Source organism: Flagellimonas sp. 2504JD1-5, assembly GCF_053618295.1.
Genome location: NZ_JBSIOU010000001.1, coordinates 1,334,693 through 1,392,363 on the forward strand (window position 1 = coordinate 1,334,693; position 57,671 = coordinate 1,392,363).

Here is a 57,671-nt window from a genome sequence, read left to right on the forward strand (position 1 = left end):
CGGCGCTATTACTTTATTATTTATACCCGTTGGCATCATCTGTTTTATTTTGGCCGAAGAGTTGGTGCTCATTTTAGGAGGGAAGGAATACCTTGAGGTATTGCCTCAACTAACATTGATTTTCAGAATTTTTACCCTTTATACACTTTTACTTCCGATTGACCGGTTTACTGGTGTGCTTTTGGATAGCATTAATAGACCCAGATTAAATTTGAACAAGGTCATAATTATGACTTTGGCAAATATTGTTGTGGATTTTATTGCCGTTTTCGTATTCCAATCTCTAGCTCTAGTAGCTGTGGGAACCGTAATTTTCACGTTGATAGGAATTTTTCTCGGCTTTTATTATTTGCGTCGGGAAATTCAAATTCAGTCCAAACGTATTTTTCCCGAAGGGATACTTTTTTTCAAAAGCCTTAACACCTATTTGGCGCCATGAATCCCTTTGAGCGAACATATGGCCAAGACTTACTAAAGAAGCCGTTGCCGATTCTTACGTTGTTTTCATTGGCAATAGCATCCGCATTGCTCATTGCATCCAAAGGAATCATTGCAGGGATTGGGATTATTGCCTTTCCATTGGGGATGCTTTATGTAATCAATTTATTTCTTACCCCAAGAATAGGAATCATAACCATCATAGCTTTTAGTTTCTTTGTAACTGGAATATCAAGGTATTTACCAGGTACGTGGGGGTTGATGATAGATGGATTATTGTTTATGATGTACATGGCCCTATTTTTTAAAGAGTTTAGGATACGATTACCTTGGAACAATGCACGTTCGCAACTGACTGTGTTGGTCAGCATATGGTTCGGATACGCCATGATGCAGGCGGTAAACCCTGAAGCAGTTAGTATCGAAGCTTGGTTTTATGCCATGAGGGGAATAGCGCTCTACCAATGGATGATCATTCCACTGTGTTTTATCCTATTTAACCGTCCCAAAGACATGATGACATTCTTTATGATATGGGGAGTTATTAGTCTATTAGGGACTTTCAAAGGTATTATGCAGCTTACACTTGGGGTGGATTCTTTTGAGCAAGCCTGGTTGGATGGTGGTGGTGCAGTTACACACATACTTTTTGGAAAACTTCGAATTTTCTCCTTTTATTCAGATGCCGGGCAGTTTGGTGCATCGCAAGGACATACCGGGGTGGTTTTTGGTATTTTGGCGCTCTTCGTAAAGAATAACTTCAAACTAAGGGCGTTCTTTGGATTTGTCGCCATCATGGGATTATACGGGATGCTCATCTCGGGTACCAGAGGCGCCATTGCGGTGCCGGCAATGGGCGGTGTAATGTTCATCATTGTAAGAAAACATATCCCAAGTATTGTACTAGGAGCAATGGCAGGAATCGCCATTTTTGTCTTTTTCAAATATACTACCATAGGGAACAACAATGACCAAATTAGACGAATGCGAACGGCATTCGACCCTAATGATGCATCATTGCAGGTGCGCCTTGACAACCAGAGAAAGTTATCAGGGTATTTGGCATCCAGACCGTTTGGAGGAGGTATAGGGTCAACCGGAAATTGGGGACAACGATTTACACCCCATACTTTTTTGGCAAATACCGCAACCGATAGTTGGTTTGTGGCCATCTGGGCCGATATGGGAATTATAGGCCTATGGCTTCATTTATTTATCCTGTTTTTTGTTTTGATTACAGGAGCATACAACTGCATGTTCAAAATTCGGGACGATTGGTTAAAAGGACAGGTAACCGCCCTGGTCTGCGGAATGGCTGGAATTATGCTGGCTTCTTATGGAAATGGGGTTTTTGGACAATTTCCCACCGGAATTTTGATGTATGTGGGAATGGTATTCATATTCCTGTCTCCCAAATGGGACAAAAAGATTCAAGCAGAAAAACAACCAGAAGGAACAGAGATGGCGCTAGCGGCATAAAATTAAAATTATGACAGATAAAAACCCTTTGGTGTCAATTATCACCATTAATTACAACGAGTCCGAAGTCACTTTGGAGATGTTGCAATCCCTTAAGGGATTGTCCTATCCTAATGTTGAGGTAATTGTTGTGGACAACGCTTCACCCAATGATGATCCAGATATTATCAAAGAGCAGTTCCCTGAGATTTGCTTGATCAAGAGCAAAGATAATCTTGGTTTTGCAGGCGGGAATAATTTAGGGGTCAAACAATCCAAGGGAGAATATTTGTTGTTCATTAATAATGACACCATAGTTCCTGAGGGATTTATTGAACCTTTGGTACAAACTCTGCAAGAAGACAAAACCATAGGTATGGTTAGCCCTAAGATCAAGTTTCATTGGAATCCTGAACTGATTCAATACGCGGGCTACACCCCTATGAACCATTGGACCATTAGAAATAATAGTATTGGATACCATCAAAAAGATGATGGTCGTTTTGATACCGCGGGAGAAACAGAATCCATTCATGGGGCCGCGATGATGGTTCCTAGAAGTGTTGTCAATGATGTTGGAATGATGACCGAAATCTACTTTTTGTATTACGAAGAGCATGATTGGGCCGAAGTGATCAAACGGGCAGGATATAAAATATTTTATCAACCAAAGTCCTATATTTTGCATAAAGAATCTGTTTCAACAGGTAAATTTAGTCCACTAAAAACCTACTATATCTCTCGAAATAGAATCTTATTCGCTCGCAGAAATTTTAAACCGCTACAGCTGAGTATAAGCATGCTGTTCCAATGCTTTGTATCCATTCCCAAGAATAGCCTGAAATTTTTATTCAAGAAAGAACTCAAGCACTTTAGAGCCTTTTGGAGGGCCATTTCGTGGAATTTGACCCACAGTGCTAAAATGGGGTGAACTATCCCGATAATTGTTCAATCTGTCAAGACAAACTTACCTTTCGTCAATCGGAATGACCTCACAGTGGGCAATTTTATATATTGACATTGTTTTAGAAAGTCTTGCCTATGCCACTGAAAAAGAAATTTGGATCGTCATTTATTGTTATCGGAGGTGTTCTTTTTTGTGTATTTCTGATGTTTGTAATGTTTTCTAGTGAGACCGACAATAGTGTGGTTAATTTGGTTTTAAACAAGGGAGACAAGACTTACTTATATTCACATTTAGGGACCTTGGAAGTTCAAAAAAGCATTCAAAAAGATGAAAGCCCTACCGTGTTTCCCTTTATTCAAATGTTTGAAGATAATGGCAAACTCTACGTTGCCCCGGACAAATTGAGACCGATAGTTAATTTAATTTGTGGCAACTATCGCATTCATGATTACCCAGAAAAGAGTACGGATGGATATGTTACATTGGAGAGTTCATCTTGCACCGAAAGTTCGTTCAAAAATCAAAGTACAGACAAAATTGGAGAACAGATTCAAGTGAATAAAATACAATTGACAAATTCTCGGATAAAAGAAACCTTCAACATCAGATGGAATACCAATGTGAATTCCAATACATCCGAAGCTTTGGAGAATTGTCATAAAAAATCGTTTACAATAAGAACTTCCGTCCAACCCGGTGAGTATGTATTTACCCCTGAAAATTTCATAATGGTTGATTTGGAAGATGTAACCAAATTTTACGGAAACAAAGTACGTCTCCGCTTCAATGAGGAGGAACAATTACTGTACGTAGAACACAACAAATAGCTGGAAAAACCCATTTTTTATCTGAATACTAATCGGCCTTAGGTTGATGTTTCCTCGGTTGGCTGCCCGATTCCTGCCAAAAGAATCGGTTTGTAGACTGTTTACCACACGAATTCAACACTTTACAACAAATACTTTTCTCTCTTAAAATGTAGGATAATATTTACAAAATATTAATTAAACCTACTTTGATGCGCAAAAGTATAAAGATTACAAGCTTATTCTTGCTCGTATCCATATTATATGGATGTGTGAGTGAAAAAGATCTGGATCCACCTGCGGAGATAGAGGGTCCACTTTCTGCATTTGATATACCCTCAGATTTTGATTTTTCCACAAGTAGAAATGTGACGGTTTCCTTAGATGTACCCGAGTTTTTAGAAAATGCAGTATTTACGTTATATGGGAAAAAGGGCACGCAGGATAGTGTTGCTTTCGCTAAGGCAACATTTGACGATAATGGGCATTTTGAAAAAGAATTTCACCTAGGATTTGAAACAGATTCTGTTTTGATTACCACAAACTATTTGGGACTTACACCTTTGGTTCGATTACCAGTTGTCAACAACAATATAAGTTTTGACTATAACAGTTTATATGACAGGAACAACCCGGTTTCCGGTAAATTAAAACAGGTTGCCCTGAGGGCAAAAACCAATAAGCCACCCGGTGATATCGATTTTGTTTTTTTAAGCGGGCATGATTCCAATGGTGTTCCAGATGTTATGGAAACCCCAGATGTAATCACACAAGAATTGTTGGATGACATTAACGCCTCACTGCCGGAAAATCAAAATGTAAAAGATCTTCATCCCGAATATTTGGATAACAAAGAAACCAATCTGGTCATTACCGAAGAAGCCGATGTTTGGGTCACCTTTGTGGCCGAAAGCGCCGTTTGGAAAAATACACTTGGATTTTACACCTTTCCCGTGGGCAGTCCCCCCGCTTCCCCAGACGATATAAGCTCCCATACGGTAATTTTTCCCAACGCTTCAATGAATGGAGCGGGAGGTGGACTTTTTCCTGGAGATAAAGTGCATCTTGGAAGGTTTCCGGCCAACACCGTGGTGTCCTGGTTTGTGGTCTCCAACGGATGGAAAGGCAATAAAGTTGGTCAAGGCCAACATACGTACTATTCTGAAGAGACCTTTAATACGGACAACAATAACAAGTCCCAAATGGTACTTTTAAATGACCCAAACCGAAATCTTGCGGTTTTAGGCATAGAGGACGGACCACGAAACGGAGATGACGGGGATTTTAATGATTCTCTTTTTTATATTACTTCCAATCCCGTTGGCGCAGTTCAAGTATTGGATTTTGCAACCCTCGACGTGGCCAATGATGCCGATGTGGACGGGGTGGATAATACCCTTGATGATTTCCCATTCGACTTTAATCTAGCCTTCAACAATTTTGCCCCATCAATCAACTCTTCCGGTAAAATGGTTTTTGAAGACCTATGGCCCCACATTGGAGATTATGATTTTAATGACTTGGCCATGGATTACAATTTTAACCTAATGGCGAATGCGGACAATATGGTCACCAAGATACAGGCAACTTTCACCATAGAATCTATCGGTGGGCATCTCAAGAATGGATTTGCGTTCACCTTTCCAATTGCACCCTCCAATATTGCAGGTGTTTCCGGACAGGTTCTGAATGCGAGTTATATTAATGTAGATGCAAACGGAACAGAATCTGGAACCGCATCCAACGAGACGGTAATTTTTGTTATTGGCGATGTAACGGGTAGGGAAGGAGAAACCATAAATATGGAAATCACCTTCGCCAACCCAATGGCGGTGGATCTATTGGGAGATATTCCCTTTAACGCCTTTTTAATTGCCGATGGTATTCGGGCCAAAGAAATACATCTACCGGATCTACCGCCAACCAGTAAAGCAGGGTTTTTGGCCACAGGAGATGATTTCAGTAATCCTGCCAATGACCGATACTATAAAACCAACATGAACCTTCCATGGGCATTGAACATCTATGAAGGATTTGTGCCACCACCGGAGACCGTCTCAATAAGTGATGAGTATCCCAACTTTGTGAATTGGGCCAATTCTGGAGGTACACAAAGCTTGGATTGGTACGTAAAATAGCACGAACAAAAAATTGAACAATAAAATCAACCTTAATAGAAACATCAAATTATGAATATAACAGTTATTGGAACAGGATATGTGGGTTTGGTCACGGGAACTTGTTTCGCAGAAACCGGAATCAATGTCGTTTGTGTAGATATTGATGAGAAAAAAATTGAAAAGCTTCGAAATGGAGAGGTTCCCATCTATGAACCTGGGCTGGATGTGCTTTTGGAGCGCAATATTGATAAAGGTAGAATCTCTTTTACTACCAGTCTTAAAAAAGGAATCAAAGAAAGCGACGCGGTTTTTATTGCGGTGGGGACACCACCAGATGAGGACGGAAGTGCAGATTTAAAATATGTGCTGGGCGTTGCCCGCGAAATTGGTCAGCATATGGAAGATTACAAAGTAATCATTACCAAAAGTACCGTGCCTGTGGGAACGTCATATAAAGTAAAAGCTGCCGTGGAAGAGGAATTGGCAAACAGAAACGTGCGTATTCCATTTGATGTTGCTTCAAATCCCGAATTTCTGAAAGAAGGAAGTGCGGTTGACGATTTCCTAAAACCCGACCGAATTGTGGTAGGAGTTGAAAGCAAGCGCGCCGAAAAAGTAATGCGCAAGCTTTACAAGCCCTTCCTAATGAATGGTCATCCATTGTTGTTTATGGACATTTTCTCTTCGGAAATGACAAAATATGCTGCCAATTCCATGTTGGCTACCAAAATTAGTTTTATGAACGACATTGCCAATCTGTGTGAACTGGTTGGGGCCAATGTCGATTTGGTAAGAAAAGGAATCGGTTCAGATTCCCGCATCGGAAACAAGTTTATCTATCCAGGAACCGGATATGGTGGAAGTTGTTTCCCAAAAGATGTGCAAGCTTTGGTCAGAACTGCTGATGAATATGGTCATTCATTGGAAGTTTTAAAGGCAGTTGAAAGTGTTAATTACAGACAGAAATCGGTGCTGGTCGAAAAAATCAAAGCCCATTTTGGTGAAAACTTAAAAGGAAAACAATTTGGCCTTTGGGGACTTTCTTTTAAACCCAAGACAGATGATATGCGCGAAGCACCCTCATTGGTAATTATTGATCAATTAAAAGCTATGGGAGCTAACGTACGAGCATATGATCCGGTGGCAATGGAAGAAACACGTCGAATTTTGGATGATAAAATTGAATATGCAAAAGACGAGTATGATGCCATTATAGAGGCGGATGCCCTGCTTGTGGTTACTGAGTGGTCAGAGTTCCGGATGCCGAACTTTAGAATTCTGGAAAAACTCATGAATGAGAAACTCATTTTTGACGGAAGGAATGTATACGACCCGGAAGAAATGGCCGAACTAGGATTTACATACTATAGCATTGGTAGAAATGTGGTGAATAGCACCGAAAAGGAAACCGTAAATATTTAACAGCGCAATGAAACGAATATTGGTAACAGGAGGGGCAGGTTTTGTTGGCTCCCATTTATGTGAAAGACTCTTAAGAGAGGGTAACGAGGTAGTAAGTATGGACAACTACTTTACCGGAAGAAAAAGCAAGATTGTCCATTTAATGGACAACCCTTATTTCGAGGTGATTCGCCACGATGTGACCTTGCCCTACTTCTTGGAGGTCGATGAAATCTATAACCTGGCATGTCCGGCTTCGCCCGTGCATTATCAGCACAATCCGATCAAGACGATAAAAACGTCTGTTTTGGGGGCCATAAATATGTTGGGATTGGCCAAGCGTATCAAGGCCAAAATTCTTCAGGCATCCACCAGTGAGGTATACGGAGATCCAGAACTACATCCACAACCGGAAGATTATTGGGGTCATGTAAATCCCATTGGGGTTAGATCGTGCTATGACGAAGGTAAACGCTGCGCCGAATCCCTGTTTGTAAATTATCATAATTCCAACGAGGTATTGGTAAAGATCATACGAATCTTTAACACCTACGGGCCAAGAATGGAGCCGGATGACGGTAGAGTGGTTTCCAACTTTATCATGCAGGCACTTCAAGGAAAGGATATTACCATTTTTGGAGATGGAACCCAGACGCGAAGTTTTCAATATGTAAGCGATTTGGTGGATGGAATGATTAAAATGATGGATACGGAAGACGACTTTATTGGGCCGATCAATATTGGAAACCCTGGGGAATTCACAATGTTGGAACTCGCAGAAAATATTATCGACCTAACCGGATCCAAATCAAGAATTATTCACTTGCCTTTACCGGCAGATGATCCCATGCAACGTAAACCGGATATCTCCTTGGCCCAAGAAAGGCTAGAAGGATGGGAGCCAAATGTGGATTTACGAACCGGTCTTGGAAAAACAATTGAGTATTTCGACAATTTGCTCAAAGAGAAATCAATAAAAGAACTCGTAGAAGGGTAATAGATAGCTAATACGAATACATAATATGGAAGTAATTAAAATTTTGGTCAATAGTTTGGAAATCCTTTTTATAGGATACTTCGGATTTGCATCCATTTATGTGTTCGTTTTCTCTTTTGCCGGCCTCTTTCCTGCCAAAAAAAGAAAAGAAATTCTCCCAAAGCAGCGAAAATTTGCAGTACTTATCCCAGGTTATAAAGAAGATAATGTAATTGTTGAGGTGGCCGAACAGGCTCTAAAACAAAATTATCCAGCTCATCTATTTGAGGTTGTTATTATAGCAGACTCTTTTCAGCAAACCACTTTGGACAGGCTAAACAAATTACCCTTAAGGGTAGTTGAGGTTTCCTTTGAGAGAAGTACCAAGTCCAAAGCACTGAATCAGGCCATGAAAGTCATTGGAGATGATTATGATGTGGCCCTGATTTTGGATGCTGATAACATTATGGAGGAGGGATTTGTTGAAAAAATAAATAAGGCCTTCAACCAAGGATATAAAGTGGTGCAAGGGCACCGAATTGCAAAAAACACCAATACTTCATTCGCCATTCTTGATGCGATCAGCGAGGAAATCAACAATCATATCTTTCGTAAGGGGCACAGGGTTTTAGGGTTTTCCTCCGCTTTGATTGGATCTGGAATGGCCTTTGACTATTACTTTTTCAAAAACACTATGGCCCATGTAAATGCTGTGGGTGGTTTTGACAAAGAACTGGAATTAAAACTCCTTAAGAACAGAACTACGATTGAATACCTTAATGATGCGTTGGTCTTGGATGAAAAAGTTCAAAAATCAGAAGTTTTTGCCAACCAGCGTAAGCGTTGGCTTTCAGCTCAATTTGTGTATTTCGGTAGGTATTTTATGCCAGGATTGAAGGAATTGCTTACCAAAGGCAACATTGATTTCTTTGACAAGGTCTATCAGATGGTCTCACCTCCAAGGGTACTCTTGCTGGGATTGGTTTCGGTTATCGCTTTGGCATACTTTATTCTGAATCTGATTTGGCCATCAAACCTTTTGACTGTGCCTGGAATATTGTGGTATGTCAGTTTTGGGTTGGTCATTTTTGCCTTTGCTTTTGCAATCCCAAAGAAATTTTATAGCAGAACCACGTTCAATGCGCTATTGACACTTCCCAAAGCATTTGCAGTAATGTTTTTGTCCCTTTTCAAATTGAAAGGGGCGAACAAAAAGTTTATTCATACCCAACACGGGACCATTAACAGTCAATAAGAACAAATGAAAATAGGTATAGAAGGACAACGTCTTTTTCGAAAAAAGAAGCACGGTATGGATATGGTTGCTTTGGAATTAATCAAAAACCTCCAAAGAATAGACCAAAAAAATGAATATGTGGTTTTCGTGAAACCGGATTTTGACGACACATGTATCCCTTCCGCTCCCAACTTCAAGATTGTAGAATTGAATTCAAGATGGGGATATCCCGGATGGGAGCAGATCGCTTTACCGCGTGCTGCGTTTAAAGAAGGATGTGATGTATTGCATTGCACAAGCAACACGGGCCCCTTGTTTTCAAAAGTTCCCATTGTAACCACCTTACACGACATTATTTATCTGGAAAGTATAAGCCTCTTCAAAAAAGAAGGTACATGGTACCAGAAATTGGGAAACATGTACCGAAGGTACTTTGTTCCTCCTGTAATAAGAAAGAGTAAAAAAGTAATTACGGTTTCCAATTATGAAAAGGAACGTATCAACAATCATTTTGGGTTTAAAGACAATAGGTTGACGGCCATCTATAACGGAGTGGGAACCCATTTCAAGAAAGTTACGGATCCGATACAGCTCAGGTCAACAAAAGAAAAATATAGGCTTCCCGATAACTTCTTTTTTTTCTTGGGAAATACTGATCCTAAAAAAAATACCAAGGGAGTTTTAAAGGCCTTTACTGACTTTAATAAAATATACCCCGGTAAATACAAGATTGTAATGTTGGATTATGATGAGGAAGAATTGTTAAAACTTTTAGATACCACGGGAGGACGAAAAATAAGGGAAATGATTCATTTAACAGGCTACGTGCCCAATACCGATTTGCCGGCAATTATAAGTCAGAGTACCATATTTCTGTATCCATCGCTACGAGAAAGTTTTGGAATTCCAATTTTAGAGGGAATGGCATGTGGGGTTCCAGTGATTACATCCAATACATCATCTATGCCAGAAGTGGCAGGGAAAGAGACGGCGCTTATGGTAGACCCCTCCAAACCTCTCCAAATAACCGAGGCTATGAGAAATCTTATCGAAGATAAGATGCTGGCCAAGGTACTTTCTGAAAAAGGAATTGAGCGGGCAAAACATTTTTCATGGGAGGCCATGGCAAAAAATGTGTTGGAACTATATGAAGATGTCCATCGTGAATTAAAAAGCAATTGATATGATAAAAGGTCAAGACATTGTTGTTGTGGGCATACAGGCCTGGGATATAGAAATTGGGAGTAATTGTAAAAATATTGCCACGGAGTTTGCCAAACATAATAGGGTTCTTTATGTAAATCCACCCTTGGATAGAGCTTCTCTAAAAAGGGAAAAAAACACTGAGAAAATCCAAAAAAGAATCAAGATCAAAAATGGAGAGGAAGATAATTTGGTTCAAATAGCCGAAAACCTATGGAACCTTTATCCCCAATCCATGATTGAATCCATCAACTGGATTCCCATTCATTCCATATTTAAAGTACTGAATAGAAGAAATTCAAGGATTTTTTCCAACGATATTCAAGATGCGATTGACCATCTGGGGTTTAAGGACATATTGATATTTAATGACAGTTCCATGTTTCTGGGATTACATCTAAAAGAATTCTTGGAGCCCAAAAGCTATACCTATTACATGCGGGATTACCTTATTAAGGTGCCTTATTGGGGCAAGCATGGAGCTCGAATAGAACCTCAAGTTATTCAACAGGCAGATGTGGTCGTAAATAACTCTACACTTTATGCCGAATATGGATTGCAGCACAATCCCAATAGTTTTATGGTGGGACAAGGGTGCGACATCTCTCTTTTTAACGATGAAGATGGAAGCATCCAAATTCCGAAGGAATTTGATTCCATCCCAAGACCAATAATAGGCTACGTTGGGTATTTGACCAGCATGCGATTGGATATAGCCCTCTTGGAGCACATGGCCAATATGAAGAAGGATTGGAGCATTGTTTTGGTAGGACCGGAGGATGACGATTTCGGACAATCCGATTTGCACCATATGGACAATGTGTTCTTTTTGGGAAGTAAAGATTCTTCGCAACTTCCAAATTATGTAAAAGGTTTTGATGTGGCAATGAATCCGCAGGTGGTCAACGATTGGACCATTGGAAACTATCCACGAAAAATTGATGAATATCTGGCCATGGGCAAACCAATACTAGCCACTCAAACCAAGGCCATGGAGATGTTCAAAGAACATGTTTATCTGGCAACAAATAAAGATGAATACATCAAACTGGCAGAAAAAGCCTTGAAAGAAGATTCTCTAGAACTGCAAAAGAAACGAATCGCTTTTGCAAAAAGTCATACTTGGGAAAATAACGTACGGGCCATTTATGACGCCATTAAAAAATCAGCTTAAAACATAGGTTATGGGGTTAAAGGATAAAATCAAGAACAACGAGAATGTAAAAAAGTTTGTGCATTGGATGTTGGTGCCCAAGAATCAGGCAAGACCCCGATTGTGGGTCAAATGGTTCGTGAATCCCTTCTACCATAAAAAAGGAAAAGGAGCAACCATTTGCAGAAGAACCCGAATGGATGTTTTGCCCTGGAATACGTTCGAATTGGGCGAAGACTCCACTATCGAAGATTTTTCTACGGTAAACAATGGTGTTGGCGCTGTAAAAATTGGTGCAAGAGCCAGAGTTGGTCTTGGGAACACTTTGATAGGCCCTGTTACCCTTAAAGATGATGTCCGCTTAGCTCAAAATGTTGTGCTTTCAGGACTCAATCATAACTACGAAGATGTATCAATGCCAATTCATGCGCAGGGAGTAACCACCGCAGAAATTGTGGTGGGCGAAGCTACCTGGATTGGCGCAAATAGTACCATTTTGGCCGGAGTGACCATAGGAAAACATTGCATTATTGCCGGTGGAAGCGTGGTGACCAAAGATGTACACGATTATTCTGTAGCCGTGGGCAACCCGGCAAGAGTAATGAAAACATTCAATCATAGCACCGGTGAATGGGAGCGTGTTCCCAAGAAAATGGTGGCTGTTTAAAAAAGTAAAAATGGAAGTTTTAAAAATAGTTTTCTGGATTTCGTTGTTTATAATTTTCTATTCCTATTTGGGGTATGGAATACTATTGTTCCTGATCATCAAATTAAGAAGGATATTGGGATTGGCAAAGCCCTTCCAAGGAAATGAAGACTATGAACCCGAAGTGACCCTTTTTGTCACTGCCTTTAACGAAAAAGACTTCCTAGATCAAAAAGTAAAGAATTCCCGGAGTTTGGATTACCCCCAAGACAAGGTTACACAGATTTGGGTAACCGATGGTTCTGATGACGGAACTCCTGATCTGTTGAAAAAATATGATGGCGTAAAAGTCTATCATAAAGATGAAAGGGCCGGTAAAATTGCCGCCATGAATAGAGGAGTTGAGTTTGTCCAGACGCCGATTGTCATCTTTTCGGATGCGAACACCGATTTGGGTAAAAATTCGATTCGAGAGATTGTTCGCTTGTTCCGAAACCCAAAAGTAGGATGCGTGTCCGGAGAAAAACGAATCTATTCCAAAGAAGCGGATACCGCTGCGGGGGCAGGTGAGGGCATGTACTGGAAATATGAATCCCAACTTAAAAAATGGGATGCCGAGCTCTACTCGGTGGTCGGTGCTGCGGGCGAACTTTTCGCCATTAGAACGGCACTTTGGCAAGAAGTGGAAAAAGATACTTTACTGGACGATTTTATCATTTCACTTCGAGTGGCCATGTCTGGATTCACCATTCAATATAATCCAGAAGCATATGCCATTGAAACCGCTTCGGCCAATGTAAAAGAAGAACTTAAGCGCAAAGTGCGAATTTCAGCGGGAGGAATTCAGTCCGTGGTTCGATTGCGAGCTTTGCTGAATGTGTTCAAATTCGGAACCTTGTCATTTCAGTATATTTCCCATCGTGTATTGCGTTGGACATTAACCCCTTTATTGCTGCTTCTGATTATTCCAATGAACTATGTTTTGGCTCAAAATGAAGGATTATTCTCTTTTGGATTGTTCAGTATCTTGTTTTGGGGACAAGTGTTGTTTTATGTTGCTGCTTTGTTGGGTTGGTTTTTGGAAAACCGACAGATTCGTTTGAAAATACTTTTTATTCCATACTACTTTTTTATCATGAACCTTTCCGTGTATCTGGGTTTTGCCCGATACATCAAAGGAAACCAATCCGTAAAATGGGAACGAGCCAAAAGGGGAGTGGGGACTGAAGCTGTGGCTTAATTTGATATCAGTTGGAAGCTATTGGATAAAAGCTTTTGTCAGGTGGAGCGCAGTCGAGACCTATTAAAAAAAAGAATTTTGAAGACTTCTCGATGCTCTTCGACAGGCTCAGGATGACATCTCGAAGTGATTTTATAATACGTGTCACCGTTACATGGTATAATGCCTAGCTCAAATTAATCCTGATCTGAATATATAGGAAGATCAAAATAAAAAGTACTGCCCTCGCCCACCTTACTTCGAATTTTTAGTTCCCCTCCGTTTTTTTGGACAAAGTTTTGACAAAGGATAAGCCCTAATCCGGTACCAGGTTCTTTTTCGGTACCTAGCTTGCTAAAATGCTCGTTAGGATTCAAGATTTTTTTGATGTCTTCCTTGGGAATTCCATTCCCATTGTCTTCAATTTCAATGACCACATTTTCTTTGTTGAGTGTTGAATTGATTTTAATAACACCATCAACAGGGGTAAACTTAATGGCATTCGACAAAATATTCCGAAGCACGGTTTTGATCATATTGTTATCGGCAAAAGCAAAAATCCCTTCGGGAACATTGTTTTGCATTTCAATATGCTTGTGGTCGCTTCCCAATTTTAAAAGACGAAAAGTCTGTTCCACCAAATCATTCAAATTCAATTTTTCGGGAATCATTTGAATTTGGTCGCTTTCAGATTTGGCCCATCCCAAAAGGTTTTGAAGTAGGTTCAGAGCCTCATCCATGGTCTTTAGCAGATCATACACGATTTCATCCAAGAACTTATCATCCTTGGGATCAATGATTCCCCGCATAATAAAATCCATTTTTAACTTGGCGGCACTCAATGGAGAACGAAGGTCATGTCCGATAATGGAAAACATCCGATCCTTAAGGTCATTGGACTGTTTTAGATTTTGGGCCTGTTCTTCAATTTGGTTTTTGGCTCGTTTAAGCTCAACATGCGTCTGTATACGTGCAATAAGTTCTTGCTCGTTGAAGGGTTTGGTTACGTAATCGACTCCACCGACTTCAAACCCTTTTACTTTGTCTTTTACATTGACTTTTCCTGTCAAGAAAATGATAGGGATATCTTTATATTCTTGGTAACCCTTGATTTTTTCACAAAGCTCAAACCCTTCAATACGGGGCATAATCACATCCAAAAGAATAAGGTCGGGTTTTCTTTGTTTTAAAAGCTCAAAAAAGTAGTCGTCATCACTAGTGCCCTCATATTGGTAATCATTTCGTTCTAAAATAAATCGGATAAGTTCAAGATTCAGCTGTTCATCATCCACAGCCAGGATATAGGGTTTTTCCGTAACTTGGTTTTCCATTTAAGGTATAAAAGAGTACATTACTAAAGTAGGAAAAAGATTTTAGGTTTTTCAGGAATACCTGTCAGAAAGCTAATAATGAGTCCATATAAATTGGTTTACTTAGCTTTAAAACCTATATTAAAGTGTTCCACCAACAAAAACCAGCCATTCACAACAATAATTGAACGAGCACAAAAAGTAGGATTATATTTACAAAGTAAGTAATACGAAAGCATAATCTGCATGACAAATATTTTAGTTACGGGAGGAGCGGGATTTATTGGATCTAACTTCGTACCCTATTTTTTAGAAGCGAATCCGGATGTCCATCTGGTCAATATCGATGCGCTCACTTATGCTGGTGATTTGGAGAATTTGAGGGAGATAGAGCATTATGACCGATATACCTTTATAAAAGGAGATATCTGTGACAGAAAACTGATTGAAAAGATTTTTGAAAAGTATGACGTCCACGGAGTAATCCATTTTGCGGCGGAATCTCATGTGGATAATTCGATAACCAATCCGGATGCATTTATGCAGACCAATATTTTGGGTACGTTCAATTTGATAGATGTGGCCAAAAAACATTGGATGGTCAGCCCGGGATTGTATAAAGAAGCCTATAAAAATTCGAGATTCCATCACGTTTCAACCGATGAGGTTTATGGTACTTTGGGAAAAGAAGGCCTTTTTATGGAAACAACACCTTATGCGCCCAATAGTCCGTATAGTGCTTCCAAGGCATCGTCCGATTTTATCGTGCGAAGCTATCACCATACCTACGGTATGAATGTGGTGACCACCAACTGCTCCAACAATTATGGACCAAAACAGCACGATGAAAAACTGATTCCGACCATCATTAGAAAAGCACTGGCCGGAGAAGCTATCCCAATTTATGGAGATGGTTCCAATATTAGGGACTGGTTGTACGTTTTAGACCATTGTAAGGGAATTGCCTTGGCTTATGAAAAAGGTGTTTCTGGTGAGACCTATAATATTGGAGGACGAAATGAAAGAAACAATCTCTATATCGCACAAACGGTTTGTGAAATTTTGGATAAAAAACATCCAAGAACCGAAGGATCGTACAAAGATTTGATTACCTATGTAAAGGATAGGGCCGGGCACGATTTTAGATATGCCATTGACGCTTCAAAAATTGAAAATGATTTGGGATGGGAGGCTGATGAGAATTTTGAAAGCGGTATTGACAAAACCATAGATTGGTATTTGAATAAGTTCATCCATAACAAGAGTCAAAGTTTGGCTTAAAACGAAAAAGATGAAGGGAATAATATTAGCAGGAGGTTCGGGAACGCGTTTGCACCCCATTACCCTGGCGGTGAGCAAGCAGTTGATGCCCATTTACGATAAACCCATGATCTATTATCCACTTTCGACCTTAATCGAATCTGGAATTTGGGAAATACTGATCATTTCAACCCCGCATGACCTACCCATGTTCCAACGTTTGTTGGGCGATGGCAGAAAATACGGATGCAAGTTTGAATATGCAGTTCAAGATCAGCCCAACGGATTGGCAGAAGCCTTTATCATTGGTGAAAAATTTATTGGGGACGACAAAGTGGCCCTGATTCTTGGAGATAACATTTTTTATGGAACGGGATTGGACGAATTGTTGCAATCCAACAATGATCCCGATGGAGGCATTATTTATGCATACCATGTAACGGACCCTGAACGTTATGGCGTGGTAGAATTTGATGAAGATGGCAAGGTAATTTCCATCGAGGAAAAGCCCGAAGAACCAAAATCAAACTATGCGGTTCCCGGAATTTATTTTTATGATAACGACGTGGTGGAAATTGCCAAAAATATTCAACCTAGCGCAAGAGGCGAGTTGGAAATAACCGACATTAACCAAGAATATTTGCGAAGAGGTAAGCTCAAAGTAAGTATTATGGACCGTGGAACGGCCTGGTTAGATACCGGTACCTTTCAGTCGTTAATGCAAGCTTCGCAATTTGTGCAGGTCATCGAAGAACGTCAAGGGCTAAAAATTGGAGCTATCGAATCTTCGGCCTATAAAATGGGCTTCATTACTAAAAATCAATTTAAAAAACTCACCGAACCCTTTTTGAAGAGTGGGTATAGCAAGCGATTGTTGGAAGTTTTATCATAGCTTATGGAAGTACACAAAACTGAAATAGATGGCTGCTTTATCATAGAGCCCAAAATCTTTGAAGATAAAAGGGGGTATTTCTTTGAGAGCTATAATCAAGAAAAATTTGAATTATTGACCGGCGCAAAACCTTTTTTTGTGCAGGATAATGAATCAATGTCTACCAAAGGAGTGCTGAGAGGGCTACATTTTCAAAAAGGAGCGCATGCCCAGGCCAAATTGGTGCGGGTATTGGATGGTGAGGTATTGGATGTGGCAGTCGATATTCGACCCGAATCCAAAACCTTTGGAAAAGTGGTTTCGACCCTACTTTCATCCGAAAATAAAACGCAAATGTTCATTCCCCGCGGATGTGCCCATGGTTTTGTGACCTTGAGTGAAACTGCAAAATTCTCGTATAAATGCGATAATTTTTATAATGCATCCTCCGAAGGAGGAATCATTTATAATGATCCAACATTTAATATCGATTGGATATTGAATGAAGAGGATTTGATCATTTCAGAAAAAGACAAATTTTTACCCGTTTTTAAGGAAGCGGTTCCACATTAATTCTATATTCGAAGTATGAAAATATTGGTCACAGGTGCATCAGGACAATTGGGGAGTACATTTAAATCTATTGCTGCTCAAGGGCAGGCAAAAGATTTGGATTTCGTCTTCAAATCCTCCACAGAATTGGACATTACTGATTTTGCGGCAGTTCATGAAGAATTGACCGGTTCAGATTATGCCTATTGCATCAATTGTGCGGCCTTTACCAATGTGGATAAAGCGGAGGCAGAAAATGACCTGGCCTATCGAATCAATGTGACCGGTGCGCGAAATTTGGCCATGAACTGCAATGAAAGCAGTACCGTATTGATCCATATTTCCACGGATTTTGTTTTTGATGGCTTTTTAAATACACCGTATTTGGAAGAAGATATTGCCCGGCCCATTGGGTTTTATGGCGATACCAAATACAAAGGAGAGCGAGCCATCATCAATAATTTGGAAGAGCATTTTATCATTCGAACTTCATGGCTGTACTCAGAATTTGGGCACAACTTTATGAAGACGATGCTAAAATTGGGCGCTGAACGGGATGAACTCTCAGTGGTCTACGATCAAGTAGGAACTCCGACCTATGCCCTGGATTTGGCCCATGTGGTTTTGCATATCATTAAAGCCCATAGCATAGATTACGGAGTGTACCATTATAGTAACGAGGGAGTCGCCAGTTGGTACGATTTTGCCAATGAAATTTTTCAACAGTACAATATTGACATCAACCTAAAACCCATTCGGTCAGAAGAGTATCCCACCCCTGCCGAACGACCCAAATTCAGTGTTTTGGATAAATCCAAGATCAAAAACACCTTTGGACTTCAAATTCCGCATTGGAAAGAGAGTCTTGCTGTTGCGTTAAAGGCGTATTCGAAAATCAACATCTAAAATTTAAGGAATCAAATCCTGTTCCTTTCGTCTGTTTAAAAAGATGTTCAGCTTTATTTACTATTTCTGGTTTTTTTGTTCCTTCACGTACTACAATCAATTTACTGTGGTCATTCTTATTGATGTACTGATTCAGCCACAATGCACCCGATTTATCGAAATGGAACCCAGATATCACTTGGCTCGATTTTATACAACCATCTAGTGGGTGGCGATCGAGCGACATTGTTGGGATATGGATGGACCTCAAATAATGTCTTCTGCCGCGTTGGCGATCTGAAAAATGGATTAAAATATGATCGTCATCTATAAAAGTTACATTCTCTACATTTACATAACCCACACCTGCTTCTGAATCAATATCTCTAACGATTTTGCTTATCGGATGCCCAGATTCGCCAAATGTGTCAACGTCATGGATAAGATGACCCATTGGATCCCGTATTTCAATACGCGTATCGCAATAGTTGATATTGTATTCTCCACGAGTTATAAATTTCATATAAGATCGATGTGTGAGAAAGGTATTTAAGATTTTTTTATTTGCTAAATCATACACAATGCCTTTGTACTCACTTGCATCAAAAATAAGCAGGTGTTCATTGCTTGTCAGGTTTAAGGCTGTTATATATTCAGTTTGTTTTGAAAGATTAAGGGGGATAAACTGTCCTGATTTCCACAATCTGAAATCGTTTGCTTCGCTTCCATAGCCATTTCCAAATACACAGACTAGACCCATTGGGGTATAAGCCATGCGTTCAATAATCATATTGTTCTGCAAATCCTCACAAATCCACTTCTCGGCAGAATCTTCGTTAATTTTTATAACAGTTGGGTTATCCAATTTGAATCGTCCAGCACTGAAAAAGACCTCATTATTGCCAGAGAAGGTTACTTCCGTTCGTACATCCACCCCAAAGTCTTCATTAAGATCCCATTTATGGGCACTTGACCCGTCAAAACGATAAATTTGAGTGCTTTTTTCACCTCCGATAAACCATAGTTGACCATCTGGGCCAACTCTCAAGGCATAGGAGGCATCTTCGTTAATGCCATCTACTTGACCGATGCTTTGTATGTTGGTATGTTCTTTCATGATATGATATAGTTTGTTCAGAATTGTTTACAGCGTTTACCCTAAAAGTCTTTTTATTGATTTTTTAGTGTGGATTAGTGAAATTCACCAAATTCAACCTAAAAAACCGATTGGAATTGATGAATGATGGATATGAATTAACGGATGGGACTATGGCTTATTTATAAGCTCCTTCCCTTGCCAAGGGAAGGTGGATTGATGCATTGCATCAAGACGGAAGGGATTTATGGTTTTCACCCTTTCCGTCCTCCGGACACCTTTCCCTGAGCAGGGAAAGGAACTTTTAAGAATCTTTAGAAAACATCTGTGGGAATTCGTGAAATTCGTTTCCAACATGAGGTGGAAGTCTAAAGTACAAAGTTAGAAGTACGATAGATAGAACTTGGATATTGGAATTTGTCTTTTGAAATTTGATGTATTTGAGCCAATATCCTTAAACAATATGGAGCGTCAAAGGCATTAAAGCCCCTTCACCTGCACTTTATGAAAAGAATCGGCCTGCAGTTTGAGCAATTCCTCCGCTTTTTCCTTTTTGTAGCGGTAGAGTTCCTCTTCGCTTTTAATATCCTCGTAAATCTTTTGGTTTAATTTACCATCTGTTGAGAACAATAACTTGCGCTGGGCCACTTTTTGGGTCACCCAGGTCGCGACCACACTTTCTTGTTCTTCAAACTTGTAATCGTATTCCCCTTTGGGAGCCAAAAGTTTGGCGATGATGGGTGCGGTTTCAATCGCTAAAAACAACAAGAAGATAAAAAAGGAAGGAAACCAAGGCAGTTTGCCCAACGCATTGATTCGCGCCATAAGTCCATCAAAACCATCAATAATGGGTTGCGAACCAGCAACTACGTTTTCGTAGTCGGCATTCAGTGTTGCAATTTGCGCTTCAATAGCTGTGATTTTGGCGCCGTTGGTTTCTTTCAATTGTTGCAATTCGGCCAAATATGCATCATGTTTTTCCCGTTTTTCTTTGTACACCGGACCTTTTCCCAATAAACCTGTCCCAGCGGTTCCTTCCGCTTCCGAGATGTAAGTATCGTACAGGGCATTGGTTTCGGCTTCTTTTGTGGCTATTTCACTTTTTAAAATTGAAATATCCTGATTTAGACTTTCAATTTTTGGAGTGTATTGTAAGGCCAATTGCTCTTTGTTGGCCAAAGTCATGACATTCTTTTCCTCCAATAAAACTTGATTGATCTCTTTCTCAAAAATCTTCATTTCAAGCGGCTTGGAAATGACTACTGCAATGATCATAGCCAAAATAATTCTAGGGGTCGCTTGCCACAGTTCGCTTTTAAAACTATCCCGTTTTTTTATGGTGGAAACTATATAACGGTCTAGATTAAAAATCAACAAACCCCAAATCAGACCAAAGAAAATGGAAGTATAGATATTGTCAAAAACCGTATAAAGGGCATATCCGCTAGCTATAAATGCCATAACAGCGGTAAAAAAAACCGTGGCGCCTATACCAGCATATTTATTGCGCTCCCCATTGGAACAAGTTTCTAAAATTTGGGTGTCCGCTCCCGAGCAGAAGATGAAAAAACGTTGTAACATAACAGTGTTCTATTTTGATTGATGATTATCCTGCCTACCCTCCGTACGAAATTTCTATCGGTGGGTGATTAGCACAGATTGACTATTAGAACGCAATTTTGGTTGATTTGTTACAACATTGGTTTCCAAAATGTCTTTTTGGTTAAAACAAACGATTGAATTCCAAAGGATTGCTGTCCGTAGATTGATTTTTGTCATACTTTTTAGAGACACTGTGGCGTAACTTCACCTCATAAAATTAGAAGCTATGACAACTACCGTGATAATTGGCGGAAATTTTGCTGGAATGACCGCTGCTTTGGAAATTAAAAGAAAGGGAAAAGAAGAACATAAGGTGGTGATGATTGATAAATCGCCCTTATTTCTTTTTATTCCTTCACTGATTTGGGTTCCTTTTGGACGTCGTGAAATCAAGGATATCTCATTCAGAAAAGACGATATTCTTAAAAAGAAAGGTGTGGATTTTGTTCATGCCGAGGCCTTAAAGGTGGATCCTCACAGCCAAACAGTACATACCACTAAAGGAGATTTTAAGTATGATCATCTTGTTGTGGCCACAGGCCCAAAGGTAAAATACGATGTGGCTCCCGGGGTGGCAGAACATTCCTATTATATTGGTACACCGCAAGGCGCCATGAAAACAAGAAAGGCCTTGGAAGACTTCAAGCAGAATCCAGGCCCGATTGTTATTGGAGCCACCCAAAATGCAGGATGTATGGGTGCAGCTTACGAATTTTTGTTCAATGTTGAAAAATGGTTGCGAGAGCAGAAGATCAGAAAAAAAGTGGATCTCTACTGGATTACCCCTGAAACCTTTTTGGGCCATTTTGGAATCGACGGTATCACCGGAGGTGAAACCATGCTTAAGTCGTTCATGAAAATGTTCAACATACATTATAGAACCGAAGTAGGAGTCGAAGAAGTGACCGAGGATTCCGTTGTATTGTCTTCTGGTGAGAAATTGCCTAGTAAATTTACAATGTTAATGCCGCCATTTCTTGGGGTTGACTTTGTGACCAATTCGCCAGAACTTAAGGCGAACGCTTCCGGTTACTTACCGGTTGGCGAAAACTATAGGCATCCCGATTTCCCAAATGTATGGTCTGCAGGAATCGCTGTCGATGTAAAACTGCCTTTTAAACCTGGGAAAGTTCCTTTTTCGGGCCCTAAAACAGGATATCCTTCTGATGAAACCGGAAAAATCGTTGCTGAAAATATAGTTCGAATAAGTAATGGAAAAACCAAGCTGAAGAAAAAAGCATGGGGCAAAATACCGGGAATATGTGTTATGGATGCGGGAAAGAAAGAAGTGATTATCATTAGTGATCACCTGTTTAAACCCAGAAACTTTGCCATTATGATTCCTAATGTATTTTATGATTTTTCCAAGGTGCTTTTTGAAAAGTATTTCCTTTGGAAAACAAGAAAGGGTTATTCATATCTACCATAAACAATGTATTAATGATTTAAAAAAAGCCCTGATCTTCAGGGCTTTTTGTTTTGCTTAAAAATGCTATCGTTCGATAATAATAGGATCCTTAGAGATCTTTACAGTTGGTTTTCCATTTTTGGTATCGCTTCGCGAATCAATGTTTAAGCTTTTATTTTTTTTGATGAGTTTTATCGCTTTTTCGGCGCTTATTTGCTTTCCTTCAAAATAGAATACTCCTCCCTTCGCTGCCATTTTTTTTACATGGTCTAAAGGCGTTGGTGGTGTTGGTGGTGTGGGCGGTGTCGTGGGGCTAATCATACGATTACCCGGCGGTGGCGGTGGCGGAACTTCCACTATATGCGGAACTTCCACTATATTATGTTTGGCGGAAGACGATGGTGCAGTTACCTTGCTGAAAGGTGCCTTTGGAGGTGCTGGTGGATCCGGGAAATCTGGAAAAGGTTCCGCATCTTGTCTTTGTTTCTCTGACATTAGGTTATAGATATACCTAAGGCGCTCCACATCACTTAGAAGGACCCGCATCTTGTTCCTGGGCATGTTGTTATAGTGTTTGGCAAGTTTGTTGTACTCTGCCATTTGTTCTCTGGTGGCACTTTGTTGAGTCTGTTCGTAAATTTTAGCATAGGGCGAAACATCTTGTCTTTGTTTCTCTGACATTTGATGATATAATTCTTGCATTCGCTCAACCTCTTCCAAGAGAATCCTTGATTTGCCGGTTTGGTTATCTTCATGTTTTTGTGCCAGAATTTCGTATTCCTTCAGTTCTTCGGATGTTAGCGAATTCCTTTTTACATATCCAGATGGTTCCGCCAAGGTTTTACTGGATTGTTTTCTGAAATATTGCCGACCTTCAGAATCATATATTTTACCATTCTTTTGACTGAAAGACCATGGGCTGTTGGTGTATGTAAAATAAAAACCATCTTCATTTTTCTTTGGGTAAAATTTGTTTTCCCTACCATCAATGGTAACAAGCCAGATAAATTCATCCGTAAAATTTTGAATATCTAGCTCTATTTCCTTGTCTTTGGTTTGCCACTGTCCTTCAAATTTTTTGCGGTTACTTTGGCCTTCCATTATGAAATTTTGGCCAAAAAGAGTTAGAATTCCAGTGTTGCCGTCAATTCTTAATGGGATTTTACGGCCCAAATTTTCCAAATAATAGTTCCCTTGAGTTTCTCTTATTGGATTCACACTATATCCATTGTCGTATAAATAGGAATCGTCTTTTTCAACAATGGAGAAAGCATATTGTTCGGTTTCTTTGGTTAACCAAACGCCTTCAAGTTGAAATTGTGAAGTTCCCGAGGTTTCAATGACCTTTTTATCACTAAAACCATAGAGAAGTAAAGAAAGAAGAGGAAGCAATAACAAGCTTCGGATTAAAATTGATTTTTTTGATGTTTCTGTTTTCATGACTGTTAAACGTTTTTTGATTGATGAATAATTGATTGCATTGGACAATGCTGAATGAAAATTATTGTCGCAATTTGAAAAAGCCAAGAGTGTATGTTGATAAGTCGCGGTATCGACATTTTTTGACAATACGGCCTGATCAGCCAAAAACTCATGATTCAACTTTATGGCCCTTTTGAAAAGAAAGATAAGCGGGTTGAACCATAATAGAACTTGCAGCAATTCGATAAAAATAACGTCCAAGCTATGCTTTTCGTTTACATGGGCTTCTTCATGTGCCAGAACCTCGTTGGGTATGTCGTTGCATTCCCATTTGTGTCGATTGAGAAAAATGAACTTCAAAAAAGTATGCGGGGGCATTTTCTCTTGAATCAGCACATGGGTACATTGTTCAAGTTGTTGCTTTGGGTTATTTCGGATTCGTTTGATGATCTGTGCCAGGTTTTGTATAAACTTGAATCCAAACAAAAACAGGCCTACGAAGTAGATTGGCCAAATCAACAAGGTAAAATCAAAAGGAACTTCCGGTGAATCTTTTGTTGCTATAATTTCACCTGTTTCAATGGTGTTCATTGAGGCAAATTCTTCCGAAATGGGCACGGTAACATATTCAATAAAGACTACAGATGGTATAATCAAAGAAAGTACAAGGGCACCGATAAGATAAAACCTTTTGAATGTGTGCATGCGTTGGCTCTCCAGAAATATCTTGTAAAAGACAAATAGTAGGGCCAAACAGGCAGCAGATTTGAGAAGATACACCAGCATAACTATTTCTTTTTTATTTGATCATCGATAAGCGTTCGTAAGGACTCTAATTCTTCCTTGCTCAAATCAGTTTCTTTGGTAAAAAAGGATGCAAACTGACTCGGACTATCATTGAAAAAATTCTTGATGAGTCCTTTTACCTGTTTGGAAAAATAATCTTGCTTTTTAACCAAAGGATAGTATTCTCTAGATCGGCCAAAACTCTTGTATGCAACATATCCTTTGTCTATCATCCTTTTTAGTAGGGTAGCTACGGTGGTTGTGGCGGGTTTAGGTTCAGGATATGCGTCCAAGAGATCTTTCATGAAAGCTTTTTTCTGTTTCCAGATGATATTCATTAGTTCCTCTTCGGATTTTGACAAGGACATGCTCTATGAATTTAGAATTAACTCTACAAACATAGAATAAAAATTTAAATTCTACAAACGTAGAGTCAAAAATTATTGGGAAAGTTGGTCAGTTTAACTCGTCATTTGGGTAAAATATTTGTAAAAGTAGGGGATTGTTTCAATGCCCTTTAAGTAGTTCCATACGCCAAAATGTTCGTTAGGAGAGTGTATGGCATCACTATCCAATCCAAAGCCCATTAAAATAGTTTTGCTTTGTAAAACCTGCTCAAAAAGGGCAACAATGGGTATGCTCCCCCCGGTACGCTCAGGAATCGGTGTTTTTCCAAAGGTGGTTTCATACGCTTTGGCTGCAGCTTTGTAACCGATACTGTCCGTTTTGGTCACATAAGGGAGTCCTCCATGATGTGGAGTAACTTTTACTTTCACACTTTCGGGAGCTATGGACTCAAAGTGTTTTGTGAAAAGTTCTGTAATTTCTTCAGGATCTTGATCAGGTACCAAACGCATGGAAATTTTTGCATATGCTTTGCTGGCAATTACCGTTTTGGCACCTTCACCGGTATATCCGCCCCAAATTCCATTAACATCCAAAGTGGGACGAATGGAATAACGTTCAGCGGTGGTAAATCCTTTTTCACCATAAACATCCCCAATATCAAGAGCGCTTTTATATGCTTCTATACTAAAAGGAGCTTTGGCCATTTCCGCACGTTCTTCCGCGGAGACCTCTTCAACTTTATCATAGAAACCAGGAATGGTGATATGATTGTTTTCATCATGAAGGGAGGCGATCATTTTATTTAAAACATTGATCGGGTTGGGTACCGCACCTCCGTATATTCCTGAATGAAGGTCACGGTTTGGCCCTGTTACCTCTACCTCCACATAACTCAATCCTCGTAATCCAGTGGTTATAGAAGGTACGTCATTGGCCATCATACCAGTGTCTGAAATCAAGATAATATCGTTGGATAATTTTTCTTTATGATCTTCCAGAAAATCTGCCAAACTATCACTGCCTACTTCTTCCTCACCCTCGATCATGAATTTGACATTGCAAGGGAGCTGGTTGTTTTTGATCATAAACTCCACCGCTTTTACGTGCATGAACATCTGACCTTTGTCATCGCAGGCTCCGCGTGCAAAAATGGCTCCGTCTGGGTGTAGTTCAGTTTTTTTGATGACCGGCTCAAAGGGAGGAGATTCCCAAAGTTCCAGGGGGTCGGGTGGCTGCACGTCGTAATGGCCATATACCAAAATGGTTGGAAGGTTTGGGTCGATTATTTTTTCTCCATACACCACCGGATATCCTTTGGTATCACAGATTTCGGTGTTCTCGCAACCAGCATTAACCAGAGATTTTTCAACAGCCTTTGCAGTTTCCAAAACATCTTGGGAAAAGGCAGTATCCGCACTTATTGATGGTATTTTTAGAAGGTCGACCAATTCGGCGATGAATCGGTCTTTGTGGGTAGCAATGTAGTCTTTTAGTTGTTCCATGAAATTAGTTAAGATCGACACTAAAAGTACAAAAAACAAGTTTTTAAATAGAGTGTATTTATGAATCGGAAAATTGATTTATATTTGCAGACCTTTTTGCGGGTGTGGTGGAATTGGTAGACACGCTAGACTTAGGATCTAGTGCCGCGAGGCGTGGGGGTTCGACTCCCTTCACCCGCACAAAAAGCTCTCAAATTATGAGGGCTTTTTTATTATCACAAATACCTTGATAGCAAGGATAATGGGAGTTAGTCCGACATGAACAAGGGCAAGCGTGTAGTATTGACCACCTCATTCATTACAAAATGGCTTTCCATATGCTTTATGTTTCTTATTGAGCCCAGCTTTTTCAGATTGAACTGATGGAAATGATCCATATCCCGGGTATAGACCTTCAACTGAAAATCGAATGCTCCAGTAATATGAAGACATTCCACGACTTCAGGAAATTTCTTGATTAACTTCATAAATGATAAAGCCTCGGTATCGGAATGTTTTTCCATACTTATTGAAACTAGAGCCATAATGTTCAATCCAAGCTTTCTTCTATTCAACAAGAAAACCTTTTTCGTAAGCAAATTTTGGGAGTGGAGCTTTTTGATTCTTTCGTACACTGGTGTGATGGTAAGATCAGTGGCATCTGCAATTTCCTTGTTGCTTATGTTGGCATCTCCTTGCAATAAAGCAAGAATTTTAAGGTCTTTTTGATCTAATTTCTGCATGGTACAGTGATTTTTATCCAATAAAATATAATTGACATCAATAAACAGTTAATAAATACTGTTTTTGGCTAAATTAAAGGTTATTTTTTGGTTTTTATATTTTTATCAGTCTAATTATGTTGTCATTGAATTATTAATAGTAGATTTAGTCTGTTTATGAAACTTTATCGAAGCTGAAACTTCCGTAAGGTTGCCTATCCATATTAACAGTACTATGAGCAATTCCCAGTTGAAAAGAGTTCTGAGTCCCATTATGTTATGGGGACTAGGTGTAGGTTATGTGATTTCTGGGATGTATTTTGGTTGGAATCTGGGACTGGCGGAGGGTGGCACCTATGGATTGGCAATTGCCACTGCTTTTATCATTGTTATGTATGTCACCTTTACCTTTAGCTATACCGAGATGGCCTGTGCCATTCCCAGGGCTGGTGGAGCCTTTGAATATGCCAACCGGGGATTAGGAAAACATTTGGGGTTTATTGCAGGAATTGCCCAAAATATTGAGTTCGTTTTTGCGCCACCCGCGATAGCGGCGGCTATTGGCGCCTATTTAAATCTATTATACCCTTCCATAAATATTATTGGTTTTGCTATTGTGGCCTATCTCATTTTTACCTTAATAAACATTCTGGGTGTAAAATTGGCGGCATCATTTGAATTGGTCATAACTATTTTGGCCGTTGTGGAACTTTTAATATTTGCTGGGGTCACATTACCTGAATTTCAGATTGAAAACCTGCAATTGAACCCTTTGCCAAATGGAATGTCCGGAATTTTTGCCGCTATCCCTTTTGCGATATGGTTCTTTTTGGCCATTGAAGGAGTGGCTAATGTCGCAGAGGAAGCCATCAATCCCCAACGTAGCATTTTAATAGGTTTCGGATCGGCAATACTCACCCTTGTCGTGTTGTGCATGTTGACCTTTACTTCGGCAGTGGGTGTGGCAGGCTGGGAAGCTGTTGTTTATCCTGAGGGAAGTACCGTTGCTTCCGATTCTCCTCTTCCATTAGCCTTGTCCAAGGTTGTCCACAGTGGGCATATTTTGTACAAATTACTTATTGGTATTGGCCTATTGGGTCTTATTGCTTCATTTCACGGAATAATTTTAGCAGGAGGTAGGACAACCTTTGAATTCGGAAGGGTGGGGTACGCACCGCGCATTTTGGGTAAAGTTCATAAAAAATTCAGAACCCCGGCAATTGCATTGGTGGTTAACATGGTGGTCGGAATAATTGCACTGTTCACAGGAAAAACAGGTGAGATTATTACCATTGCCTGTTTTGGGGCACTTTGTCTTTACATTGTCTCTATGTTATCACTTTTTGCTTTGCGCAAAAATGAGCCTGAACTACCAAGACCTTTTAAAGTCCCCATGTTTCCAATATTTCCAGCTCTTGCACTGATAATAGCAATTATTGCTTTTGGAGCAATGATGTACTTCAATCCACAAATTGCCTGTATTTTTATAGGAATAGTAGGACTGTCCTATGTTTACTTCCTACTTTTCTTGAACAAAAAAATGTAAGCTGCCATATGGAAAAACAGGAATTGATTAAAAAACTCGAGCAAAGCAACCACAAAAAGGTTAAAATAGCGATTACCGATATAGACGGTGTAATGAGGGGAAAGTACATGCACCGTGATAAGTTAATCTCTGCATTGGAAAACGGTTTTGGGTTTTGCTCCGTGGTATTTGGATGGGATATGGCCGATGCAAGCTATGAAAATGACGTTACCATCACAGGTTGGCATACAGGATATGGAGATGTGGAAGCCACCATCGACCTTGGTACCTATAGAGAAATTCCATGGGAGGACGACACTCCTTTTGTATTGGCTGATTTTAGCAAAAAAGAAGGAAAAGGACTCGAGGTATGCCCTAGACATCTTTTGAAAAAGATTATTGCCCGTACAGAAGAGTTGGGCTACAAACCCATGTTTTCACAGGAATTTGAATGGTTTAATTATAGAGAAAATTCCATTAGTGTAAATGAAAAAAACTTCCAAAGCGCTGAACCTATAACCCCTGGAATGTTTGGATATTCCATACTCCGAATGTCGGAGAACAGTGATTTTTTTAAAGATTTATTTGAATGGCTAGGTGATTTTGGGGTCCCTTTGGAAGGTTTGCATACCGAAACGGGACCCGGAGTTACTGAAGCTGCAATTCAGCATAGTCACATTTTAGAGGCTGCCGATAGAGCAGTACTTTTTAAGACGGCAGTAAAGGAAATTGGTTATAGGCATGGTATAATCCCCAGTTTTATGGCCAAGCAAACACAGAAACTCCCAGGGTGTGGAGGCCATGTCCATCAAAGTTTATGGGATGCTGATGGAAAAGAAAATTTGTTTTACAGCGGCACAGCCAGCGATGGGATGAGCAAGACGATGAAAAGCTATATAGCCGGCCAACTGTTATGTTTACCAGAGGTGCTACCCATGTTTGCCCCTACGATCAACAGTTATAAAAGATTGGTGGAAGGAGCATGGGCACCCACCACATTGACTTGGGGGGTTGATAATCGAACAACGGCCATTAGGGCATTGGCGGGAGGAAAAAAGTCTACTCGAATTGAGCACAGGGTAATTGGGTCCGATGTAAATCCCTATTTGGCTATGGCTGCTTCATTGGCAAGCGGTCTTTATGGTGTCCAAAAAAAGTTGAAGTTGGAGGTACCTGCAACTGCAGGAAATGGATATCGAAATTTTGATAATGGCATACTGCCATCAAATCTTTGGGAAGCCTCACAACAAATGAAAAACTCCGAAATAGCCAAGGAACTTTTCGGGGAAACCTTTGTGGATCACTTTACCAAGACCAGGGAATGGGAATGGAAACAATTTGCGGCAGAGGTGACTGATTGGGAAACCAAAAGATATTTTGAGATTATTTAATTACTGATGATAGAGATTGACAAGACATACACTTATAACTTCCCCACCAAGATTCGATTTGGCGCGGGGGTGGTTAAGGAACTTGCACTGTACTTAAAGGACCAAAATTTAAAGTCCCCATTGTTGGTGACTGACCCCAATGTAGCAGAACTGTCCTTTTTCAAAACCATAAAGAAGGATTTAGAGCTAGCAGGCTTACAGGTCGAAGTGTACAAGGAAATGCACAAAAATCCCATTAAATCTGATGTGGAGCAAGGTGGGGAGCAGTACCATGCCACGCAGCGCGATAGTGTCGTTGGCATTGGGGGCGGCGTTGCCTTGGACGTAGCCCGGGCCATAGCACTCCGAATTAACCATAAGAGGGATCTTTTTGATTATGATGACCTTATTGGAGGCGATCAATATGTGACCGAAGAGGTGCCTCATTTCGTTTGTATTCCAACAACCTCGGGAACAGGGAGCGAAGTGGGAAGGAGTGCGATAATATCGGAAGATGTTTCAAAAAAGAAACGAATTCTTTTTAGTCCAAAATTATTGGCCAAAATTGTTTTTGCGGACCCTGTGCTCACGATGGAACTGCCATCATTTATTACTGCGGCAACGGGAATGGATGCTTTGACACATAATATGGAGGCCTATGTGGCCAAAGGATTTCATCCCATGTGCGATGGAATCGCATTGGAAGGGATACAATTGGTGTCGGCATCATTGGTAGAGGCTACCCATAAACCCACATTGGAATCCAGGGCCAAAATGCTGTTGGCTTCCCTTATGGGGGCAGTGGCATTTCAAAAAGGTTTGGGAATAGTACATAGTCTGGCCCATCCATTATCCAGCTTGTTGGATACACACCACGGATTGGCAAATGCTGTAAACCTCCCTTATGGGATGGGATTCAATTATAAGGGACTGGAAGAAAAGTTCGACCGAATGGCATTTTCATTTGGATTGGGGGCGAATTCAGGCGATAAGGTGATCGACCATTTGTTTTCACTAAATGAGCAACTATCCCTTCCTATAAAACTGTCCGAAATAGGTGTTGAGGAAGGCCATATTGAAGAACTTTCATTTTTGGCGGAGGCAGATTTTTGCCACCCAAATAATCCCAAACCCGTTAGCAGGGAAGATTTTAAGGTATTGTATCAAGCAGCTTTATAGAAATTTATTGGTCTATGATTAAAATTGGCATCACATCATGTCTAATGTATCCCGATAAGGAAAGGCTCGTCTTCGGCCCCAAAACCTTGGATTACTTAGAAGAGGATATGGCTAGATATGTTACCAAGAAAGGGGTTTTACCGGTATTGATACCTCGAGTTGAAAAAGCATATCTAAACGATATTTTAGATGAAATGGATGGTTTTGTGTTTCAGGGAGGAACCGATTTGGCTCCAGAAACCTATGGAGAATCACCCATTGGCAAATGGAAAGGTGATCGACAACGTGATATCTATGAGTTGGAAATCATGGATTATGCGATTAAAAACTCAAAACCTGTTTTGGCCATATGCCGGGGCATGCAATTAATGAATGTCTATTTCGGTGGAAGTTTATATCAAGATACCTTGAAACAAAAACCAGAAGTGGATGACCATCGCTCGGCTGAACTTTATGATACGATCAAACATCACATTATTTTTGAGGAGGACAGTTTTTTGGGGAGACTCTATCATGATGAAAATAACCCGATGGTGAATACTGTGCACCATCAATCTATAAAGGAATTGGGCAAGGATTTAGAAGTCTACGCATACTCAGATGATGGAATCATTGAGGCAATAGGGTTTAATAAAGAACCCGAAGGGAAGGTCATGGGAGTCCAATGGCATCCCGAATTTTCACATACCCTTGGAAGCGAGGTTATTGATGAAAAAAGGCTGTATCAAGCATTTCTGGAACATACCAAATCATAAAAATGAAAGTCATTAACCCCGCAACTGAAGAAATCATCTGTAATTTGGATACAAATACCCAAGCAGATGTAAAGAAGATTGTTGATGTCTTAAAACAAGGACAAAAAGCATGGTCGCAACGCTCGATAGGGGAAAGATTGGGCTGTATCGTTCGGTTTGGGGAACTGGTACAAGAAAACAAAAACGAATTGGCCCAGATCCTGACATCGGAAACCGGAAAACCAATGCAACAATCACTTAATGAAATCAATGGGGCACACAACAGAATTGATCATTTGCACGGCCATGCCCAAAAATGGTTATCCGAAGAAATACTGGTAGAACAAGGTAATACCCATGAAAAAATTGTTTATGAACCTTTAGGTGTCATTGCCAACATTTCTGCTTGGAACTTTCCGTATAATGTGGGTTATAATGTTTTTCTATACGCTTTGGTGGCTGGTAATGCCGTGCTGTACAAACCTTCGGAATATGCTTCCTTAACGGGGAAAAAATTCGAGGAGTACTTGCATATGGCAGGAATTCCTGAAGATGTGTTTCGATGTGTGATTGGGGCTGGTGACCTTGGACAGGCCATTTTGGAAGCCCCTTTGGATGGTTATTTTTTTACAGGATCATATACAACTGGTCTGCACATAGCCAAAACGGTTGCCCCCAAGATGGTGCCCTTACAATTGGAACTTGGTGGTAAGGATCCCCTGTACATTGCAGACGATGTTCCGAATGTTGAACAAGCGGCAAAAAACGCAGCAGAAGGTGCATTTTATAATAATGGTCAAAGTTGCTGTGCTGTGGAAAGAGTTTATGTTTCGGAAAAAATTTATGACCAATTCATTAAAGCCTTTGTAGAGGAAGTAGAATCCTATCGGATTGGTGATCCAACGGACATCAATACTTTTATTGGACCTTTAACTCGGGAACCACAATTAAAAGTGCTGGACGAACAGGTTGAAGATGCCATATCCAAGGGTGCGGTCCTAATGGTTGGTGGCAAACGTTTGGAAAGGAAAGGGTTCTTTTATGCCCCAACACTATTGATCAATTGCAACCATGAGATGAAAGTAATGAAAGAGGAATCTTTTGGTCCTATAATCGGAATACAAAAGGTAGGTTCAGATAACGAAGCAATTCAATTGATGAAGGACACTGAATATGGATTGACTTCGGCTGTGTTCTCTTCCAATATGGATAGGGCTAATGCGATACTCCAAGAAATGGATTCTGGAACGGTATACTGGAATTGTTGTGATCGGGTGAGTCCCAATGTGCCTTGGTCCGGACGAAAAAACTCTGGCCTGGGTTCCACACTCTCTTTTCAGGGGATAAGAGCATTTGTTCAACCCAAGGCTTATCACTTGAGAAAAATATAGTTTAAATATAAAATAATACCAGATGAAAACTTTAGGGAGGTTCCTTTTTAGCCTGTATTGCATATGTAATGTATCTACTTTGTTGGGACAAGAGAACGATGCTCCAAAGGTGGTTTTGATTACCATTGACGGTCTTCGATGGCAAGAACTGTTCACAGGAGCTGATCCACTACTTGTGGCCAACAAGGAATTTGTTGGCGATACCGTGGGTCTAAAAAATGATTTTTGGAGAGATTCGGCAGAAGAGCGAAGAAAAGTTTTGATGCCATTCCTTTGGAATGAGGTGGTAAACTTAGGCCAATTGCACGGAAACAGAAATTTGGACAGTAAAATGAATCTGACCAATACAATGTGGTTCTCTTACCCTGGGTATAACGAGATTTTGACCGGAAAAGCAGATGATGCCAGAATAGATAGTAATTCCAAAATCAACAATCCAAACACCACCGTTCTGGAGCGTTATAACAGTTCCAAGAATGGAAATGGCAAAGTTGCAGCTTTTGGCAGTTGGGACGTTTTTCCATATATCGTTAATGAAGAGCGTTCAGGAATCCCTGTCAATGCGGGATTTGAACCAGCGAAAGGCAATTTGAGCAAACGGGAAGTGTTTCTGAATCAACTCCAAAAACAAATACCTAGTCCATGGAGCAGTGTGAGATTGGATGCTTTCACCCACCATTACACCCTTGAGTATATGAAAAAGGAGCATCCTAAACTGGTGTATATTGCCTATGGTGAAACGGATGATTTTGCCCATGGAGGAGATTATCAGGCCTATTTGAAGGCGGTTAATAATACAGATTCCTTGATCAAGGAAGTTTGGGACCTTACCCAAAAAGATGATTTTTATAAAGATGAGACCATCTTTATTATTACCACTGATCATGGCAGGGGAACAAAACCCTTACATACATGGCAAAGCCACGGTTCACAAATACCAGGAGCCGATCAGGTTTGGTTGGTGGTTTTTGGGAAGGGAATTGAGGCTATGGGAGAAGTAGATAAAAAGGAACAATTGTTTACTGATCAGGTTGCTCCTACCATTATGAAAATTTTAGGATTGCCCATTGGTCAAAATCCCAAAATGGGAAGGCCCCTAGATCTTATTGATGTAAAGCAAATGAATAAAAGCACAACGAATTAAAATCATTTAACTTAGTTTTCTGTGGATTGATAAGCGCAAGACATGGGATATAGTGCCGTGATACGTGGGGATTGGACTCCCCATCACCCGCACAGCAAAGAAAAAGCCAAAATTTGAATCTTGGCTTTTTTATTTGGCAACCACCCCATGTACTATCTTCTAGAAATTTCCTATTTTGTAGAAGAACCAACATTACCATTATAATCCATGTACACAAGACGAATATTCCCGATAAGGGGAGTTATCAGATGGACGCGAAGACATATTTTTCTTTTTTTAGTATTAGCCACCGTACCTGTTTTTTTGTTTGACATTCTACGTTGGAAATGGCTTCATATCCCTTGGCTCCCTTTGGGAGTGTTGGGTACTGCTGTTGCCTTCATTGTCAGTTTTAAGAACAATGCATCATATGATCGGTTGTGGGAAGCACGTAAAATATGGGGCGGTATTGTAAATGCCTCGCGCTCTTGGACCATTATGGTCAAGGATTTTATAACCAATGAACACGCCAAGAGCACAAAAAGTGATGATGAACTAAAAGAGGTCAAAAGAGAACTTGTGCACCGTCATGTAGCTTGGTTGACCGCTTTGCGGTATCAACTGCGAAAAGATAAACCTTGGGAGATGCACCTTAAAAATTCAAAATCGAATAGTGAATTTAGGGCCAGTCAATATACAGTTTGTGAAGACAGCATACCTATTGAGGAAGCAATTTCTCCATATATTTCAAAACACGAAATGGATGAGGTTTTTGCAAAGGGAAATCAAGCGTCACAGTTACTTGGAATTCAATCTAGACGGTTGGGTGAATTGATGAACAATGGACTTATTGAAGATTTTCGACATATGGAAATGATGTCAATGCTTACAGAGTTCTACACTTTACAAGGAAAAAGTGAGCGCATCAAAAACTTTCCATATCCTCGGCAATTTGCTACCCTAAACTATGTTTTTGTTTGGATTTTCATTCTTTTAGTGCCCTTTGGGATTATGGAAGGTTTTGAGGAAATTGGAAACAAGGTAATTGGTCACCTAGAGACAAGTCCTGCCTATTTCGAGTTTACCCAAAACCTGCAGCTTTTTATTGGCAAACATTTTGTTTGGTTTTCCATTCCATTTAGTGCTTTGGTAGCTTGGGTTTTTCATACCATGGAAGCAATAGGTGAGAATACCGAAAATCCATTTGAAGGGGGTCCAAACGATGTTCCCATCACCGATTTGAGCAGGGGGATAGAAATCGATATCCGTCAACTGATTGACGATGACAACATTCCAGCTCCTTATGAATGGAAGAATGATATTGTGATGTAATCAGATTGATTCGTTGTGATTTTTCAAGTTAGTCATCCGAATGAAGGCGTGATGCTTCGTGTTCCAACATGGGGCCAACTACCTCTACTTTTCTGCCACCTTTTTCTAACAATTCCCTGACAGGCATCTCAAATACCCAATTGGGATCGTCACGACCAACGATTTTGTAGTAATTCGTTTTACTCAATCCGTAAACCAACCTTCCAATACCACACCAGTAGATGGCCGAGGTGCACATGGGGCAGGGTTCATCACTTGTGTAGATGGTACAGCTATTTAAATACGAGAAATCATACTTTTTGCTGGCTTCCCGAATCAAATTGATTTCTGCATGTGCCAAACAATCATTGTCGGTATTTATGGTATTTTCTCCTTTAAGAATCACTTTTCCATCTGTATCAACCAAAAGACATCCAAAGGGCAGATTTCCATTTTTCTTGGAGACCTCGGCAGTTTCAATGGCCATTCTAATATATTTCTTGTCATCAATCATAGGTCTAGTTTTAATTGAGTCAAAAAGGCAGATTACCCAGGTCCACATTCCCTCCGGAAATTATTACCCCAATATTTTTTTCTTGAAATTTTTCTTTGTTTTTTACCACCGCAGCTAGGGCAACGGCACTTGAGGGTTCGCATACAATCTTTAAACGCTCCCAAATTAGTCGCATCGCATCGATAATTTCTAATTCGGTCACCCTAATAATTTCATCCACATGTTTTTGAATAATGGGAAAATTTCTATCGCCCAGTTGGGTTTTGAGTCCATCGGCAATGGTATTTGTAGAGGTATTGGTTTCAATGACCCCACTTTGTAAGGAGCGGTAGGCGTCATCAACTTCCATGGGTTCTCCGCCAATGACCTTACAGTTTGTGCCAAAATAGTGGGCGGCCAATGCAGTACCGGCAATTAAGCCACCTCCGCCGACCGGAGTGCATACCAAATCCAAATCTGGATGAAGTTCCAATAATTCTTTACAGGCTGTTCCTTGACCCAAAATCACTTCGTCATCATTGGAGGGGTGGATAAAGGTTGCTCCCTCTCGCTTTTCAATTTCCTTTGTGGTGCGCTCTCGTGCTTCCAAGGTAGATTCACATTCTGTTATGATTCCTCCATACCCTTTCACAGCATCCTTTTTAACCTGTGGGGCACTGCTTGGCATTACAATAAATGCCTTGACCCCTAAACTTTGTGCAGCCAATGAAAGTGCTTGAGCAAAATTTCCAGACGAATGCGTAACTACACCTTTTTTGCGTTGTGCTTCGGAAAGTTGCATGATGGCATTAGTGGCGCCCCTCATTTTAAATGCGCCCATTTTTTGGAAATTCTCGCACTTAAAAAATACTTTGGCGTCCAAAAGTGCATCAATAAGTTTTGATGTAAGGACAGGAGTTTGATGAATAAACGGTTTAATGCGTTCGTGGCATTCAATAAGTTGTTGTTCCCCCATTAGGTCATAAATGTATTGCGATTGCTAAAACAATACATAAAGATAAGGATCATGCCAGGATTGGGTTTTAATCCGCCATAAATAAACCCTATGCGATTATAAAGTTAATTGGATACCGTGCTTTGTTCTTCCTCCCAGTCATTGGAAACACCTTCCATTCCCAATTCAGGAATGACAAGTAAAGGAATTTGTGTGTGAAATGCAGTTCGCTTTACAACAGGTTCACGGGTCATTTTTTCCATATAACTGTGCTGGTAGTTCAACAAAGCCAATAAATGGATGTCCAGCTCTTGAGAGAATATTTCCAAAGTTTGTGAAACGGAATTAAGCTCTGAAACCGTGTGCACATAATGTTCGGTTCCATCTAAATAGCGTCTTAACATATTTAAATTGAACTGTTGCAACTCGGATAGGGCCTTAATTCCATATTGAACATGAACAATTCTAATGGTGGCTTGGAACATTTCCGCTAATTCCAACAGCGGATTCAATTCGGATGAGGTGTAAAATCTATTAAAATCGGTGGCAAAAGCAATTTCTGATGGGGTTACAAACTGAAAATGTTGCGGAATGGCCAAAACAGGACATTTTTTGCTGCTTTTAATGATTCGAACTGTATTGCTCCCCATAAAAACTTCGTCAATGCCCGATGCCCCTTTAGTTCCTGTAACTATAAGTTGAATGCCTTTGGCATCTACAATTTCTGTTACTTCATCTACCAATAAATTAAAAGATGAAATGGTTTTAAATTTATGATTGGTGTTGCGGTATTTACGCTTTATTCGCTCAACTGTTTTTTTCAATCCCTCCTCAGAAGAACTTCTAACAGCATCAACCACTCGCACACCATCAATCATTTTAGCCATAAAACGACTGCTCGGAATAACAGGGGTGTAGGTGTTGAGCAAATAAAAGGTACAGCTCTTTTTTCTAAACAGCTGCATGGCATAATCAATTGCATTCCATGCGTTCTCTGAAAAATCGGTAGGTATAAGAATCTTTTGCATTCCGTCTAATATAAAGATGGAATAAAATTAGGCCGAAGCCTTAGGGGATACTATGACAAATGTCAGGTTTTGGAATATTTGAATTCAGAAGCCCTCAACCATTTCGGTGAGTTTGCGTTCGTCCTTGATTCCGATTCTTTTTCCAGATGTGTGAATCAACCCCTTTTTCTTGAATTCAGATATGATTCGAATGGCCGATTCCGTAGCAGTTCCAACCACGTTGGAGATATCCTCACGGGATAAGGTAAGGGCCAAAAAACCTTCATCATCCTCACCAAAATTGTTTTTTAAGTATAAAAATGCCTCAGCAATGCGTTGTTTTACCGTTTTTTGGGAGATATTAACGATAACGTCATCCGCCTCTTTCAAATCATGGGCCATATGGCGCAAAACCTCTAAAGTAAAGTTTGGATTTTTTTGCAAAGTATGAACGATACTTTCCTTGGGAATAAAGCAGACCTCCATATCATTGACAGCGATTGCTGATAAATTGGTACATTCCTCTGCAATTACGGAACGCTGACCGATTACTTCGCCCTTAGTGGCCAATTTTACAATTTGGTCTTTTCCGTTTGCACTTAATTTAGAGAGTTTGGAAACTCCATTTCGAACGCAATAAACACCGTTCAATTTGTCACCCTCCTCAAAAAGGGAATCTCCCTTTTTGATTTTTTTAGTGGTTTTGGTGTCAGAGACTTTCTTCAATTCCTCTTTGCTCATGGCCCTAAGGGAGTTGAACTGCCTAACGATACAATTTTCGCATCTACTCTCCATAACACTTTGATTTACCCTATACGGCAAAATTAGGTCTAAAGTGTTGGACAAGAACTGATAAATGTCATGTTTTTTAATCAAAAAGCAGATCAAATTTGCCACAGGTAAAGCAAATGTAATGGCAAACATGACATGTTACCATTGTGGAGATCAATGTGGTAAGGACAAGGTTTGTTTTGATGAAAAGGATTTCTGCTGCAGTGGTTGCAAAACGGTTTATGAGATATTCACCTCCAACGGGCTTTCTAAGTTCTATGACTTGGAGGCCAGGGCGGGTAGTACACCAAACCAAACTCCCAAGAAGTACGAATTCCTGGACAACTTGGAAATCATAAAACAACTTGTTGAGTTTGATGAAGAGAATATCCAAGTTGTTGGGTTAAGCATTCCCACTATACATTGCAGTTCGTGCATTTGGGTATTGGAAAACCTGAATCGACTTCATCCTGCGATTAAAAATTCCCAGGTCGATTTTCCAAAAAAGACCATCCGGGTTACCTATGATACTACCGATTTTTCCTTGAAAGCTTTGGCAATGCTTTTAAGCAACATTGGATATGAGCCCTATATTTCCTTGGAAGAATTCAATAAAAAGAATCAAAAAAAGGATAGGTCACTTATTTATAAGTTGGGTGTTGCAGGTTTTGCCTTTGGCAATGTAATGCTGCTTTCCTTTCCTGAATATTTTGAGGTGGAAGAATTTTGGTTGGATCAGTACAAACCAGTTTTTCGTTGGCTAATGTTCGCCTTTTCCCTTCCGGTGGTATTTTATGCCTCGCAAGACTACTTTATCTCGGCATTAAAAGGGTTGCGTTCCAAGCTTCTGAATATTGATGTGCCCATTGCCTTGGGTGTATTGACCTTGTTTTTGCGAAGTACCACCGATATTGTTTTTGATTTGGGGTCGGGCTTTTTCGATAGCTTGACCGGGCTGGTGTTCTTTTTACTGCTTGGGAAGTTCTTTCAACAAAAAACATATGCTTTCCTTTCTTTTGAAAGAGATTATAAATCCTATTTCCCGATTGCTGTTACCCGTTTGGATGCTAAAGGAAAAGAGGAAAGCATCCAAGTTTACAAAGTAGGGATGGGGGACAGACTGTTGATTCGAAATCAGGAAATCATCCCGGTTGATTGCATTTTGCAAAAGGGTACCGCCGAAATTGATTACAGTTTTGTGACCGGAGAATCGCAAGCCATTTTAAAAGAATCCGGAGATAAACTTTTTGCCGGAGGCAAACAACTCTCAGGAGTTATTGAAGTTGAGGTGCTAAAATCTGTGTCGCAAAGCTATTTGACCGAACTATGGGGAAACTCAATCTTCAAAAAAGACAAAGCTTCCCATTTTCAAACACTAACGGATAGCATAGGAAAGCGTTTTACGGCAGCGGTTTTGAGTATAGCGATTGTAGCCAGCATTTTTTGGCTTTTCTACCAGCCTAACATGGTACTCAACGTATTTACCGCTGTATTGATCATAGCCTGTCCCTGTGCCATAGCCCTTGCTGCTCCATTCACAATGGGAAACATGCTTCGCATATTTGGAAAACATGGATTTTATTTAAAAAATGCCAATGTAATAGAAAGACTGGCCAAGGTGGATATTGCAATTTTTGACAAAACAGGAACGATTACTACATCGAACAAAGATGTGGTCAGTTATGAAGGAATAGAACTTAAAGAGGATGAAAAAGCATTGCTAAAAACTACGCTACGGGCATCCAATCATCCTTTAAGCAGGTCTTTGTACAACATTTTAAAATCCAACGATATTGAAACCTTGGATGAATTTCAAGAACAAACTGGTTTGGGTGTTGAAGGGCGAAGTAAAGAACATAGCATCAAAGCTGGTTCGGCAGCTTACGTTGGAGAGGAAACGATGGCTTCCCATGCAAATACCTCGGTCTACGTCAGTGCAGATGAGGACTATAAGGGAAGGTTTGTTTTCAAAAATAATTATCGAGAAGGAGTGGAAAGATTGTTTGACGAACTTGGAAGATCCATGGATATTGGAATCCTTTCAGGAGATAATGATGGAGAGAAAAAGAGACTTCAAAAATTACTGCCCGGAAAAACCAGATTGCTCTTTGATCAAAAACCAAAGGATAAACTGGAGTATATAGCCCGACTGCAAGAATCCAATAGAGTGTTGATGGTCGGCGATGGCTTAAACGATGCTGGAGCATTGGCCCAAAGTGATGTTGGTATTGCCATTTCCGAGAATATCAACGTGTTTTCTCCAGCTTGTGATGGCATTTTGGATGCTTCAAACTTCGACAAATTACCTGCTTTTATAAAACTGTCCCAAAAAGCGATAAAAGTCATAAAAATGAGCTTTGTCCTTTCGCTCTGCTATAACCTCGTTGGACTATACTTTGCTGTTACAGGGCAACTACAGCCCGTTGTGGCTGCTATTTTAATGCCGCTAAGCTCAATCAGCATCGTAGTGTTCACTACCCTGATGACAAATTTGATTGGAAAAAAACTCAACTCAACTCAACATAAAAATGATCAAGGCTAAACTTTACAGGATTAAGGAAAAGATAGCGCCAAATCTCTTGGCGATTAGTATAGGCGTGGTGTATGTATGGTTTGGAAGTTTAAAGTTTTTTCCAAGCCTCAGTCCCGCGGAAGGATTGGCAAAAAATACTATCCATGAGCTGACTTTTGGATTCTTGCCCGATTCCCTTTCAATCATCTTACTGGCGATTATGGAGGTGGGGATTGGCCTTTGTTTGTTGCTAAATATCTGGAGAAAACAGACCATTGCGGTGGCACTGTTTCATATGGCCCTGACCTTTGCCCCATTACTCTTGTTTCCATCCGAATCTTTTCAAGAACCACCTTTGGTGCCGACCCTATTGGGGCAATATATCGGAAAGAATTTCATCATTGTAGCGGCTCTTTTGACCCTTATGAAAAAGCAACCATTGGCAACAACGATAATAAAAAACAAAAGCTGACATATGTCATTTTTTACGAGAAACCATCAAAGTAGTTTTACCCCCAGATTAGAATAGGTATGAGTGTTATATATGTGTTGTTGGCAATCAGCATTAGCGTCGCCATCATTTTTTTTGCAGCCTTTGTCCTTTCGGTAAAGAGTGGACAATATGACGACTCCTATACCCCTTCCGTAAGAATGCTTTTTGAAGATGAACTATTACCTGATTTGGATGAGAACATTCTGGAAAATCAAGAAATCAAACAAACTGAAAGTACAAACCAATAAATATGGAAATACAACAATTTCGCTACGATAACAAGATCGTACAAAAGTTTTTATACGCCACCATGCTTTGGGGCGTTGTTGGAATGCTTATAGGGCTCTTGTTGGCCTTTATGTTTTTGTTTCCGAACATAACGGATGGCATTTCGTGGTTAAGTTTCGGACGTTTGCGTCCCCTCCACACCAATGCGGTGATTTTTGCCTTTGTTGGGAATGCAATTTTTGCAGGGGTGTATTATTCCACGCAACGATTGCTCAAAACAAGGATGTTTAGCGATGCCTTGAGCAATTTCAATTTTTGGGGATGGCAATTGATAATCGTGGCTGCGGCCATTACCTTGCCTTTGGGGTATACTACATCAAAAGAATATGCGGAATTGGAATGGCCCATCGATTTGGCCATTGCCGCGGTTTGGGTGGCCTTTGGTTGGAACCTGATTGGAACAATTTTTAAACGAAGACAGCGTCATCTATATGTTGCCATTTGGTTCTACCTGGCAACTTTTGTGACTGTTGCGGTACTCCATATTTTCAACAGTTTGGAATTACCGGTTTCCGCATTAAAAAGTTATTCGGTATATGCAGGTGTTCAAGATGCTTTAGTACAATGGTGGTATGGACACAATGCTGTTGCCTTCTTTTTAACAACCCCTTTTTTGGGATTGATGTACTATTTTGTTCCTAAAGCAGCCAATAGACCTATTTATTCTTATCGGCTGTCCATTGTTCACTTTTGGTCATTGATTTTCATCTATATCTGGGCAGGCCCACACCATTTGTTGTATTCTTCTTTGCCCGATTGGGCACAAAACTTGGGAGTTGTTTTCTCCATAATGCTGATTGCACCATCATGGGGTGGTATGATCAATGGTTTGTTAACCCTTCGTGGTGTTTGGGACAAAGTACGAAGCGACGCTACCTTGAAATTCATGGTAGTCGCCATTACGGGTTATGGTATGGCAACTTTTGAAGGGCCTATGTTGTCCTTGAAAAATGTAAACGCCATTGCACATTTTAGTGACTGGATTATTGCACACGTGCACGTTGGGGCATTGGCCTGGAATGGCTTCCTGACTTTTGGAATGATCTATTGGCTCGTGCCCAAAATGTTCAAAACAACCTTGCATTCCAAGAATTTGGCCAACCTGCATTTCTGGATTGGCACCTTGGGAATCATATTATATGCCTTACCAATGTACGTGGCAGGATTCACCCAAGCTTTAATGTGGAAGGAATTTAATCCGGATGGGACTTTGGTTTATGGAAACTTCTTGGAGACCGTTACCCAAATTATTCCAATGTACTGGATGAGGGCCATTGGTGGAACCATGTTCATCGTGGGGATGCTCATCATGATTTACAATGTGGTTGTAACCATCAAAAAGGGAAGTAGGGTTGAAGATGAATTGGCCGAAGCCCCTGCATTGACCAAGGTTTCAAAAAGACGAGTGGCCGGTGAGACTTTCCATAATTGGTTGGAAAGAAAACCAGTACAGTTGACCATTTTGGCTACAATTGCCATTCTGATTGGAGGAATCATCCAGATTGTGCCTACAATTTTGGTGAAATCCAACATACCTACCATCACCAGTGTGAAACCTTATACGCCTTTGGAATTGGAAGGAAGGGACCTTTACATCCGGGAAGGATGTGTGGGTTGTCACTCACAGATGATCAGACCTTTTAGAAGTGAGGTGGAACGCTATGGGGAGTATGCCAAAGCAGGTGAATTTGTGTACGATCATCCTTTCCTTTGGGGAAGTAAGCGTACCGGTCCTGATTTATTACGTATAGGTGGAAAATATTCTGACAATTGGCATTTAAGCCATATGTATGACCCTCAAATTACTTCGCCTGGTTCCATTATGCCAGCCTATCAATGGTTAGTTCAAAATGAGCATGATAGAAGCGATGTCCAAAGCAAAATGGAAGCTATGGTGAAGTTGGGAGTGCCCTATACTGATGAGGAGATTGCAAATGCACCACAGTCTATGGCTGAACAGGCCGAACAGATTGAGAAAAACCTGTATTCAGATCCTGAATTTGCCAAAACCTATGAAGCGGATAAAAAATATGCGCAGGAAAATGGAGAGGATTTTGTTGAGATGCGCAATCGAGAAATCGTCTCCTTGATAGCCTACCTGCAAAGGCTGGGGACAGATATCAAAGTGAAGGAAACAGAAGAATTAATATCCCAAAACAAATAAGCCATGTTGAAATTTGTAAAAAACCATATGGAAAGTATTGAGGGTATCGCCAGTTATCCCATGATTTCACTTTTGATCTTCTTCGTGTTTTTTGTTTTACTCTTTTGGTGGGTATTTACCGCATCCAAAGCACACATCAAAGAAATGGGAGAATTGCCTTTAGATAATGATCAACACAATAAACTAAAATAGTATGAGCACAAGAACACCATGGTGGATACGTATTCCAGTATTATTCTTCCTCATTTTCGCATTGATGGAGTATTTCATAGATTCTGGAGATAAACCGGCAATAATCGAATATCCAATTACGCAATTCTTTCTGCTATTGGTCTTAATGATCCTGATTGCCATAGAACTCATATTGCATGCTATAGAAAATGTAATGTTTCAAACACTTTCTGAAGAAGGAAAGGAAAAATACTTGGCTTCCAAGACTAAGAAGCTTGAATGGAAATGGGCCAAAAAGGTATATCAAAACCTCACCAAAAGTAGATCCATAGAACGAGAGGGGGAAATTATCATGGATCATAATTATGATGGTATCCGGGAATTGGATAACGTCTTGCCTCCTTGGTGGGTATACCTTTTTTATGGCACCATCATTTTTGGTGTAATCTATATGGTAAGGTTCCACATGGTGGGTGATTATACCCAGGCTGAAGAATATGAACAAGAAGTTGCGGCCGCCAGATTAGCCATTGAAGAATATAAAAAGACGGCCAAAGATTTGGTGGATGCCAATACCGTAGAGTTTCTTTCTGAGGCTGCGGACCTTGCGGCGGGAGAAAAAATATTTACTGCTAGCTGTGTGGCCTGTCATATGGCCGATGGAGGTGGAGGTATTGGTCCTAACCTAACCGACGAATATTGGATTTTGGGAGGTGGAATTAAAAATATCTTCAGTACCGTTTCCGAAGGAGGGCGTGATGGAAAAGGAATGATAGCATGGAAACAAAGCTTAAAGCCTTTAGAAATTGCCCAAGTGTCCAGTTATATTATGACAATGGAAGGCACCACACCGGCAAACCCCAAAGCTCCGGAAGGAGAGATTTGGGTGGATACCGAAGGCCAATAGTTGAGGTTTACTAAGGAGATTGTCATTGTCAGGTCGAGCACAGTCGAGACCCTAAAAGTAAAAGAGCAAAATGCAAGAAAATTTTAGGGATTCCATAGGAACCATAACAGAAGAAGGCAAGCGGGCGTGGATATTTCCCAAAAAGCCCAGCGGACGGTTTTTCAAGTATCGCAAATATGTGAGCTATGGACTTCTGTTGTTTCTTTTTGCTTCTCCCTTCCTAAAGATCAATGGACATCAATTTTTGTTGTTCAATGTGCTGGAAAGGCGGTTCAATATTTTCGGATTTCCTTTTTGGCCCCAGGATTTTCATTTGGTGGTGGTTTCCATGATTGCTGGGGTGATTTTTATCGCACTTTTCACCGTGGCCTATGGCCGTATCTTTTGTGGATGGATGTGCCCCCAGACAATTTTTATGGAAATGGTCTTCCGAAGGATAGAATTTTGGATTGATGGAGACCGTGGTGCACAGATGCGTCTTGACAAATCACCTTGGAATGCTAAAAAAATTCGTAAAAGACTCTTGAAATGGACCATCTTTTTTATCATTTCATTTTTGATTGCCAATATTTTTCTGGCCTATTTGATTGGAAGTGATGAATTGATACGATACATTTTTGACGGGCCTATGGCCCATTTGGGAACCATGGTCCCCTTATTGATTTTTACAGGTGTCTTTTATTTCATTTTTGCTTGGTTTAGGGAGCAGGTTTGCATTATTGCTTGCCCATATGGAAGGCTTCAAGGAGTACTGCTCGATGATAAGTCCATTGTTGTAGCCTATGATCACCAAAGGGGAGAAGGCGAAAATGGACGTAAAAAATTTCGGAAGAATGAAGATCGCGAAGCATTGGGTCACGGCGATTGTATTGATTGTTTTCAATGCGTGAATGTCTGCCCAACAGGTATAGATATTCGAAACGGAACCCAGTTGGAATGTGTGAATTGCACAGCTTGTATTGATGAGTGCGACCATATTATGGACAGCATCAAAAAACCTCGTGGATTGATTCGATATGCCAGCGAAGATGAAATAAACAAGAAATCGAAGTTCAAGTTTACCGCCCGGATGAAAGGCTACACTGCTGTTTTGATTGTATTGACAGGTATTTTGGTTGGCATGTTGTTCTTGAGAAATGATGTGGAGGCCAACATATTGCGATTGCCAGGCCAGTTGTACGAGCGAAAAGCGGATAACATAATCAGCAATGTGTATACCTATAAATTGGTGAACAAGACCTCAAAAGAAATTGAAGATGTAAGCTTTAAACTGATGTCACATAAAGGAACAATACGCATTGTTTCCAAGGAAAGCTTTAAGGTGCCCGCTGAGGAAATAGAGGAAGGAACCTTATTTATAGAAATCAATAATTCAGTATTGACAGGGGATAAGGACAAGTTAAAAATAGGAGTTTATAGTGGGGAGGAGCTCATAGAGACCACGGTAACCCAGTTTTTGGCCCCTAGAAGTTATAATTAAAAAGCAAAAAGATGAGAATAAACTGGGGAACAGGAATAGTAATAGCCTTTGTCGTTTTTATTACGTTCATATTATACTTTGTAGTTCGAATGAGCACTGACAATAGTGCGAACCACGATTTGGTTACCGAGGAATATTACAAACGAGAGTTGGCTTATCAAAAAGAAATCGATGCATCCAAATCAGCTTTGGACATGGATGCGAAACTTACGATAACCAAATCCAAAAAAGGAATAACCATTTTTTTTCCAGAAAAATTCGACCCTAAAAAAATTACGGGAACAGTGTCCCTTTACAGACCGTCTAACAAGCATTTGGATGTAGACTTTCCTTTAAGTTTGTCCAAAACACATTTGCTCATACCTGACAATCGCTTGGTGGACGGTCGCTGGGACATTACCGTAAAATGGCAGTACGAAGGAAACAACTTTTTGTTCAAGGAACGATTAACGTATTAAATCATGTTCGCATCAGCGTTGATATTGGGTTTTTTGGGAAGCTTACATTGTTTGGGCATGTGCGGGCCAATTGCCTTTATGTTACCGCTTGATCATGAAAATAATACCAAAAAACTCATTCAAGTCTTTATCTATCATTCTGGGCGGCTTTTGGCCTATGCTGTAATTGGAATTCTGTTCGGATTGTTGGGCAAGGGGCTTTATTTATTCGGAATCCAACAAAAGCTGTCCATTGCGGTTGGTTTGGTCATGATTCTGCTGGTTGTGCTACCAAGCAGGTTTTTTATGACCAACAAATTATCAAAACCCATTTATGTTATATTGACCAAAATAAAATCGAAATTGGGAGCTGAACTCAAAAAAAAGACGCCAGATGCCTTACTGACCATAGGATTTTTAAATGGATTCCTCCCCTGCGGACTGGTATATATGGCGGTTTTAGGAGCAATTGCCTATGGTAATCCACTACAAGGAGGTCTGTATATGGTGTTGTTTGGTGTGGGAACCATTCCATTAATGACCTCGGTGGTTTTTTCCAAAGCGTTTTTTAGAAACCCAATGAAAGCAAACTTGCGTAGACTGATACCAGTATTTGTTGTCCTTGTTGGGGTATTGTTCATTATACGAGGATTGGGATTGGGAATTCCGTATGTTTCCCCAAAGCAGGTATCAACAGATTCGATATCTTCAAACATAGAATGCCATCAACCTTAATTTGGTTTATATCGGTTAACATCAATACAAAAGAAAATGAAAATAACAACGGCAGAAGAAGCTGTAAGCATAGTTGAATCAGGAAATCGAGTCTTTCTGCAAGGTGCGGCAATGACTCCAAACGAATTAATTGACGCTCTTTGTAATCGTTATAAGGAGTTAAAAAATGTTGAGATCATCTCCATACATACCGAAGGTGGGGCCAAATATGTGCAAGAACCGTACAGCCAGGCATTTGTTTTAAATTCTTGTTTTGTTGGGGGAAATGTGAGGAAAAGCGTAAATACTCCAAATGCGGGTTACATTCCAATATTCTTAAGTGAAATTCCCTGGTTGTTTAAAAGGAATATTCTGCCTTTGGATGTCGCTTTTATTCAAGTTTCAAGTCCTGATAAACACGGATATTGTTCTCTTGGGGTTTCTGTGGATGTGGCACTGCCCGCAATTCGTACAGCCAAAAAAATAGTGGCGCAGATTAATCCCAACGTACCCAGAACCCATGGAACGGGAATTATTCATATTGATCAAATTGAATTTGCCACAGAGGTGAATCGCCCCATTCATGAACATGAGCCTGGAGAAATATCGGAGATAGAACAAAGAATTGGATCCAATGTAGCCTCTTTGATAGAGGACGGTGCCACCATGCAAATGGGCATTGGTAACATTCCTAATGCCGTATTGGCCAACCTACATAACCATAAAAGGTTGGGAATTCACACCGAAATGTTTTCCGATGGAGTATTGCCTTTGATTGAAAGTGGTGTAATTACCGGTGAGGAAAAGGTGGTGAAAAATGGTAAGATTGTAAGTTGTTTTGCGGTGGGCTCACGAAAATTGTATGACTTCATCGATGACAACCCCATTTGCGACTTTAGAGATTCCGGTTATACCAACGATACGGCCCGAATTAGAAGAAACCCTAAAGTTACAGCGATAAACAGCGCCATTGAGATTGATTTAACCGGACAAGTGTGCGCAGATACTATCGGGAGCTATCAGTTCTCTGGAGTTGGTGGCCAAATGGATTTTATAAGGGGAGCATCATTATCTGAAGGAGGAAAACCAATCTTTGCCATTTCATCAACAACTAAAAAAGGGGTGTCCAAAATAGTACCCTTTTTAAAAGAAGGTGCAGGCGTTACTACCACCCGGGCACACGTTCATCATGTAGCTACTGAATATGGTGTGGTAAACTTGTATGGCAAAAATTTACAACAACGGGCAAAAGCCTTGATTTCTATAACGCATCCTGACCATCAAGAAGCGTTGGAAAAAGCGGCATTCGAAAGGTTTAACCGGTAATATGGCAAATGAAAAAGGGAAGTAATTACTTCCCTTTTTCTGAGTTAGGTTTAACTAAAACAATCAAATAATAAACTAAACCAAGTTTAAATTTTAAATGTGATCACAGGTATTTGCGAGTGATTTGCAATATCTTCCCCAATACTTCCCATAAAGAAATGGGATAAACCTCTTCTTCCATGAGTGGGTATTCCAATAAGATCAGCGGCAACCGATTCACTATAGTTAAGTATGCCTTTTTCAACACTGTAATCGTTATAGATCTCTACTTCAAGTCCTAAAGTAGCCATGTTCAATAATTTTGAAATTTTGGTAAAGGCATCTTCTGTACTTAAAAATTCATCTCCAGGGGTGTTGATATATACCAAATGAAGCTGAGCCTTAAACAACTTAGCGATTTCCGCAGCTTTTTTAAGCGCCCCAATGTTTTCCTCCTTAAAATCACAGGCAAAAACAAAGCGTTCTACTTCGAATTTCTCGTTGTCATCTTTGATTACCAGCACCGGAACATCGGAGGTGCGAACCACACGTTCTGTGTTGGATCCTATAAAAATCTCCTTTAGTCCATCGGTACCATGGGACCCCATAACAATAAGGTCGGCATTGTGCTTTTGAGCTAAGTCATTGACTTCACTGAAAACCTTATAATGTTTGATGACCGGGGTAATAGCTACCCCTTTCATATAAGGTTTGTCCAAGAATTTAGCGAATCTCTTTTCGCCAATTCTAATTAGATGGACAACTTGTTCTTGAGACACATATCCTGACTCGCTCATTATTGCCGGAGAAAGTTCGAGCATATGGAGTACTAGCAGTTCAGCATCATGCTCTTTTGCCAAATTGGCGGCAACTTTAAGTGCTTTTTCGGATTGTTCTGAAAAATCTACGGGTACGATGATGCTTTTCATTTGTCGTGGTTTTAAGATTAGACGGTCATGGAAAACAGCCTGGTCTCAGGTTTTTTCCGATGCAATTTTAAATCAAAGGCCATACTGACATTTCGAACGAAAGGTCTCCCTTTTTTGGTAACGCTAATAGTATTGGCCTCAATGGTTACCAGGTCATCCGATTGGAGTTCAGCTAAATTTTCGATTATCTTATCAAAATCGATTAGTTCTTTCTCTTCTTGGGTCACTGTGGTTTTAAACTTACACATCAGATTAAGGATATGCTTTCTTATTATTTGATCCTCCGTGGTTAAACTATGACCCCTAAAAATGGGCAATACCCCATGTTCCACCAAGTGCTCGTATTCCTCAATGCTTTTCACATTTTGGGCGAATCCATACCAACTGTCCCCTATGCTGGAAACACCCAATCCTATCATTAACTTGGTTTTCGAAGGGGTATAACCCATAAAATTTCGATGTAATGTGCCATTCAACAAGGCAGTATATAAATTATCTGTGGGTAGTGCAAAATGATCCATACCCACATCTTTGTATCCAGAATCCGTCAACATTTTTTTGCCCAATTCATATTGCTTTTTCTTTTCGGCCGAAGAAGGCAGGTTATCTTCCTTGAAACCGCGTTGTCCATTCCCCTTTAACCAAGGTACATGTGCGTAACTGTAAAAGGCAATTCTATCAGGCTTAAGCGCATAGGTCTTGTTAATGGTTCCCTTCACATCTTCCAAAGTTTGAAAGGGAAGTCCATAAATAATGTCATGGCCGACGGATGTATACCCAATTTCTCGGGCCCATTCGGTTACTTTTTTTACGTTTTCGAAGGGCTGCACCCTATTTATGGCCTTTTGCACAACTGGACTATAATCCTGTACACCCAAACAGACCCTTTTGAACCCTACATCAAAAAGGGCCTGTAAATGTTCTTTGGTTGTGTTGTTTGGATGTCCCTCGAAACTAAATTCAGCATTTGTGGCCTTTTTACCATTCCTAAGGATGCCTTCAACTAAAAGTTTAAGGTTCTCTGGGGAAAAGAAAGTAGGGGTCCCTCCACCTAAATGCAATTCTTTGATTTGGGGTTTTGTTCCCAAAAGTTGGGTATAAAGCTTCCACTCTTTAAGAACGGTTTTTATATAAGGTAATTCCAGTTCATGACGCTTCGTAATGCGTTTATGACAACCGCAAAAGGTACACATGCTCTCACAAAAAGGAAGGTGGATGTAAAGACTTATCCCGCTTTCAGGATCTTCTTGAAATGCCTTCAACACACTTGATTTCCATAGTTTTCCAGAGAAATTTTCCAAATCCCAGTAAGGAACAGTAGGGTAGCTCGTATAGCGGGGACCAGGGACATTATATTTTTGAACTAGTTGGCACATAATTGTTTTCTGTTACAGTTCAAAAGTAGTTTTGGAACCAATCAAAAAACATGATAATTGTCAGTCTTGCCCAATCTTTTGTATGACAAGTATCATATTTTAAAGCAAGTGCACTTTGTAGTTTAGACCATGTCAAATCAGAATGAATAGGTCGGTATGGGAGAACATATTGTACAAAGCAAATTTGACCAAGCGGAACGGAAAGCGTTTGTGCAACATCTTATTGATGATATCAAGGCCATGGAGATCATGGTACAGCAAGGGATGATTGAAAACAACATCGTTAGGGTAGGAGCTGAGCAAGAAATGTGTTTGGTCAATACCGAATTCAGGCCTTCGCCCATATCACTTGATCTGATCGAAAAAATAAACGACCTGCACTTCACCACAGAATTGGCGAGCTATAACCTGGAGGCCAACCTTGACCCTTTTACCTTAGATCGGAATTGTTTTCCAAATGTTGAAAACCAACTTAGAAAGCTGCTAACAAAAGCTGAGGCAAGCGCTAATGAAATGAATGCAAAAGTGGTGCTCACTGGAATACTTCCAACTATAAGTAAAAATGAGCTTGGGATAGATTTTATGACTCCCATTCCCCGATATTATAAAATAAACGACGTTTTAACCACTTGGCGGGGCGACCACTTCACCTTAAAAATAAAAGGAGTGGATGAATTGTCGTTACACCATGATTCTGTACTGTTCGAAGCCTGTAATACAAGCTTTCAATTGCACCTTCAGGTTTCATCCGATGATTTCATAAAAAGTTACAACTGGGCCCAGGCCATTGCCGGTCCGGTTCTCGGAATTTCTTGTAATTCGCCCTTGCTTATGGGAAGAGAGTTATGGAAAGAGACCCGTATTGCTCTTTTTCAACAAAGTTTGGATACCAGAAAATGGAGTCATTTGCCCAAAGAGCAGGTGGCAAGAGTAAGTTTTGGTGAAGATTGGCAAAAAGATTCTGTAGTGGAGATTTTTAAAGAGGACATTTCAACACATCGCATTCTTTTGACCAAACCCATAAAACAGAATTCCTTGGTCTTACTTGAAAATGGAGCAATTCCTAAACTTGAGGCACTCAACCTCTTTAATGGAACGGTGTACAGATGGAACCGACCGTGCTATGGGGTTGGAAACGGGAAACCTCATCTTCGAATCGAAAATAGATACATTCCTTCGGGTCCATCTGTAGCCGACCAAATGGCCAATTTTGCTTTTTGGGTCGGTTTAATGGTTGGTAGACCCGAGAAGTATGATTGTATTTCAAGTATTATGGATTTCAGGGAAGCAAAGTTGAATTTTATGAAATCAGCCACCAACGGAAGGCAAACCATCTTGTCTTGGTTGGGTAAACCAATGACCTTAAAAAAACTGATTCGTGAAGAATTGTTGCCCATTGCGTATAAAGGATTAAAAAAGTACAATGTTGGAGATAAGGAAATTGATCATTATTTAGGAATAATTGAATCTCGGACAAAAAGAGGCACCGGCGCTGAATGGCAAGTTAGAAACTTTAGGAGGTTAAGAAAGCAAATGAAGATAGATACAGCTCTTGTGGAATTGACCAAGGCAACATATAACAATCAGCAAAACAATTTACCGGTGCATCAATGGCCAAATATTGAAAAAATTGATGCGGCAAAAAAATCGTTTAAATGGGTAGAGCAAATAATGTCAACAAAATTGATGAAACTCTATGAAGATGATTTTGCGAATTTGGCCATATCTATAATGCAATGGAATAATATTCACCATCTGCCGATTGAAAATGGCAAAGGAGATTTGGTGGGTCTTTTAACATGGAGCCATATCGAGGGGTTGGGAAACATTCAAGATAACCATTCAAAGGTTTCCGATATTATGATAAAAAAAGTGGTCACGGTTAGACCAAGAACTAAAATTGAAACTGCCAAAAAACTTATGGAAGATTATCAAATTGGATGTTTACCAGTATGTTCCGGGACCAGTTTGGTAGGTATAATCAGCAAAGTTGATTTATAGTATGTCTTCATTTCAAGATTCAACTAAGGAACAAGTTTTGGCAGAGCGAATAATTGGCCATTTGAAAGCTGGAGATAATGGCCCAACCCTTGTTTTTTTTGCTGGGATACATGGTAATGAACAGGCAGGTGTTTTAGCATTGAACCAGATTTTTCAGGAACTGGAACAACAACAAGAACTCATAAAAGGTGAAATATTTGCCATAGCCGGAAACCTTCAGGCCCTTGATAAAAAAGTAAGGTTCCAAACCGAAGATTTGAATAGGATTTGGATTCCCAGAAAAATTCAGTCCATACAATCAAAAAATGGGGAATGTAACACAGAGGAGAAAGAATTGCTTCATCTGTATGAGTTGCTTTTTGAAATTTTAGAAAAAGGGAAGCCTCCTTTTTACTTCATCGATTTACATACTACTTCTAGCGATACCGTACCTTTTCTTGTGCTCAATGATAGCCTCCTCAACAGAAAGTTTGCTTCTAATTACCCATTGCCGATTATTCTCGGAATTGAGGAATACTTGGAAGGTGCCCTTTTGAGCTACATTAATGATATGGGATATGTGTCCCTGGGGTACGAGAGCGGTCAACATGACGATCCAAAAGCTATTGAAAACTGCGTGGATTTCATTCGTTATACATTACATGTGGCAGATTCCGTAAGTTTTGATGAAAGCAAAAAGGATTTTTTGAAAAATGGAACCCTAACCAAGGGCAAATCCCCGCCCATTTTCTATGAAATCTATTATCAGTACCATATAAAACCTAAAAGCAATTTTAAAATGCTTCCGGGGTTTGCAAACTTTCAACAAATTCCCAAGGGGGTTACTATTGCCCAATGCAAGGGAAAAGTGATGCAAACAAACCGAAAAAGACAAATTTTTATGCCCCTGTACCAAGATCAGGGTAATGAGGGATTTTATTTTATACGTCCCACTCCCAAAGCATTGTTGTGGTTGTCAAAGGGGCTTAGAAAGTTTAAGATAGACCACCTGCTGGTGAAACTGCCGGGCATTGCTTGGAAATCAAAGAAAAAAGGAACCATGATGGTGAATCAAAAGGTGGCCAGATTTATGGCAAAATCCTTTTTTCACTTGTTGGGTTATCGCGCCAGACAATTTGATAGGGAACATCTGGTGATAAAAAGCCGTGAGCTCGCTTCAAAAACAAGCGAATATCTCAAAACCAGATGGTACACCCACAAAAAAAGAGGCCCATATTAATTGGGCCTCTGTTAAATCTACTTTAGTTATTTTATCGCAAAGTTAATCGGTATAGCATATCTTACTTTGGTTGGCTTTCCTCTTTGTATTCCAGGTTGTACCTTGGGCAAAGAAGCAATAATTCTTACAGCTTCCTTTTCCAAAAGTCTATCCGGACCTCGTTTCTGGATATTGCTAACCTCTCCTTTTGCATTAATATCGAATTGTACAAAGACCTTTCCTGATATGCGCATTTCCAAAGCGGCCTGCGGATACTTAAAGTTTTTGATAATATGTTTCTGCACCATTTGGTTAAAACATGCTTTGCGTTCCTCTTGGGTTTCGTAAACCTCACACCCAGGGAAAACGGGCACATATTCGATAATAGCGAAAGGAACAACAACATCTTCTTCAACCTCACCGACTTCCACGTCATCTATATTGACCACAGCATCTTCGATATATACTTCTTGGCTACTTTCTGTACTTTCAATCAATGTTTCCTCAATATCTTCCACATCTTCCACAATTTCAATCACATCTGGGGCAGCTGGTGGTGGTGGGGGAGGCGTAGTTCTAAGTATTTCTGTGACGGGAACATCCTCTTTGAGGTCGTCCATTACTTCGATGGTATCCAAAGCCAAGGACTCTTTTTCGTATGTCTTCACCTCAAACGATTGCCAAGTGACGAAAAGCACTGAGGTAAGACCAATCATAAAATAAAGGCTGCTGTTACGGCCAATATCTGCGTTTGGATTCTTTTTCGGTTTCATGACTCATCTTATTTATTAGTCATAAAAATAGACCTCATAAACACCAAAAAATATGATAATAATCAGCTAAATCGATGTAAATCAGAAGTTCATTATTCAATTGCAAATGGCTCTTCAACGATAATGGCAGAGGGAGGATAAAAGGACAATAGTTTTCCGGCAGGAGAAGCAAAACATGATTTCCATCATATTTTAAATCTGGTGCCGACCCTACTTTTGAACTGAAGATTTTGTTCAATTAAATATAATAGGTATGAGTAGTATAGATAAAATTTTGGTCCCCTTCGATTTTTCAGAAGCTTCCATAAATGCATTGGAGTATGTGGTCAATTTTGTAGGCCCAAATCGAGAGGTTGATGTTTATGCACTTTATGTTTCCACAATGCCCATAACAAAATCGGAAATGGATACACTTAAAACCGATTTCGGGAAAACCGTGGGTTCGTTTAAAAAGAAGGTAAAAAAAGCACCGACTTTCATCAGTAATACAGGAGAGGTCATTGAGTCCATTCTGTCGGCCAGGGAAGAATATTATGCAGACTTGATCATGATGGGAACCATGGGGGATCAGGTTACGGATGAAGCCATAACCAATACTTCAAGATTGGTATTGGAAGCCAATTGTCCGGTGATATCCATCCCTTTTGGATGTAATCTCGAAGAACCCAAGGACATTGCACTAGTGATGGGGAAGGAAGAAATAGACGATAAGAAAGTGCTAAGAATACTTTTGGATATAGCCCGCACATTCAATTCAAGGGTACATGTGCTTACCATATATAAAGAATCTGTTTATGCTGAGGAATCGGTTGTGGAAAGCACCGAGAATTTGTTGGAATACTATCTGGAACATTTTTATGAGGAGCACGCATTTACAAAAAATCAGGATGTGGAACAGGGTATTTTGGATTATATCAACAAGAAAAATATTGATCTTCTTGCCATTTTACCTCGAAACCATGCGCGAATGAGCACTCCATCTGAAGGGCGTTTGACAAAATTGCTAACGCTCCATGCAGAAATTCCTGTGCTGACCTTGGATTGATTCACATAACAAATTGGTTATGATAACATTATTGGTAATACTCGGTATTACAATCGCATTGTTCATATGGGGCAAATTCCCGCCAGATGTGGTAGCACTTATGTCCATGTTGTCCCTTTACCTTTCCGGAATATTGGACATTACAGAGACACTTTCTGGGTTTAGCAACACTACAGTAATTATGATTGCGGCCCTGTTCATTATTGGAGAGGGGCTTTCCAGAACGGGTTGGACGGCTATCGCTGGGCGTTACTTTGTAAAATGGGCAAAGAAAAGTGTTCCGAGATTATTGGTTATTGTGACCTTGGGTTCCAGTTTGCTGTCCGGTTTTGTAAGCAACACGGGTACCGTGGCGGCTTTATTGCCAGTTACCGTAACGGCGGCCTGGAGTGCAGGAACCTTGCCTTCCAAATTATTGATGCCCGTTGCATTTGGTTCCAATACAGGTGGATTATTGACGCTTACAGGAACCCCGCCCAATATAATCGCAAGTAATGCTTTGGTTGAAAACGGTCTTGAAGGATTCTCATTCTTCGAATTTGCCCTCATTGGATTACCATTACTGCTGATTTCCATACTCTATTTTCGATATATAGGATATCGATTGTTACCGAGCCACAGCACCAAGAACAAGCCCATGGCCATTGATCAAGAGATGCATAAATGGATGGAGAACTACAGTATTGGTGACAATCTGTACCGTTTGCGCATA

The 57,671-nt window shown here is 40.2% G+C and carries 52 protein-coding genes and 1 tRNA gene (2 of these 53 running past the window's edge); 39 read left to right on the plus strand and 14 right to left on the minus strand.

Annotated features, from left to right (window positions below; translation table 11 throughout):
* From ACULLG_RS05940 to ACULLG_RS05995, 12 genes are all read left to right on the plus strand, one after another.
* A protein-coding gene (locus ACULLG_RS05940) for an oligosaccharide flippase family protein (RefSeq protein ID WP_452125856.1) crosses the window boundary here: on the plus strand, nt 1–439 show its end. The gene continues 908 nt to the left of window position 1, outside the view; the window shows 439 of its 1,347 coding nt (coding positions 909–1,347); the start codon falls outside the window, past its left edge; its stop codon occupies nt 437–439.
* On the plus strand, nt 436–1,917 hold the full coding sequence (locus ACULLG_RS05945) for an O-antigen ligase family protein (RefSeq protein ID WP_452125857.1): 1,482 nt from the start codon (nt 436–438) through the stop codon (nt 1,915–1,917). Before ACULLG_RS05940 ends, ACULLG_RS05945 begins: the two co-directional genes overlap by 4 nt.
* A gap of 10 nt (nt 1,918–1,927) precedes the next feature.
* Complete coding sequence (locus tag ACULLG_RS05950; RefSeq protein WP_452125858.1) at nt 1,928–2,827, plus strand: glycosyltransferase family 2 protein; 900 nt, start codon at nt 1,928–1,930, stop codon at nt 2,825–2,827.
* A gap of 110 nt (nt 2,828–2,937) precedes the next feature.
* Nucleotides 2,938–3,630: a hypothetical protein gene (locus tag ACULLG_RS05955; RefSeq protein ID WP_452125859.1), complete on the plus strand. Its 693-nt coding sequence runs from the start codon at nt 2,938–2,940 to the stop codon at nt 3,628–3,630.
* 191 nt (nt 3,631–3,821) lie between these two features.
* Complete coding sequence (locus ACULLG_RS05960) at nt 3,822–5,747, plus strand: LruC domain-containing protein (protein ID WP_452125860.1); 1,926 nt, start codon at nt 3,822–3,824, stop codon at nt 5,745–5,747.
* Between the two features lie 51 nt (nt 5,748–5,798).
* The gene (locus ACULLG_RS05965; RefSeq protein WP_452125861.1) at nt 5,799–7,151 is read left to right on the plus strand and encodes a UDP-glucose dehydrogenase family protein; all 1,353 of its coding nucleotides are present in this window, start codon (nt 5,799–5,801) and stop codon (nt 7,149–7,151) included.
* Between the two features lie 7 nt (nt 7,152–7,158).
* Complete coding sequence (locus tag ACULLG_RS05970) at nt 7,159–8,127, plus strand: UDP-glucuronic acid decarboxylase family protein (RefSeq protein WP_452125863.1); 969 nt, start codon at nt 7,159–7,161, stop codon at nt 8,125–8,127.
* Between the two features lie 25 nt (nt 8,128–8,152).
* Nucleotides 8,153–9,361, plus strand: coding sequence for a glycosyltransferase (locus ACULLG_RS05975; RefSeq protein ID WP_452125864.1), 1,209 nt, complete (start codon nt 8,153–8,155; stop codon nt 9,359–9,361).
* 6 nt (nt 9,362–9,367) lie between these two features.
* On the plus strand, nt 9,368–10,525 hold the full coding sequence (locus ACULLG_RS05980) for a glycosyltransferase family 4 protein (protein ID WP_452125865.1): 1,158 nt from the start codon (nt 9,368–9,370) through the stop codon (nt 10,523–10,525).
* Nucleotide 10,526: 1 nt separating this feature from the next.
* Complete coding sequence (locus ACULLG_RS05985) at nt 10,527–11,720, plus strand: glycosyltransferase (RefSeq protein ID WP_452125866.1); 1,194 nt, start codon at nt 10,527–10,529, stop codon at nt 11,718–11,720.
* Nucleotides 11,721–11,730: 10 nt separating this feature from the next.
* Nucleotides 11,731–12,366, plus strand: a complete 636-nt coding sequence (locus ACULLG_RS05990) for an acyltransferase (protein ID WP_452125867.1) — start codon at nt 11,731–11,733, stop codon at nt 12,364–12,366.
* A 10-nt stretch (nt 12,367–12,376) separates the two neighbouring features.
* Nucleotides 12,377–13,585: a glycosyltransferase family 2 protein gene (locus ACULLG_RS05995; RefSeq protein ID WP_452125868.1), complete on the plus strand. Its 1,209-nt coding sequence runs from the start codon at nt 12,377–12,379 to the stop codon at nt 13,583–13,585.
* A 176-nt stretch (nt 13,586–13,761) separates the two neighbouring features.
* On the opposite strand, the gene ACULLG_RS06000 is transcribed toward ACULLG_RS05995, so the two are convergent.
* Nucleotides 13,762–14,895 carry a hybrid sensor histidine kinase/response regulator gene (locus tag ACULLG_RS06000; protein WP_452125869.1) on the minus strand — a complete coding sequence of 378 codons (1,134 nt, stop codon included), beginning with the start codon at nt 14,893–14,895 and terminating at the stop codon, nt 13,762–13,764.
* Nucleotides 14,896–15,120: 225 nt separating this feature from the next.
* Between ACULLG_RS06000 and rfbB the strand changes: the two genes are divergently transcribed.
* From rfbB to rfbD, 4 genes are read left to right on the plus strand one after another with little or no spacing between them, the layout of a single operon-like run.
* Nucleotides 15,121–16,155: a dTDP-glucose 4,6-dehydratase gene (rfbB, locus tag ACULLG_RS06005; RefSeq protein ID WP_452125870.1), complete on the plus strand. Its 1,035-nt coding sequence runs from the start codon at nt 15,121–15,123 to the stop codon at nt 16,153–16,155.
* Between the two features lie 10 nt (nt 16,156–16,165).
* Entirely contained in the window at nt 16,166–17,026 is an 861-nt protein-coding gene (gene rfbA / locus ACULLG_RS06010; RefSeq protein WP_420321468.1) for a glucose-1-phosphate thymidylyltransferase RfbA, read from the plus strand.
* A gap of 3 nt (nt 17,027–17,029) precedes the next feature.
* A complete protein-coding gene (rfbC, locus tag ACULLG_RS06015; protein WP_452125871.1) occupies nt 17,030–17,578 on the plus strand; it encodes a dTDP-4-dehydrorhamnose 3,5-epimerase in 549 nt (182 codons plus the stop codon).
* Between the two features lie 15 nt (nt 17,579–17,593).
* Nucleotides 17,594–18,463, plus strand: coding sequence for a dTDP-4-dehydrorhamnose reductase (gene rfbD / locus ACULLG_RS06020; RefSeq protein WP_452125872.1), 870 nt, complete (start codon nt 17,594–17,596; stop codon nt 18,461–18,463).
* Here the strand turns inward: rfbD and ACULLG_RS06025 are convergent.
* Nucleotides 18,453–19,559, minus strand: a complete 1,107-nt coding sequence (locus ACULLG_RS06025; protein ID WP_452125874.1) for a hypothetical protein — start codon at nt 19,557–19,559, stop codon at nt 18,453–18,455. The genes rfbD and ACULLG_RS06025 overlap by 11 nt on opposite strands.
* A 459-nt stretch (nt 19,560–20,018) precedes the next feature.
* Nucleotides 20,019–21,119 carry a DUF4407 domain-containing protein gene (locus ACULLG_RS06030; protein ID WP_452125875.1) on the minus strand — a complete coding sequence of 367 codons (1,101 nt, stop codon included), beginning with the start codon at nt 21,117–21,119 and terminating at the stop codon, nt 20,019–20,021.
* Between the two features lie 247 nt (nt 21,120–21,366).
* On the opposite strand from ACULLG_RS06030, the gene ACULLG_RS06035 reads away from it, so the two are divergent.
* On the plus strand, nt 21,367–22,569 hold the full coding sequence (locus tag ACULLG_RS06035) for an NAD(P)/FAD-dependent oxidoreductase (protein ID WP_452125876.1): 1,203 nt from the start codon (nt 21,367–21,369) through the stop codon (nt 22,567–22,569).
* A gap of 63 nt (nt 22,570–22,632) precedes the next feature.
* On the opposite strand, the gene ACULLG_RS06040 is transcribed toward ACULLG_RS06035, so the two are convergent.
* The 3 genes from ACULLG_RS06040 to ACULLG_RS06050 all read right to left on the minus strand — a co-directional run bounded on the left by ACULLG_RS06040 (nt 22,633) and on the right by ACULLG_RS06050 (nt 26,606).
* Nucleotides 22,633–24,756 (minus strand): M56 family metallopeptidase, encoded by a 2,124-nt coding sequence (locus ACULLG_RS06040; RefSeq protein WP_452125877.1) that lies wholly within the window; start codon nt 24,754–24,756, stop codon nt 22,633–22,635.
* A 2-nt stretch (nt 24,757–24,758) separates the two neighbouring features.
* Nucleotides 24,759–25,124, minus strand: a complete 366-nt coding sequence (locus ACULLG_RS06045; RefSeq protein ID WP_452125878.1) for a BlaI/MecI/CopY family transcriptional regulator — start codon at nt 25,122–25,124, stop codon at nt 24,759–24,761.
* A 93-nt stretch (nt 25,125–25,217) separates the two neighbouring features.
* Nucleotides 25,218–26,606 (minus strand): dipeptidase, encoded by a 1,389-nt coding sequence (locus ACULLG_RS06050; RefSeq protein WP_452125879.1) that lies wholly within the window; start codon nt 26,604–26,606, stop codon nt 25,218–25,220.
* 98 nt (nt 26,607–26,704) lie between these two features.
* Here ACULLG_RS06050 and ACULLG_RS06055 point away from each other — a divergent pair.
* A tRNA-Leu gene (locus ACULLG_RS06055) sits at nt 26,705–26,786 on the plus strand.
* A gap of 68 nt (nt 26,787–26,854) precedes the next feature.
* Here ACULLG_RS06055 and ACULLG_RS06060 read toward each other — a convergent pair.
* On the minus strand, nt 26,855–27,328 hold the full coding sequence (locus tag ACULLG_RS06060) for an Lrp/AsnC family transcriptional regulator (protein WP_452125880.1): 474 nt from the start codon (nt 27,326–27,328) through the stop codon (nt 26,855–26,857).
* A 214-nt stretch (nt 27,329–27,542) separates the two neighbouring features.
* Here ACULLG_RS06060 and eat point away from each other — a divergent pair, with 214 nt between their 5' ends.
* The 7 genes from eat (at nt 27,543) to ACULLG_RS06095 (ending at nt 35,961) form a co-directional block, all read left to right on the plus strand.
* Nucleotides 27,543–28,853, plus strand: a complete 1,311-nt coding sequence (gene eat / locus ACULLG_RS06065) for an ethanolamine permease (protein WP_452125881.1) — start codon at nt 27,543–27,545, stop codon at nt 28,851–28,853.
* An 8-nt stretch (nt 28,854–28,861) separates the two neighbouring features.
* Entirely contained in the window at nt 28,862–30,223 is a 1,362-nt protein-coding gene (locus ACULLG_RS06070) for a glutamine synthetase family protein (RefSeq protein ID WP_452125882.1), read from the plus strand.
* A gap of 6 nt (nt 30,224–30,229) precedes the next feature.
* The gene (locus ACULLG_RS06075; RefSeq protein ID WP_452125883.1) at nt 30,230–31,381 is read left to right on the plus strand and encodes an iron-containing alcohol dehydrogenase; all 1,152 of its coding nucleotides are present in this window, start codon (nt 30,230–30,232) and stop codon (nt 31,379–31,381) included.
* 14 nt (nt 31,382–31,395) lie between these two features.
* The gene (locus ACULLG_RS06080; RefSeq protein WP_452125884.1) at nt 31,396–32,136 is read left to right on the plus strand and encodes a gamma-glutamyl-gamma-aminobutyrate hydrolase family protein; all 741 of its coding nucleotides are present in this window, start codon (nt 31,396–31,398) and stop codon (nt 32,134–32,136) included.
* 2 nt (nt 32,137–32,138) lie between these two features.
* Nucleotides 32,139–33,506, plus strand: coding sequence for an aldehyde dehydrogenase family protein (locus ACULLG_RS06085; RefSeq protein ID WP_452125885.1), 1,368 nt, complete (start codon nt 32,139–32,141; stop codon nt 33,504–33,506).
* Between the two features lie 22 nt (nt 33,507–33,528).
* Nucleotides 33,529–34,650: a sulfatase-like hydrolase/transferase gene (locus tag ACULLG_RS06090; protein ID WP_452125886.1), complete on the plus strand. Its 1,122-nt coding sequence runs from the start codon at nt 33,529–33,531 to the stop codon at nt 34,648–34,650.
* Between the two features lie 207 nt (nt 34,651–34,857).
* Complete coding sequence (locus tag ACULLG_RS06095; RefSeq protein WP_452125887.1) at nt 34,858–35,961, plus strand: bestrophin family protein; 1,104 nt, start codon at nt 34,858–34,860, stop codon at nt 35,959–35,961.
* Between the two features lie 28 nt (nt 35,962–35,989).
* Here ACULLG_RS06095 and ACULLG_RS06100 read toward each other — a convergent pair whose 3' ends face one another.
* The 4 genes from ACULLG_RS06100 to ACULLG_RS06115 all read right to left on the minus strand — a co-directional run bounded on the left by ACULLG_RS06100 (nt 35,990) and on the right by ACULLG_RS06115 (nt 39,190).
* Nucleotides 35,990–36,454: a nucleoside deaminase gene (locus ACULLG_RS06100; protein ID WP_452125888.1), complete on the minus strand. Its 465-nt coding sequence runs from the start codon at nt 36,452–36,454 to the stop codon at nt 35,990–35,992.
* Between the two features lie 19 nt (nt 36,455–36,473).
* Complete coding sequence (locus ACULLG_RS06105; protein ID WP_452125889.1) at nt 36,474–37,409, minus strand: pyridoxal-phosphate dependent enzyme; 936 nt, start codon at nt 37,407–37,409, stop codon at nt 36,474–36,476.
* Between the two features lie 104 nt (nt 37,410–37,513).
* Nucleotides 37,514–38,416 (minus strand): universal stress protein, encoded by a 903-nt coding sequence (locus ACULLG_RS06110; protein WP_452125890.1) that lies wholly within the window; start codon nt 38,414–38,416, stop codon nt 37,514–37,516.
* Between the two features lie 84 nt (nt 38,417–38,500).
* On the minus strand, nt 38,501–39,190 hold the full coding sequence (locus ACULLG_RS06115) for a Crp/Fnr family transcriptional regulator (protein WP_452125891.1): 690 nt from the start codon (nt 39,188–39,190) through the stop codon (nt 38,501–38,503).
* Between the two features lie 118 nt (nt 39,191–39,308).
* Here ACULLG_RS06115 and ACULLG_RS06120 point away from each other — a divergent pair, with 118 nt between their 5' ends.
* The 10 genes from ACULLG_RS06120 to ACULLG_RS06165 all read left to right on the plus strand — a co-directional run bounded on the left by ACULLG_RS06120 (nt 39,309) and on the right by ACULLG_RS06165 (nt 49,658).
* On the plus strand, nt 39,309–41,708 hold the full coding sequence (locus tag ACULLG_RS06120) for a heavy metal translocating P-type ATPase (RefSeq protein ID WP_452125892.1): 2,400 nt from the start codon (nt 39,309–39,311) through the stop codon (nt 41,706–41,708).
* Complete coding sequence (locus tag ACULLG_RS06125) at nt 41,695–42,150, plus strand: hypothetical protein (protein WP_452125893.1); 456 nt, start codon at nt 41,695–41,697, stop codon at nt 42,148–42,150. The genes ACULLG_RS06120 and ACULLG_RS06125 overlap by 14 nt, the downstream gene beginning before the upstream one ends.
* A gap of 59 nt (nt 42,151–42,209) precedes the next feature.
* Nucleotides 42,210–42,419, plus strand: a complete 210-nt coding sequence (gene ccoS / locus ACULLG_RS06130; RefSeq protein WP_452125894.1) for a cbb3-type cytochrome oxidase assembly protein CcoS — start codon at nt 42,210–42,212, stop codon at nt 42,417–42,419.
* Nucleotides 42,420–42,421: 2 nt separating this feature from the next.
* Nucleotides 42,422–44,623 (plus strand): cytochrome-c oxidase, cbb3-type subunit I, encoded by a 2,202-nt coding sequence (gene ccoN / locus ACULLG_RS06135; protein WP_452125895.1) that lies wholly within the window; start codon nt 42,422–42,424, stop codon nt 44,621–44,623.
* Between the two features lie 3 nt (nt 44,624–44,626).
* Nucleotides 44,627–44,815 carry a CcoQ/FixQ family Cbb3-type cytochrome c oxidase assembly chaperone gene (locus ACULLG_RS06140; protein WP_452125896.1) on the plus strand — a complete coding sequence of 63 codons (189 nt, stop codon included), beginning with the start codon at nt 44,627–44,629 and terminating at the stop codon, nt 44,813–44,815.
* A gap of 1 nt (nt 44,816) precedes the next feature.
* On the plus strand, nt 44,817–45,701 hold the full coding sequence (locus ACULLG_RS06145) for a cbb3-type cytochrome c oxidase N-terminal domain-containing protein (protein WP_452125897.1): 885 nt from the start codon (nt 44,817–44,819) through the stop codon (nt 45,699–45,701).
* Nucleotides 45,702–45,771: 70 nt separating this feature from the next.
* Nucleotides 45,772–47,181, plus strand: a complete 1,410-nt coding sequence (ccoG, locus tag ACULLG_RS06150; protein ID WP_452125898.1) for a cytochrome c oxidase accessory protein CcoG — start codon at nt 45,772–45,774, stop codon at nt 47,179–47,181.
* Nucleotides 47,182–47,192: 11 nt separating this feature from the next.
* Nucleotides 47,193–47,639, plus strand: a complete 447-nt coding sequence (locus ACULLG_RS06155; protein WP_452125899.1) for a FixH family protein — start codon at nt 47,193–47,195, stop codon at nt 47,637–47,639.
* A 3-nt stretch (nt 47,640–47,642) separates the two neighbouring features.
* Nucleotides 47,643–48,353 (plus strand): sulfite exporter TauE/SafE family protein, encoded by a 711-nt coding sequence (locus ACULLG_RS06160; RefSeq protein ID WP_452125900.1) that lies wholly within the window; start codon nt 47,643–47,645, stop codon nt 48,351–48,353.
* A gap of 36 nt (nt 48,354–48,389) precedes the next feature.
* On the plus strand, nt 48,390–49,658 hold the full coding sequence (locus tag ACULLG_RS06165; protein WP_452125901.1) for an acetyl-CoA hydrolase/transferase family protein: 1,269 nt from the start codon (nt 48,390–48,392) through the stop codon (nt 49,656–49,658).
* An 86-nt stretch (nt 49,659–49,744) separates the two neighbouring features.
* Here ACULLG_RS06165 and ACULLG_RS06170 read toward each other — a convergent pair whose 3' ends face one another.
* Both ACULLG_RS06170 and hemN read right to left on the minus strand, forming a co-directional pair.
* A complete protein-coding gene (locus ACULLG_RS06170; RefSeq protein ID WP_452125902.1) occupies nt 49,745–50,566 on the minus strand; it encodes a universal stress protein in 822 nt (273 codons plus the stop codon).
* Nucleotides 50,567–50,583: 17 nt separating this feature from the next.
* Nucleotides 50,584–51,942, minus strand: a complete 1,359-nt coding sequence (hemN, locus tag ACULLG_RS06175) for an oxygen-independent coproporphyrinogen III oxidase (protein ID WP_452125903.1) — start codon at nt 51,940–51,942, stop codon at nt 50,584–50,586.
* A gap of 156 nt (nt 51,943–52,098) precedes the next feature.
* On the opposite strand from hemN, the gene ACULLG_RS06180 reads away from it, so the two are divergent.
* Together ACULLG_RS06180 and ACULLG_RS06185 are read left to right on the plus strand one after the other, a co-directional pair.
* Nucleotides 52,099–53,943 (plus strand): CBS domain-containing protein, encoded by a 1,845-nt coding sequence (locus tag ACULLG_RS06180; RefSeq protein WP_452125904.1) that lies wholly within the window; start codon nt 52,099–52,101, stop codon nt 53,941–53,943.
* A gap of 1 nt (nt 53,944) precedes the next feature.
* On the plus strand, nt 53,945–55,162 hold the full coding sequence (locus tag ACULLG_RS06185; protein WP_452125905.1) for a succinylglutamate desuccinylase/aspartoacylase family protein: 1,218 nt from the start codon (nt 53,945–53,947) through the stop codon (nt 55,160–55,162).
* 26 nt (nt 55,163–55,188) lie between these two features.
* On the opposite strand, the gene ACULLG_RS06190 is transcribed toward ACULLG_RS06185, so the two are convergent.
* A complete protein-coding gene (locus ACULLG_RS06190) occupies nt 55,189–55,914 on the minus strand; it encodes an energy transducer TonB (protein WP_452125906.1) in 726 nt (241 codons plus the stop codon).
* Nucleotides 55,915–56,167: 253 nt separating this feature from the next.
* On the opposite strand from ACULLG_RS06190, the gene ACULLG_RS06195 reads away from it, so the two are divergent.
* Together ACULLG_RS06195 and ACULLG_RS06200 are read left to right on the plus strand one after the other, a co-directional pair.
* A complete protein-coding gene (locus ACULLG_RS06195; RefSeq protein WP_452125907.1) occupies nt 56,168–56,959 on the plus strand; it encodes a universal stress protein in 792 nt (263 codons plus the stop codon).
* 19 nt (nt 56,960–56,978) lie between these two features.
* Nucleotides 56,979–57,671, plus strand: partial view of an SLC13 family permease gene (locus ACULLG_RS06200; protein WP_452125908.1) — the 5' end (the start) only. Its footprint extends 1,143 nt past the window's final position; 693 of the gene's 1,836 nt are visible here — the first part of the coding sequence; its start codon is at nt 56,979–56,981; its stop codon lies beyond the right edge, outside the window.

Bases quoted from the DNA above. Each gene is read 5' to 3' on its own strand.
- ACULLG_RS05975 (WP_452125864.1), top strand. From the start codon at position 8,153: ATGGAAGTAATTAAAATTTTGGTCAATAGTTTGGAAATCCTTTTTATA.
- ACULLG_RS06000 (WP_452125869.1), bottom strand. From the start codon at position 14,895: ATGGAAAACCAAGTTACGGAAAAACCCTATATCCTGGCTGTGGATGAT.
- ACULLG_RS06035 (WP_452125876.1), top strand. From the start codon at position 21,367: ATGACAACTACCGTGATAATTGGCGGAAATTTTGCTGGAATGACCGCT.
- ACULLG_RS06125 (WP_452125893.1), top strand. From the start codon at position 41,695: ATGATCAAGGCTAAACTTTACAGGATTAAGGAAAAGATAGCGCCAAAT.
- eat (WP_452125881.1), top strand. From the start codon at position 27,543: ATGAGCAATTCCCAGTTGAAAAGAGTTCTGAGTCCCATTATGTTATGG.
- ACULLG_RS06190 (WP_452125906.1), bottom strand. From the start codon at position 55,914: ATGAAACCGAAAAAGAATCCAAACGCAGATATTGGCCGTAACAGCAGC.
- ccoG (WP_452125898.1), top strand. From the start codon at position 45,772: ATGCAAGAAAATTTTAGGGATTCCATAGGAACCATAACAGAAGAAGGC.
- ACULLG_RS06025 (WP_452125874.1), bottom strand. From the start codon at position 19,559: ATGAAAGAACATACCAACATACAAAGCATCGGTCAAGTAGATGGCATT.
- rfbC (WP_452125871.1), top strand. From the start codon at position 17,030: ATGGAAGTACACAAAACTGAAATAGATGGCTGCTTTATCATAGAGCCC.
- ACULLG_RS06105 (WP_452125889.1), bottom strand. From the start codon at position 37,409: ATGGGGGAACAACAACTTATTGAATGCCACGAACGCATTAAACCGTTT.
- ACULLG_RS06170 (WP_452125902.1), bottom strand. From the start codon at position 50,566: ATGAAAAGCATCATCGTACCCGTAGATTTTTCAGAACAATCCGAAAAA.
- ACULLG_RS06060 (WP_452125880.1), bottom strand. From the start codon at position 27,328: ATGCAGAAATTAGATCAAAAAGACCTTAAAATTCTTGCTTTATTGCAA.
- ACULLG_RS05970 (WP_452125863.1), top strand. From the start codon at position 7,159: ATGAAACGAATATTGGTAACAGGAGGGGCAGGTTTTGTTGGCTCCCAT.
- ACULLG_RS05965 (WP_452125861.1), top strand. From the start codon at position 5,799: ATGAATATAACAGTTATTGGAACAGGATATGTGGGTTTGGTCACGGGA.
- ACULLG_RS06050 (WP_452125879.1), bottom strand. From the start codon at position 26,606: ATGGAACAACTAAAAGACTACATTGCTACCCACAAAGACCGATTCATC.
- ACULLG_RS06160 (WP_452125900.1), top strand. From the start codon at position 47,643: ATGTTCGCATCAGCGTTGATATTGGGTTTTTTGGGAAGCTTACATTGT.
- ACULLG_RS05980 (WP_452125865.1), top strand. From the start codon at position 9,368: ATGAAAATAGGTATAGAAGGACAACGTCTTTTTCGAAAAAAGAAGCAC.
- ACULLG_RS06115 (WP_452125891.1), bottom strand. From the start codon at position 39,190: ATGGAGAGTAGATGCGAAAATTGTATCGTTAGGCAGTTCAACTCCCTT.
- ACULLG_RS06070 (WP_452125882.1), top strand. From the start codon at position 28,862: ATGGAAAAACAGGAATTGATTAAAAAACTCGAGCAAAGCAACCACAAA.
- ACULLG_RS05990 (WP_452125867.1), top strand. From the start codon at position 11,731: ATGGGGTTAAAGGATAAAATCAAGAACAACGAGAATGTAAAAAAGTTT.
- ACULLG_RS06040 (WP_452125877.1), bottom strand. From the start codon at position 24,756: ATGCTGGTGTATCTTCTCAAATCTGCTGCCTGTTTGGCCCTACTATTT.
- ACULLG_RS06080 (WP_452125884.1), top strand. From the start codon at position 31,396: ATGATTAAAATTGGCATCACATCATGTCTAATGTATCCCGATAAGGAA.
- ACULLG_RS06180 (WP_452125904.1), top strand. From the start codon at position 52,099: ATGGGAGAACATATTGTACAAAGCAAATTTGACCAAGCGGAACGGAAA.
- ACULLG_RS05960 (WP_452125860.1), top strand. From the start codon at position 3,822: ATGCGCAAAAGTATAAAGATTACAAGCTTATTCTTGCTCGTATCCATA.
- ACULLG_RS05955 (WP_452125859.1), top strand. From the start codon at position 2,938: ATGCCACTGAAAAAGAAATTTGGATCGTCATTTATTGTTATCGGAGGT.
- ACULLG_RS06120 (WP_452125892.1), top strand. From the start codon at position 39,309: ATGGCAAACATGACATGTTACCATTGTGGAGATCAATGTGGTAAGGAC.
- ACULLG_RS06095 (WP_452125887.1), top strand. From the start codon at position 34,858: ATGTACACAAGACGAATATTCCCGATAAGGGGAGTTATCAGATGGACG.
- ACULLG_RS05950 (WP_452125858.1), top strand. From the start codon at position 1,928: ATGACAGATAAAAACCCTTTGGTGTCAATTATCACCATTAATTACAAC.
- ACULLG_RS06075 (WP_452125883.1), top strand. From the start codon at position 30,230: ATGATAGAGATTGACAAGACATACACTTATAACTTCCCCACCAAGATT.
- ACULLG_RS06045 (WP_452125878.1), bottom strand. From the start codon at position 25,124: ATGTCCTTGTCAAAATCCGAAGAGGAACTAATGAATATCATCTGGAAA.
- ACULLG_RS06090 (WP_452125886.1), top strand. From the start codon at position 33,529: ATGAAAACTTTAGGGAGGTTCCTTTTTAGCCTGTATTGCATATGTAAT.
- ACULLG_RS06185 (WP_452125905.1), top strand. From the start codon at position 53,945: ATGTCTTCATTTCAAGATTCAACTAAGGAACAAGTTTTGGCAGAGCGA.
- rfbB (WP_452125870.1), top strand. From the start codon at position 15,121: ATGACAAATATTTTAGTTACGGGAGGAGCGGGATTTATTGGATCTAAC.
- ACULLG_RS06110 (WP_452125890.1), bottom strand. From the start codon at position 38,416: ATGCAAAAGATTCTTATACCTACCGATTTTTCAGAGAACGCATGGAAT.
- ACULLG_RS06085 (WP_452125885.1), top strand. From the start codon at position 32,139: ATGAAAGTCATTAACCCCGCAACTGAAGAAATCATCTGTAATTTGGAT.
- ACULLG_RS06030 (WP_452125875.1), bottom strand. From the start codon at position 21,119: ATGTTACAACGTTTTTTCATCTTCTGCTCGGGAGCGGACACCCAAATT.
- ACULLG_RS06145 (WP_452125897.1), top strand. From the start codon at position 44,817: ATGAGCACAAGAACACCATGGTGGATACGTATTCCAGTATTATTCTTC.
- ACULLG_RS06100 (WP_452125888.1), bottom strand. From the start codon at position 36,454: ATGATTGATGACAAGAAATATATTAGAATGGCCATTGAAACTGCCGAG.
- ACULLG_RS06195 (WP_452125907.1), top strand. From the start codon at position 56,168: ATGAGTAGTATAGATAAAATTTTGGTCCCCTTCGATTTTTCAGAAGCT.
- ACULLG_RS06140 (WP_452125896.1), top strand. From the start codon at position 44,627: ATGTTGAAATTTGTAAAAAACCATATGGAAAGTATTGAGGGTATCGCC.
- ACULLG_RS06165 (WP_452125901.1), top strand. From the start codon at position 48,390: ATGAAAATAACAACGGCAGAAGAAGCTGTAAGCATAGTTGAATCAGGA.
- rfbD (WP_452125872.1), top strand. From the start codon at position 17,594: ATGAAAATATTGGTCACAGGTGCATCAGGACAATTGGGGAGTACATTT.
- ccoN (WP_452125895.1), top strand. From the start codon at position 42,422: ATGGAAATACAACAATTTCGCTACGATAACAAGATCGTACAAAAGTTT.
- ACULLG_RS05995 (WP_452125868.1), top strand. From the start codon at position 12,377: ATGGAAGTTTTAAAAATAGTTTTCTGGATTTCGTTGTTTATAATTTTC.
- ccoS (WP_452125894.1), top strand. From the start codon at position 42,210: ATGAGTGTTATATATGTGTTGTTGGCAATCAGCATTAGCGTCGCCATC.
- ACULLG_RS05985 (WP_452125866.1), top strand. From the start codon at position 10,527: ATGATAAAAGGTCAAGACATTGTTGTTGTGGGCATACAGGCCTGGGAT.
- rfbA (WP_420321468.1), top strand. From the start codon at position 16,166: ATGAAGGGAATAATATTAGCAGGAGGTTCGGGAACGCGTTTGCACCCC.
- ACULLG_RS06155 (WP_452125899.1), top strand. From the start codon at position 47,193: ATGAGAATAAACTGGGGAACAGGAATAGTAATAGCCTTTGTCGTTTTT.
- hemN (WP_452125903.1), bottom strand. From the start codon at position 51,942: ATGTGCCAACTAGTTCAAAAATATAATGTCCCTGGTCCCCGCTATACG.
- ACULLG_RS05945 (WP_452125857.1), top strand. From the start codon at position 436: ATGAATCCCTTTGAGCGAACATATGGCCAAGACTTACTAAAGAAGCCG.